Here is a 56,266-nt window from a genome sequence, read left to right on the forward strand (position 1 = left end):
ACTGATTCTGGTTCAGTTAGTCTTGGTTCGAGTCCAGGTAGGCCAGCTCGCAGAGCTCATCTGCAAAGCCCCCGTTGTGTAGCGGCCTAGCACGCTGCCCTCTCAAGGCAGTAGCGCCGGTTCGAATCCGGTCGGGGGTACAGATCCATCCTGCTGAATCGTTCGGGTCGCTCCCGATGATCCAGTGGTGACATCATCCGTCTTCTGTCGGATGGGATCGCTAGGGCCCCCGTTGTGTAGCGGCCTAGCACGCCGCCCTCTCAAGGCGGTAGCGCCGGTTCGAATCCGGTCGGGGGTACTGGTCTACACCACCATGGCCTATGGTGTAATTGGCAGCACGACTGATTCTGGTTCAGTTAGTCTTGGTTCGAGTCCAGGTAGGCCAGCTCGCAGAGCTCATCTGCAAAGCCCCCGTTGTGTAGCGGCCTAGCACGCCGCCCTCTCAAGGCGGTAGCGCCGGTTCGAATCCGGTCGGGGGTACAGGACGTGAAGGCCCTTCCCGTGCGGGGAGGGCCTTCATGCGTTCCCGGGCTCATCAGCCGAAGCGCCGGTACGACTCCTCTGCCTCCGCCAGCCTGCGCAGGCTCAGCAGCACCGGCTCGTACAGCACGGTGCAGGCCACCGCCGCCTCCACCTGGGCTTCCTCGTCCTCGTAGCGCTCCACCAAGTCCAGGTCGGCGACGGCCAGTTCGCCCGCGCTGCGGGCGTAGGGGAGCAGCTGCTCCACATCGCAGGGGTAGCCCAGCCGGACCATGGTGGCGATCGCGGCGACCAGCATCCGGTACGCGGGCGACTCGGCGCCCGCCTGGCGGCCGAAGTCCCAGCCGAGCCGTTCCATCAGATCCCCGGCGGTGCGGTGTGCCGTGTCCGCCGCGGTGTCGTCCTGGTCCGGCTCCGGGCCGTGCGGCAGGGACCAGACCGCCGCCCCGAGACGCATGTGGTGGTCGAGGGAGTCGTCCCCGATGGCCGCGATCACGTCCCTGGCTGCGGCCACCGGTATCCGGCCCACCTGGATCAGCGCGCGCACCAGCCGGAGTCGGCGCAGGTGCCCGTCGTCGTAGTCGGCCTGGGTGGCACTGACCCGCCGCCCGGGCTGCAGCAGCTGCTCGCGCAGGTAGTACTTGATCGTCGCGGCGGGTACACCGCTGCGTTCGCTGAGCTCCGCCATCCTCATCTGCTTGCACCTTTCCTTGGAGAGTGGCACTATCTAACTATAGATAGCTCCACTATCCAATCGTGCTCGCCAGGGAGGCCAGCCATGGGCAAGCAGCCGGTTCAGGGGCGTATGACGGCGCAGTCGCAGGACGGGGTGACGGTCTTCCTCATCGGGATGCGCATCAACAACTTCCGTGCGCTGCGCAGTTGGCTGCCGGTGGCCGCGGCCATGCCGCGGATGGTCGCCGAGCTCTCCGAGGAGAAGGAGCGCGGACTGCTCGGCTTTCAGTATCTGCTGGGCGGCCCTCGGTTGCTCTACCTGGTCCAGTACTGGGAGTCGAAGGAGAAGCTGCTCGCCTACGCCTCCGACCGGGGTGGGGTGCACCGGCCCGCCTGGGCGGCCTTCAACCGCCGGATGCGGGATGGCAGGGGCAAGGTCGGCTTCTGGCACGAGACGTATGTGGTCCCGGCCGGCGCCTATGAGTCCGTGTATGTCAACATGCCCGAGTTCGGCCTCGGCGCGGCGACGGGAATCGTCCCGGTCGGCCGCCGCGGGGACCGGGCCGCAGACCGTCTCAAGGCTGCCTGAGTCTTCGAGGTTCGGACCCCTGCCGCCGTGGCGTCGGAACGGCGGCAGGGGTCCCGTCCGGTTGTTGCCCAAGAAGCGCGGGGGGCTGCGCAGGCACGACGAGCCCTCCCTCTGGGTTTCTGGCGCCTCCCTGCTGCCGCGGGGGACCCCCGCGGCCTGCGGGTGACGCACCGGATTTCCGGTGGAGCGGCTCAGCTCGCCCGGCGCAGCGCGTCCGACAGGCGGGCCGCGGCGTCGATCACGGCCTGGGCGTGCATACGGCCCGGATGCCGGGTCAGGCGCTCGATCGGCCCGGACACCGATACGGCGGCCACCACCCGGTTCGACGGGCCGCGCACCGGGGCGGAGACCGAGGCGACACCCGGCTCGCGTTCGCCGATCGACTGTGCCCAGCCCCTGCGGCGTACCCCGGACAGGGCCGTCGCCGTGTAGCGGGCACCCTGGAGGCCCCGGTGCAGCCGCTCCGGCTCCTCCCAGGCCATCAGGATCTGAGCCGATGACCCGGCCTTCATCGTGAGCGTCGAGCCCACGGGCACCGTGTCCCGCAATCCGGACAGCCGCTCGGCGGCGGCCACGCAGATCCGCATGTCGCCCTGCCGGCGATAGAGCTGCGCGCTCTCGCCGGTCACGTCGCGCAGATGAGTCAGCACGGGCCCAGCCGTAGCCAGCAACCGGTCCTCGCCTGCCGCTGCGGCGAGCTCCGACAGCCGGGGACCCAGGATGAATCTGCCCTGCATGTCGCGCGCCACCATCCGGTGGTGCTCAAGGGCCACGGCAAGGCGATGTGCCGTGGGTCGCGCAAGCCCGGTCGCCGCGACCAGCCCGGCGAGGGTGGCCGGGCCGGACTCCAGCGCGCTCAGTACCAGAGCTGCCTTGTCGAGAACACCGACGCCACTAGAGTTGTCCATGCAACGATATTCATGTCTCACTCTGTGAAACGCAAGTTCAAATTCTCCGAGAAGTTGCGAACCTGGTTGTACAGCTGCACGAGGGCCCGCGTTCCTCGGCCTGCAACCGGTGGGCGCGGTGCTGCGCAATTGATCTCTAGTTGGGCCTGGGCAGCGTTGCCGGGCCGGAGGGAAAGCGATGGGTAGGACACTCGCGGAGAAGGTCTGGGACGACCACGTCGTCCGGCGCGCCGAGGGCGAGCCCGACCTCCTCTTCATCGATCTGCACCTCCTGCACGAGGTGACCAGCCCCCAGGCGTTCGACGGCCTCCGCCAGAACGGCCGCCGGGTGCGGCGGCTGGACCTCACCATCGCGACCGAGGACCACAACACCCCGACGCTCGACATCGACAAACCCATCGCCGACCCGGTCTCCCGGGCGCAGCTGGAGACCCTGCGCAAGAACTGCGCGGAGTTCGGAGTCCGGCTGCACCCGCTGGGCGACGTCGAGCAGGGGGTCGTCCATGTGGTGGGACCGCAGCTGGGCCTCACGCAGCCCGGCACCACCGTGGTCTGCGGTGACTCCCACACCTCCACCCACGGCGCCTTCGGCGCGCTGGCGTTCGGTATCGGCACCTCCCAGGTCGAGCACGTGCTGGCCACCCAGACGCTGCCGCTCGCCCGTCCCAGGACCATGGCGATCACCGTCGAGGGCGAGCTGCCCGACGGCGTCACCGCCAAGGACCTGATCCTGGCGATCATCGCGAAGATCGGTACCGGCGGCGGTCAGGGCTACATCCTGGAGTACCGCGGCTCCGCCATCGAGAAACTCTCGATGGAGGCCCGCATGACCATCTGCAACATGTCGATCGAAGCCGGAGCCCGGGCGGGCATGATCGCCCCCGACCGGACCACGTTCGACTACCTGCAGGGTCGCGACCACGCCCCCGAGGGCGAGGACTGGGATGCGGCGGTCGAGTACTGGAAGACGCTGCGCACGGACGACGACGCGGTCTTCGACGCCGAGGTCTTCATCGACGCCGCCGAGCTCTCCCCGTTCGTCACCTGGGGAACCAACCCGGGCCAGGGCGCCCCGCTCTCCGCAAACGTCCCCGACCCGGCTTCGTACGAGGACGCTTCGGAGCGGCACGCCGCCGAAAGGGCCCTGGAGTACATGGGGTTGACCGCCGGACAGGTGCTGCGGGACATCGAGGTCGACACCGTCTTCGTAGGCTCCTGCACCAATGGCCGTATCGAGGACCTGCGCTCCGCGGCCTCGATCCTGGACGGCCGCAAAGTCGCCGACGGCGTACGGATGCTGGTCGTCCCCGGCTCGGTGCGGGTCGCGCTCCAAGCCGTTGAAGAGGGGCTCGACAAGGTCTTCAAGGAGGCCGGTGCCGAATGGCGGCACGCGGGCTGCTCGATGTGCCTGGGCATGAACCCCGACCAGCTGGCCCCCGGTGAGCGCTCCGCGTCCACCTCCAACCGCAACTTCGAGGGGCGGCAGGGCAAGGGCGGCCGTACCCATCTGGTCTCACCGCAGGTCGCGGCCGCCACGGCGGTGGTCGGCCATCTGGCCTCGCCCGCCGATCTGACCGACCTGTCCGCCGCCCGTACGCCCGCCGGAGTCTGACCGCCATGGAAGCATTCACCACGCACACCGGTCGCGGCGTCCCGCTGCGCCGCAGCAATGTCGACACCGACCAGATCATCCCGGCCCACTGGCTGAAGAAGGTCACCCGCGACGGCTTCGAGGACGGGCTCTTCGAGGCCTGGCGCAAGAGCGACGACTTCGTACTCAACCGACCGGAGCGGCAGGGTGCGACGGTCCTGGTCGCAGGGCCTGACTTCGGCACCGGCTCCTCGCGCGAGCACGCCGTCTGGGCGCTCCAGAACTATGGGTTCAAGGCGGTCGTCTCGTCCCGCTTCGCCGACATCTTCCGCGGCAACTCGCTCAAGAACGGTCTGCTGACCGTGGTTCTGCCCCAGGAGACGGTGGACAGGCTCTGGGAGCTGACCGAGTCGGACCCGTTGGCCGAAATCACTGTTGACTTGGAGCAGCGCCAGGTGCGCGCCGGGGGTCTCACGGCCGATTTCGAGCTCGATGAGAACGCCCGCTGGAGGCTGCTGAACGGCCTCGACGACATCAGCCTCACCCTTCAGAACGAAGCCGACATCGCGGCTTACGAGGGCTCGCGGCCTGCCTTCAAGCCCCGCACAATTGAGGTCTGAGCAGCGCTTTTCCGATACCGCGCCCCCCGCCGTCCGGCGGGGGGCGCGGTCGCTTGTTGAGACCCACCGGGGCGACAACTCGCCTCAGATGGCACAATCGGTGCATGGAACGCGACAGCCAACTCGAGCTCTATCAGGCAGTCGCCGACCGGCTGAAAGAAGCGCATACCCGTGTGCGCGAACTGCAAGTCCCGGAGGGCGTAAGGATGGCGCTGTCCCGGAAGCTGCTGGCTGTCACGGCCGCGGCCAAGCACGATCTCGCCGACGCCGCCAGGCGCCTGGACCGGCTGATGAGCGACCTCGATGAAGGCCGTTTCCCTCAAGGTGACTGACCGCCCGACGACGGCGCCGATATACGGCTCCGCCGGGTGGCCGCGACGGTCGACTTCGTTGCGGCACTAGGGTGATTAGCCCGTTTCGTGTTTGATTTGCGGTATATATCTGCCTAACGTGCGAAAAAGCTTGAACACTTTCGTTCCGGCTATGTCTCCGAAGGGGAAGAAGTGAACAAGGCGCAGCTCGTAGAAGCGATTGCTGACAAGATGGGCGGCCGTCAGCAGGCCGCCGAAGCGGTCGACGCGGTCCTCGACGCGATCGTCCGCGCGGTTGTCAGCGGCGACCGGGTTTCGGTCACCGGCTTCGGTTCGTTCGAGAAGGTCGACCGCCCCGCCCGCTACGCCCGTAACCCTCAGACGGGTGAGCGCGTACGGGTCAAGAAGACCTCGGTGCCGCGATTCCGCGCGGGCCAGGGCTTCAAGGACCTGGTCAGCGGGTCGAAGAAGCTCCCCCGTGGTGGCGAAGTCGCCGTCAAGAAGGCCCCCAAGGGCAGCCTCCAGGTCGGCACCGCCGCCAAGAAGGCCGCCGCGAAGAAGGCCACCGCCAAGAAGGCCGCGGCGAAGAAGACCACCGCCGTCAAGAAGACCACCGCTGCGGCGAAGAAGACCACGGCGAAGAAGACCACTGCCGCCAAGACCGCAGCCGTGAAGAAGACCGCGGCGAAGAAGACGACGGCGAAGAAGGCCGCGGCGAAGAAGACCGCCCCCGCCAAGAAGGCACCGGCCAAGAAGGCCACGGCGCGCAAGACCACCGCCAAGAAGACCACTGCCCGCAAGAAGTAAGCGGCGCGGCACCCCAGGGCCACTCACGCGACGGGCCGGGCTCCTCCAGGGAGCCCGGCCCGCGGCATGCCCTGGCCGATGTGGGCCGGCCGCCCCGGCGGGCCGAGAGCCCGCACCGAAGGCGTCGACCGCTCAGAGGGTCTGAAGCGTCACCAGCGTGATCCGCAGGGAATCGCCCTGCCCCTCGGTCTCGATACGCACCCGCTGCCCGGGCCGCAGCAGTCGCAGCCCGCCGGCGTCGAACGCCGCGGTGTCGAAGTCCACCGGAGTCCCGTCGTCCAGCAGCACACTGCCGCTCCGGGTCTCTGAGTCATACGTGTACGCGGTCGCCTGCATACCGAGAGCGTATCCGGCGTATCCGGAGCCGCTTGAGCGACCCTGAACGATCATCCGAGCCAGGTGCTCCCGCAGTAGCGGCAGTCCGGCGCAGTGCGCCGCCGTACGGGGGCCCACCCCCAGGGCGAGCGCGGCCCGCAGGTCATCGGCGGTGTCGACGTCCCGGCGCACCGAGTCGGTGCCGGCCACCGCAATTTCCGCGGCCCCGGACCGCAAATGCCGGTTTCGTGAGGGCCCGCCGAATGCGGGACGCAATTCCGCGCCCGGTCCGGCCGCGAGAAAAGTGGTGCCAATTCCCGCCGAGTCCGGGAGGAAAGCCCGCGGGAATTGCGCGGCGGTCCCCAGCACCAGAGCCAATTCCGCTGCTCGCAGCGCCGGCAGATCCGCGTTGAGTGCGGCCACCGGCGCGCCCGGACGCCCGGCGCGCACCACCTCCGCCCCGTGTGCCAGCGCGGCATTGAGCCCCGCGGCCGGGGTGTCGGGCACGACCCGGGCGCCCAGGGCGGCCAGCTCGGCCCCTGCCAGCGGATCGTCAGTGACGACTGCCACATCGGCCACCGCGGGGCACGACAGGGCCGCGGCCACCGTGTCCTGGGCGAAGGCCAGCGCGAGTCGAGGCCGGAAGGTCGCACCGGTGGCCTCCGTCAGCCTGCTCTTGGCCAGGGCGAGGGGCTTCAGCGGAACGACGAGTGACCAGTGCACGGCCTCATTGTGACCCGACCGGGCGGCGCCACCGTGACCCGCCCGCGTGGCGGCATCGTGACCTTCCCGCACGGCGACCCGGACCGTCCGGCAGCCGGGCGGGGCGTACGGTGTTCTCGACAGACCGGGGGCTCGGGGCGACACTTGACCCCCAGCAGCCAGGCAGCAGCCGGCAGCCGCCAGGTCATAGAGGAAGGTGTCCGAGTGTCCCGCCGCAGAATCGGCTTCTGGTACCGCCTGGCGGCGGTCATCGCGAAACCGCCGCTGGTGGTTCTGTTCAAGCGGGACTGGCGGGGAACGGAGCACATCCCGGTCGACGGCGGATTCATCACCGCCGTGAACCACAACTCGTACCTGGACCCGCTGTCCTACGCGCACTACCAGTACAACACCGGACGCGTGCCCCGCTTCCTGGCGAAAGCCGCCCTTTTCAAGGGCACGTTCGTCGGCTCGATCCTGCGCGGCACCGGCCAGATCCCCGTCTACCGCGAGACGACCAACGCGATGGACGCCTTCCGGGCCGCCGTCGACGCCATCCAGCGCGGCGAGTGCGTGGCCTTCTACCCCGAGGGGACGCTGACCCGCGACCCCGAGATGTGGCCCATGGCGGGCAAGACCGGTGCCGCCCGGGTCGCCCTGCTCACCAAGGCGCCGGTCATCCCAGTCGCCCAGTGGGGCGCCAACATGGCGATGCCGCCGTACGCCAAGGAGAACAAGCTGCAGCTGTTCCCGCGCAAGACCCTGATCGTGCAGGCGGGACCGCCCGTCGACCTCTCCCGGTTCTACGGGATGGAGCCCACGCCGGAGGTGCTGCGCGAGGCGACCGAGGTGATCATGGCCGCTATCACCGCCATCCTCGAGGAGGTACGCGGCGAGAAGGCGCCCGGTCAGACCTACGACCACGGAATGGCGCGCGCGGAACAGCGCCGCAAGGCCGCCGAGGAGGGGATGAAGTGACCCGTCCCGTCAAGGCTGCCGTATTCGGCGCCGGATCCTGGGGCACCGCCTTCTCGGTGATCCTCGCGGACGCAGGATGCGAGGTCACCCTCTGGGCCCGTCGCGCCGAGCCGGTCGACGCCATCAACACCACCCGGACCAACCCCGACTATCTCCCGGGAGCCGTACTCCCCGGGACGGTGCGGGCCACCACCGACGCCGCCGAGGCCGCCGACGGGGCCGACTTCACCGTGCTGGTCGTGCCGTCCCAGACTCTGCGTGCCAACCTCGCGGAATGGGCGCCGAAGCTGGCCCCTGACACGGTCCTCGTCTCCCTCATGAAGGGCGTCGAACTCGGCACCGCCAAGCGGATGAGCGAGGTCATCACGGAAGTCGTCGCCGGGGCGCCGGGCGGCGCCTCGGCCGACGACGTCAGGCGGAGGGTGGCGGTCCTCACCGGCCCCAACCTCGCCAAGGAGATCGCCGACCGCCAGCCCGCCGCGGCGGTGGTGGCCTGCGCCGACGAGTCCGTCGCCCAGCGGATCCAGTCCGCCTGCATGACCCCGTACTTCCGCGCCTACACCAACACCGACGTCGTCGGCTGCGAGCTCGGCGGCGCCGTCAAGAACGTCATCGGCCTCGCCGTCGGCATCGCGGACGGAATGGGTCTCGGAGACAACTCCAAGGCCACCCTCATCACGCGTGGCCTCGCCGAGACCACGCGTCTGGGCCTCGCCATGGGCGCCGACCCGATGACCTTCTCGGGCCTCGCGGGACTCGGCGACCTTGTCGCCACCTGCTCGTCCCCGCTGTCCAGGAACCACACCTTCGGCACCAATCTCGGGCGGGGGATGACCCTCCAGGAGACCATCGCCGCCACCAAGCAGACGGCCGAAGGCGTCAAGTCCTGCGAGTCCGTACTGGATCTGGCCAGGCGGCACGGTATCGACATGCCGATCACGGAGACGGTGGTGTCCATCGTCCACGAGGGCAAGCCCCCGGTCGTCGCGCTCAAGGAACTGATGTCCCGCAGCGCGAAACCCGAACGGCACTGAGTTTCCGGCCGGGCGGCGCGGGTTTCCCGGTGTCCCGGCGCCCGTGGAGCCTTTTGGAGCGGTGTGGGCGGGTGAGACGGGCCGGGTGAGCCGGGTTCGTCCAGCACGCAGGGGGACCGAGCCTCCCAAAGGGGGGCGCCCCGGCGCGGGCCTGCCGTCCTTGCGAAGGCGCAAGGTAGTCTCGTCGCGATATGAGCGAGAACCCGTTCCACAGCCCCGACCTCCCCTCCGAGCAGGGCGAGGCGTCCCGCAAGCCGCGTGTCGCGGTGGTCTTCGGCGGCCGTAGCTCCGAGCACGCGATCTCCGTCGTGACGGCCGGTGCCGTGCTGCGTTCCATCGACCGCACCAAGTACGACGTGCTGCCCATCGGCATCACCAGTGACGGCCGCTGGGCGCTGACCACCGACGACCCGGAGCGGATGGCCATCGCCGACCGTACGCTGCCGTCGGTCACCGCGCTCGCCGAATCCACCGAGGGCGGTGTCGCCCTCTCCGTGGACCCTGCCAGCCGCGAGGTGGTCTACAACGAGCCCGGCTCCGTGCCCAAGGCACTCGGTGAGGTCGATGTCGTCTTCCCGATGCTGCACGGCCCCTACGGTGAGGACGGCACCCTCCAGGGCCTGCTGGAGCTCTCCGGCGTCCCGTACGTCGGCTCGGGTGTGCTCGCCTCGGCCGTCGGCCAGGACAAGGAGTACATGAAGCGGGTCTTCACCTCCTTCGGCCTGCCGGTCGGCCCGTATGTGGTCATCCGGCCCCGTGAGTGGGTGCAGGATCCTTCCGCCGCGCGAAAGAAGATCATCGACTTCGCGGGCGAGCACGGCTGGCCGCTCTTCGTGAAGCCCGCCCGTGCGGGGTCCTCGATCGGCATCACCAAGGTCGACGACGTCTCCGGACTCGACGAGGCGATCGAGGAAGCGCAGCGGCACGACCCCAAGATCCTGGTCGAGGCGCTGCTGCGCGGACGTGAGATCGAGTGCGGAGTGCTGGAGTTCGAGGATGGCCCGCGTGCCAGCGTGCCCGCCGAGATCCCGCCGGTGTCCGCGCACGACTTCTACGACTTCGAGGCCAAGTACATCGACTCGGCCGACGGTCTGGTGCCGGCACCGCTGACCGATGAGCAGACCGCCGAGGTGCGGCGGCTGGCGGTCGCGGCGTTCGAGGCCGCGTCCTGTGAGGGGCTGGTCCGCGCGGACTTCTTCCTCACCGAGGACGGCGAGTTCGTGATCAACGAGATCAACACCATGCCCGGCTTCACGCCGATCTCGATGTACCCGCGGATGTGGCAGGAGAGCGGGATCAGCTACCCGGAGCTCGTCGACCGTCTGATCCAGGCGGCGCTACGGCGTTCCACCGGGCTGCGCTGAGGCGCTGAACGGACCGCGCCGTTCCGTACGTACCGTGCGGAACGGTTCATGCAGAATCGTTTCGCACGGGAAGCCTCTCAATGCTTCCCATGTCCTGCGTGTCCTGTGTGCTCGTCGGTGAAGAGTCCCGGGACCGTCTTCGTCACCGGTTCCGCCAGATCCGTCAGCGGCCCGAGGTCATGGGCGTACTGCTTCCCCAGCGTGACCTCGACATATGTCTTGCGGGACGCGGTGGTGAGGCGGGGACCGTCGCCTTCGCGCTCCTCCACGAGCCAGTTGACGCCGTTGACCTCGACTGCCTGCCCCTGCGGATCACTCATCCCCGCGGGCCGGGGGACACCGCAGCGCAGTACGATCGCGGCGTCCCCCCACCCGGCGGTCAGCTGGGAGCGCGGTTCGGGGTCCTGGCGCTCCACTCCGGCCACGGAATCCGGGAGCGCCTTGTGCAGGGCGCGGCACAACGCCGTCTCCTGCGGAGGGGGCGTGGGCACCGCGACCGCGGGGGCGTCCGCGGAGCAGCCCGCGACGGCCAGCAGCACCGCGGCCGTGGCGGGCAGGGAGGCAAGCCGGTGAAAGGACATCACCGGCCAAGGGTAGACGGGGGCTACAGGTGCACGACCGGGCAGGTCAGCGTTCGCGTGATGCCGTCCACCTGCTGGACCTTGGCGACCACCATGCGACCGAGCTCGTCCACTGTGTCGGCCTGGGCGCGCACAATCACGTCATACGGACCGGTCACGTCCTCGGCCTGGATCACCCCCGGGATCTTGGAGATGGTGTCGGCGACTGTCGACGCCTTGCCCACCTCGGTCTGAATAAGGATGTACGCCTGTACCACGGAACCTCCAGGGCGGCCACGAGGATCATGTGGGGAGAAGGGACGCCACGGTATCGCGTCGCCGCGGGCCGCGGGGAGACCTGCGCGCTCCGAGGTGCGCGCAGCGTGGCGCACACAGCACAGAAGTTGACCGGCTGCTCGGCCTACTCGACCGTACCGACAGCAGTGACGGCTCGCGACCGCAAGCGCACTGGGGCAGAAGGAGCACAGGAATGAAGGGCACCGTGGGCGAGCTGGGGGAGTTCGGGCTCATCAGGGAGCTCACCTCCCGCCTCACCTCCACCCCCGCCGTACGTCTCGGACCCGGCGACGACGCCGCGGTGGTGGCCGCCCCCGACCGCAGGGTGGTGGCCAGCACCGACCTGCTGCTGGAGGGACGGCACTTCCGGCGCGACTGGTCGACCGCCTACGACGTGGGCCGCAAGGCCGCGGCGCAGAACCTCGCCGACATCGCGGCCATGGGCGGGGTGCCGACCGCGCTGTTGCTCGGCCTGGTCGTGCCCGCCGACCTTCCCGTCACCTGGGCCACCGAGCTGATGGACGGGATCCGCGACGAATGCCAGGTCGCGGGGGCCGCGGTCGTCGGCGGAGACGTCGTACGCGGCGACACCATCACGGTCGCGATCACCGCACTCGGGGATCTGCGCAACCACGACCCGGTGACCCGGGCCGGCGCCCAGCCCGGCGATGTCGTCGCCTACACGGGCTGGTTGGGCTGGTCCGCCGCCGGGCACGCGGTGCTCTCACGCGGCTTCCGCTCACCCCGCGCCTTTGTCGAGGCCCACCGCCGGCCCGAACCGCCGTATCACGCGGGGCCCGCCGCGGCCGGGCTCGGTGCCACCGCCATGACCGATGTGAGCGACGGACTGGTGGCCGACCTCGGCCATATCGCGGAGGCCAGCAAGGTCCGTATCGACCTGCGCTCCGGACTCATCGACATCCCCACGCAGATGAACGACATCGGCCAGGCCGTCGGGGTCGACCCGCTGCAATGGGTGCTCAGCGGCGGCGAGGACCACGCCATCGTCGCGACCTTCCCCCCGGACGCGAAACTGCCCGCCCGCTGGAAGGTGATCGGCGAGGTGCTCAACCCGTCCGCGCTGCCCCAGGTGACCGTGGACGGGGCGCCCTGGACCAGCAAGGGCGGCTGGGACCACTTCGGGGAAGGGTCGTGACAGTGAAGCCCGCCGCCCAGGCGCCGCCACGGGTGCTCACCGTCGCCGGATCCGACTCCGGCGGCGGGGCCGGGATCCAGGCCGACCTCAAGACCATGCTGGCGCTGGGCGTGCACGGAATGAGCGTGATCACCGCGGTCACGGCCCAGAACTCGCTGGGGGTGCAGGACGCCTGGGAGCTTCCGGCCGAAGCGGTACGCGCGCAGTACCGCAGCGTCGCCGACGACATCGGCGTCGACGCGGTCAAGACCGGCATGCTGGCGTCGGCCGAACTCGTGGAGGCCGTCGCCGAACTGCTGTCCGCCACGGACGTGCCCGTGGTGGTCGACCCGGTCGGGGTCTCCAAGCACGGGGACCCGCTGCTCGCCGAGTCCGCGCTGGAATCGGTACGCGGCAAGCTGCTGCCGACCGCGACCGTGGCCACCCCGAACATGGACGAGGTCGCCCAGCTCACCGGATGCCGGGTGGCGGACGAGTCCGACCTGCGGCGCGCGGCCGGCGCGGTGCTCGACCTCGGACCGCGCTGGGCCCTGATCAAGGGCGGGCATCTCGCGGGTGACGCCGTGGACCTGCTCACCGACGGCAGGGACGAACACTGGCTGCGCGCCCCCCGCCACGACAACCGGCACACCCACGGCACCGGCTGCACACTCGCGTCCGCCGTGGCTGCGGGGCTCGCCAAGGGGCTCACGGTGCCCGAGGCCGTGCACGCGGCCAAGGAGTACGTCACCGGCGCGATCGCCGCGGGGTACGCGCTGGGCGGTGGGATCGGGCCGGTCGACCATGGCTGGCGTTTTCGCTGAGCGTGCCGCCGGAGAGGATGTGCGTCACCCGCGGTCCTCAGCGTGAGCAGGTGAAGTCCCGGGCGGGGGTCCGTCGTGGCCGGTCGCGGCGTGCCCCGCGCCCCTTCGACGCGCCGGCGAACCGCTTTCCGGCGCTGGCGAACCGCAACGGACTGCGCACGGTCACGGCACCAGGTGCGCCGGGAAGCCGCGCGGGGACGGCAAAAAGCCGGTCCACGTCATGTGGACCGGCTTTTCAAGGCAACCGGGAGGGCTGCGCTACGACAAACGTCGCGGTTAGCGCGAGACCTTGCCGGCCTTGATGCACGAGGTGCAGACGTTGAGCCGCTTCGGCGTCCGACCGACCACGGCACGCACGCGCTGGATGTTCGGGTTCCAGCGACGGGACGTACGGCGGTGCGAGTGCGAAATGTTGTTGCCGAAGCCCGGCCCCTTGCCGCAGACGTCGCAGTTGGCAGCCACGGGTCACTCCAAAGACTTCAGATGCACTTACAGTGAAATCCGGCGTGCCGGAATCAGGAATCTGAAGTGGCTTGCCGGGGGAATAGCCCGACTTTCATCGGGCAACCGGAGCAGCATACAACGGCTGCGCCCGTACAACGAAACTACCATGGCACCCCTCGCCCCCCGCCCGGCCCTGGTCCGGCCCGGGTCTACCCTGCGGTGCAGCCGGCCGCTCTCAAGGAGGACGACAGTTGCCGAAACAGGACGGGCTCCCCAAGGAGTCCGCAGGGCCTCGCGCAGAAACGGTGGCGGGAGACGGGCGGGTCCTCGACGCCCTGGTGGTACGCACCTGGTGCGCGCTGGCGCTGGAGGCACTGGGGCGCGAGCGCGAGGAGCTCGACGCGATCAACGTCTATCCGGTCGCGGACGGGGACACCGGCACCAATCTGTATCTCACTGTCGAGTCGGCGTCACGGGCGGTGAACGCGGTCTTCGCCGGGGAGTCCGCGGCGCCGGGTCTCGGGGACGCCCTGCGTGCCATGGCCCATGGTGCGCTGATCGGCGCGCGGGGTAACTCAGGGACCATCCTGGCTCAGCTGCTGCGGGGTATGACCGAAGTGCTGGTGGAGCAGGGGGGCGGGGTGGCCGCGGCGTTGCGGCGAGCCGCACGGTCCGCGCGCGAGGCGGTCGCGCACCCCGTGGAGGGCACGATCCTGAGCGTGGCGACGGCGGCGGGCAGCGCCGCTGTCCCCGATGACGACGACTCGGCCGCGCTGGCGGCCGCCTACGCGGGTGCGCGCCAGGCACTGCAGGAGACCCCCGGGCAGCTCGACGTACTGGGTCGGGCCGGTGTCGTGGACGCCGGCGGTCAGGGGCTGCTGGCGGTGCTGGGCGCGCTGGTGCAGGCCGTGACCGGGGACATGCCGGTGAGGCCCCCCACGGGGCGGCTCGTCTCCCCGGCCCACCCGGTGGTGGCCGAACCCTGCGCCGACGGCGGACCCGCCTTCGAGGTGATCTACCTTCTGGAGGCCGAGGATTCCGCGGTGGCCCGGCTCCGGACGCGCCTCGACGGCCTCGGGGACTCTCTCGTCGTCGTCGGCGGCGACGGCCTGTGGAACGTCCATGTACACGTCGACGACGCGGGTGCGGCCGTGGAGGCGGGCGTCGAGGCGGGACGCCCGTACCGGATCAGGATCACCCACTTCGACACGCCCCCGCCCGCCGAGTCACGTGAGCCGGTTCAGCGGGCGGTCGTGGCCGTGGTTCCCGGCGAGGGTCTCGCGGCCCTCTGCGAGACCGCCGGTGCGACCACGGTGCTGGCGCGGCCCGGAGAGCCCCTGGCGAGCGGCGAACTCGTCGAGGCGATCAGAAGGGCGCACGCGCGCGAGGTCGTGCTGATGCCCAACGACCCCGAACTGCGGCACACCGCGTCGGCCGCCGCGGAACAGGCCCGCGCGGAGGGCGTCCGGGTCGCCCTCATCCCCACCCGCTCCGCGGTCCAGGGCATCGCGGCCCTCGCGGTCCACGAGCCTGGCCGCCGCTTCGACGAGGACGTCGTCGCGATGACCTCCGCGGCGGGCGCCACCCGCTACGGCGAACTGGCCGTCGCCGAGCGGCAGTCCTTCACCTCGGCAGGGGTCTGCCAGGCCGGGGACGTACTGGGCCTGATCGACGGCGATGTCGCGGTGATCGGCGAGGACCTCGCATCGACGGCCGAGACGGTCCTGGACCGCATGCTCTCCGCGGGCGGCGAGTTGGTCACCCTCGTCCTCCCCGACGATGCCCCGCCCGGCCTGGCGGATCGTCTGGAGACGCATGTCCGCAGGAGGCACCTGGCAGTGGACACGGCGATCCACGGCGGGGCGGGCGCGCCGCTGATGATCGGTGTGGAGTAGCCCTTCGTCGACACAGCGGATCGGGCAAGGGCGACAGCCCAAGCCCGTCCGGCGCTTGTGGACGGGACGCCCCGGGCGCCGCCACCGGGCGCGGACACAGGGCCCCGCACCGCGAGGCCCAGCACACGGGTGCGGGCATACCGCGAAACCCGCCCACCACGCGGCTGCGATGCCGACCGGCATCGGGCACGCCAAGAGCCGACCCGACACCGCGAGACCCCGGTACGCGACGGCTGTCGGTGCCGTGGTGTGCAATGGACCGGTGTCCGCACACCTCGCACTGGATGAACCCCTGAAGACCAGCCTCGGCCCGGCCACCGCCAAGGTGATGGCCGAGCACCTCGGCCTGCACACCGTCGGCGACCTCCTGCACCACTACCCGCGGCGCTACGAGGAGCGCGGCCAGCTGACCCGCCTCGCCGATCTCCCGCTGGACGAGCACGTCACGGTCGTGGCCCAGGTCGCGGACGCACGGGTGCACACGTTCAACGGCGGCCGGGGGCAGCGACTGGAGATCACGATCACGGACGGCAGCGGCCGGCTCCAGCTCGTGTTCTTCGGGCGGGGCGTCCACAAGCCGCACAAGGACCTTCCACCGGGCAGCCGCGCGATGTTCGCCGGCAAGGTGTCCGTGTTCAACCGGAAACTCCAGCTCTCCCACCCCAGCTACGAGCGGCTGTTCTCCGACGGTACCGACAGCGGCGACGGCGCGGTCAGTGCGTTCGCCGGAAAGCTGATCCCGATCTATCCCGCCTGCAAGGGCCTGGAGTCCTGGAAGATCGCCAAAGCCGTCGACGCGGTGCTTCCCCGGGCCCGTGAGGCCCTGGATCCACTGCCGCCCGCGCTGCGCGAGGGCCGCGGTTTCGTGTCACTTCCCGAGGCCCTGCTCAAGATCCACCGGCCGGGCGGGAAGGCGGACGTCGAGGAGGCCAGGGCCCGCCTGAAGTGGGATGAGGCCTTTGTGCTCCAAGTCGCCCTCGCCCGGCGGCGCCACGCGGACGCGCTCCTTCCCGCGGTGGCCCGCAGGCCGGCCCCCGACGGGCTGCTGAGCGCCTTCGACGCGAGACTGCCGTTCACCCTCACCGAGGGGCAGCAAAAGGTGTCCGCCGAGATCTTCGGCGATCTGGCCACCGAACACCCCATGCACCGGCTGCTCCAGGGAGAGGTCGGTTCAGGAAAGACGATGGTCGCCCTGCGCGCCATGCTCGCCGTCGTGGACGCCGCCGGCCAGGCCGCGATGCTCGCCCCCACCGAGGTCCTCGCCCAGCAGCACCACCGCTCGATCGTGGAGATGATGGGCGACCTCGCCGAAGGCGGAATGCTCGGCGGCGCCGAGCGGGCGACCAAGGTGGTGCTGCTCACCGGCTCCATGGGCGCCGCGGCCCGCCGCCAGGCCCTGCTCGACCTGGTGACCGGGGAGGCCGGGATCGTCATCGGTACGCATGCGCTGATCGAGGACAAGGTCCAGTTCCACGACCTGGGGCTGGTCGTCGTGGACGAGCAGCACCGCTTCGGCGTGGAGCAGCGCGACGCCCTGCGGGGCAAGGGAAAGCAGCCGCCTCATCTGCTGGTCATGACCGCCACCCCCATTCCCCGCACGGTCGCCATGACGGTGTTCGGGGATCTCGACACCTCCGTGCTGGACCAGTTGCCCGCCGGGCGCTCGCCCATCGCGTCGCACGTGGTTCCGGCCGCGGACAAACCCCATTTCCTGGCGCGGGCCTGGGAGCGGGTGCGCGAGGAGGTCGAGGGCGGCCACCAGGCGTATGTGGTGTGCCCCCGGATCGGCGACGACGTCGACCAGTCCGCGGACGCGCGGCGGAAGTCGGCGGAGCCGGGGGACGACGCGGAGAAGCGCCCACCGCTCGCGGTGCTGGACGTGGCGGAGCAGCTGACCGCGGGGCCGCTGAAGGGCCTTCGCGTGGAGGTGCTGCACGGCCGGATGGCGCCCGACGACAAGGACGGCGTCATGCGCCGCTTCGCCGCGGGCGAGGTGGATGTGCTGGTGGCCACGACCGTGATCGAGGTCGGGGTGAACGTGCCGAACGCGACCGCCATGGTGATCATGGACGCCGACCGGTTCGGTGTCTCCCAGCTCCACCAGCTCCGTGGCCGTGTCGGCCGCGGCTCCGCCCCGGGTCTGTGCCTGCTCGTCACCGAGATGGCGGAGGCGAGCCCGGCCCGGGCCAGGCTCGGCGCGGTGGCGGCCACGCTGGACGGCTTCGAGCTGTCCCGTATCGATCTCGAACAGCGCCGTGAGGGTGATGTGCTGGGCCAGGCGCAGTCCGGCGTCCGGTCATCGCTGCGGGTGCTCGCCGTCATCGAGGACGAGGACGTGATCGCCGCCGCCCGCGAGGAGGCCGTGTCGGTGGTCGCGGGCGACCCGGACCTCGAGGGGTTCCCCGAGCTGCGCAGCGCGCTGGACGCACTGCTGGACGAGGACCGGGAGCAGTACCTGGACAAGGGCTGACCCTGCCGGCGGCGGGGCCAGGGACAGCAGACCGGACCTGAGCCCATATCGTGGAGGTGACCGGACCGAGACGAGCGCCGAGAAGGACCCAGATGACCCGCGTGATCGCCGGTGCGGCCGGCGGACGTCGCCTGGCCGTGCCGCCGGGCAACGGCACCCGCCCGACCTCCGACCGGGCGCGTGAGGGCCTCTTCTCCTCCTGGGAGTCGCTGCTCGGCACCCTGCGGGGCGTGCGGGTCGCCGATCTCTACGCGGGCTCGGGCGCCGTCGGGCTCGAAGCCCTGTCCCGCGGCGCGTCCCACGCCCTCCTCGTGGAGGCCGACAACCGCGCCGTCCGCACGGTCAGGGAGAACGTACGGACGCTCGCCCTGCCCGGCGCCGAGGTCCGCAGCGGCCGGGCCGAGCAGATCGTCCAGGGACCTGCGCCCGGGAACCCGTACGACATCGTGTTCCTGGACCCCCCGTACGCCGTGACCGACGATGATCTTCGCGAGATTATCCTCACACTCCGCACAGGGGGCTGGCTCGCGGACGACGCCGTCGTCACCGTGGAGCGCAGCACCAGGGGCGGCGAGTTCGTCTGGCCGGACGGCATCGAACCGCTGAGGGCCCGTCGTTACGGCGAAGGAACGCTTTGGTACGGTCGCGCCGCCTCTACGTGCGAAGACGCACCATGACCGGACCGGAGAGCGAGGGACTTCAGTTGCGCCGCGCCGTCTGTCCGGGGTCGTTCGACCCCATCACCAATGGACACCTCGACATCATCGCCCGAGCCTCCAAGCTGTACGACGTCGTGCACGTCGTGGTGATGATCAACCAGGCCAAGAAGGGCCTGTTCACCGTGGACGAGCGGATCGAGCTGATCCGTGAGGTCACCGCCGAGTACGGGAACGTCGAGGTGGAGGCGTACCACGGCCTCCTCGTCGACTACTGCAAGGAGCGGGACATCCCCGCCATCGTCAAGGGCCTGCGTGCCGTCAGCGACTTCGACTACGAGCTCCAGATGGCCCAGATGAACAACGGGCTCTCGGGCGTCGAGACGCTGTTCGTGCCCACCAGCCCGACTTACAGCTTCCTGTCGTCCTCCCTGGTCAAGGAGGTCGCTGCCTGGGGCGGGGATGTGTCCCATCTGGTGCCGCCGCTGGTGCTGGCGGCTCTGACCGAGCGCCTCCCGGCGAAGTGACGCCGCGGCCCTCGCGCTGACTGTTCTTCATGAGGTGTCGGACCCCGGCCGACTGGCCGTACAGTCGTCCCGTCCGGCTCCTGGCCGGCGATCGGCTGTTGTGACTGTGTAGAGAGTGGCGAGCACACGGTGGACGTGCAGAAGAAGCTCGACGAGATCGTCCAGGTGGTCGGGAACGCCCGGTCCATGCCCATGTCGGCCTCGTGCGTGGTCAACCGCGCCGAGCTGCTCGCCATGCTCGAGGAGGTGCGCGAGGTCCTGCCCGGCTCGCTCGCCCAGGCCGAGGAGCTCATCAGTGGCCGTGAACACATGGTCGCCGATGCCCGCCAGGAGGCCGCGAGGATCATCGAGGCCGCGCACTCCGAGCGTGGCTCCATGATCTCCGGCACCCAGATCGCCCAGCAGTCGCAGGAGGAGGCCGACCGCATTCTCGCCGAGGCCCGCCGGGAGGCCTCGGAGATCCGCGCGGAGGCCGATGAGTACGTCGACTCCAAGCTCGCCAACTTCGAGGTCGTGCTCAACAAGACCATCGGCTCCGTGGACCGCGGTCGCGAGAAGCTGCTCGGCCGCGCCCCGGGGCTCGGCGAACAGGGCTACGCGGATCCGGCCGATGACGATGCGCCCGAGTACAGCGCCGATCCGCAGACGCTGATCCAGCGGGCCGACGACTATGTGGACGCCAAGCTCGGCGCGTTCGAGGCGGTGCTCAGCAAGACCCTGGAGGCGGTCGGCCGCGGTCGGCAGAAGCTGCACGGCCGGATCGCCACCGATGAGCTCGGAGCCCATATCGCCGCCCAGGACGCGGCGGACATGCACACGGCGACCAGCGACGCGGACTATCTCGCGGGGCTCGCCGAGCTCGCCGGTCCGCAGGCACAGCAGCAGCATCCGCAGGCCCAGCCGGACCCGCCGGCCCAGCCTGAACAGCCGGTCCATGTCCCGGCCCAGGCCGGACCGTATCCCGCGGACCCCGTCTACGGCGGCCAGCCCCAGGACCCGTACGCCTACCAGCAGGATCCGTACGCCACCGGCGCCTACGGCGCACAGCAGGGCTACGCACAGCAGTACGACCAGAGCTATGCCCAGCAGTACGGCTACGACCCGCAGCAGTACCAGCAGCAGGACCACCCGCAGCAGTACCAGCAGCAGGACCACCCGCAGGAGTACCAGCAGCAGGGCCACCAGCAGCAGGGTCACCAGGCCCAGCAGCCGCAGCTCGACGAGACGAGCTTCTTCGACACGAGCATGATCGACTTGGAACAGCTGCGCCGTTACGAGCAGGGCCGCTGATCCGGCACGGACCGGATTGGGCCAACAGCGAACGGTCCAGTATCCTGGCTCTTCGGTCGCGTGTGCGTGCAGCTCGGTGCTGCGCGGAAACCGCGGCCCCCTCTTGATCCAGACGCACGACCCGAAAGCAGGAAGAGCCCTGAACGCCCGCCTTGACCATCGCAACCCACTCGTGTTCGACACACATGAGCTGGGCCGGCGTCCTGGTGCGCTCCAGCGGCTGACCCGCACGGTCGAGGCGCCCGGCGCGCCGGTGTTCGGCATCGAAGAGGTGATCGGGGTGCCCGCGGGCGCTCCGGTGGAGCTTGAGCTCCGCCTTGAGTCCGTCATGGAAGGGGTGCTCGTCACGGGCACCGCCCGTGCCCGGGCCGAGGGGGAGTGCGTAAGGTGTCTGGAGCCGCTGCGCCAGCAGGTTGCGGCGGATTTCCAGGAGATGTTCTCGTACCCTGACGCCGACGACCGGGGCCGCAGCCGCGCTGCGGAGCCGGGCGACGACGCCGAGGACGAGGGCATGATCTTCCTCGAGGACGGCCTGTTCGACCTCGAGCCCGTGCTGCGTGACGCGGTGGTGCTCGCACTGCCGATGCAGCCGGTGTGCCGGGAGGACTGTGCCGGACTGTGCCCCGAGTGCGGGGTCGGCCTGAACGACGAACCGGACCACCACCACGACGCCGTCGACATCCGTTGGGCGGCATTGCAGGGACTCGCCGATTCACTGGGAACCGGCGAGAAGGACAAGATGAGCGGCGACGCGCCTCGATCACCTCGCGCCGCCGAGAAGCAGGAGAAGTAGCCGTGGCTGTTCCGAAGCGGAAGATGTCGCGCAGCAACACGCGCCACCGCCGGTCGCAGTGGAAGGCTGCGGTCCCCACCCTGGTTTCGTGCGAGCGTTGCCAGGAGCCGAAGCTGCAGCACATTGCGTGCCCGAGCTGCGGCACCTACAACAAGCGCCAGGTCCTCGAGGTCTGAGCGGCTGGTGAGAGGCTCTATGTCTGACGCCAGTAAGCAGGCAGACAACGCAAGCGCAGCCTCGCCCCACACGCTTCTGGAAGGGCGGCTCGGGTATCCACTCGAGTCCGCCCTTCTGGTGCGTGCACTGACCCACCGCTCATACGCGTACGAGAACGGCGGTCTGCCCACCAACGAGCGGCTTGAGTTCCTCGGGGACTCGGTGCTCGGACTGGTGGTCACGGACACGCTTTACCGCACCCACCCGGATCTGCCCGAAGGCCAGCTGGCCAAGCTGCGGGCCGCGGTGGTCAACTCGCGCGCGTTGGCGGAGGTCGGGCGTGGCCTCGACCTTGGCTCCTTCATCCGACTCGGCCGGGGCGAAGAGGGCACGGGCGGCCGGAACAAGGCGTCCATCCTCGCCGACACCCTTGAAGCCGTGATCGGCGCGGTCTATCTCGACCAAGGCCTCGACGCGGCCTCCGAGCTGGTTCACCGGCTCTTCGACCCGCTGATCGAGAAGTCCTCCAGCCTCGGTGCCGGACTGGACTGGAAGACCAGCCTTCAGGAGCTGACGGCCGCTGAGGGCCTTGGCGTGCCCGAGTACCTGGTCACCGAGACCGGTCCGGACCACGAGAAGACCTTCACGGCTGCCGCCCGCGTCGGTGGTGTCTCGTACGGCACCGGCACCGGCCGCAGCAAGAAGGAAGCGGAACAGCAGGCTGCCGAGTCCGCGTGGCGCGCGATCCGCGCTGCCGCGGACGAGCGCGTCGCCGCGGAGAAAGCGGCTGCCGAGCAGCCCGCCTCCGATGAATCCGTCTCCGAAGGGGTCGGCGCCCCTTCGGAGCAGGCCACGGCCTGATTCCGTTTCCGGCCTCCGCCGCGCCCCGGTGCGGCGGAGGCTTTCGGTTTTTCACCCCGGGATCCGTCGCCGGACCGGGAAACCCGCCGTACGCGCCGGAGGTACGCTGCGGGCGTCGTCCCATAGACCCGTAGACCTCTGTGGAGGAGCGCCCGTGCCCGAGCTGCCCGAGGTCGAAGTGGTCCGGCGTGGGCTGGAGACCTGGGTCTCCGGGCGGGTCGTGGCCGAGGTCGAGGTGCGCCACCCACGGGCCGTCAGGCGCCACTTCGGCGGAGCCGAGGACTTCGCGGCCCGCCTCAAGGGGCAGCGGATCGGTACCGCCCGGCGGCGTGGCAAGTACCTGTGGCTCCCGCTGGAGGACAGCGGCGCCGCAGTGCTCGGACATCTGGGGATGAGCGGGCAGCTGCTGGTGCAGCCCGAGGCGGCGGCCGAGGAGAAGCACCTGCGGATCCGCATCCGCTTCGACGACACTCTCGGGACCGAGCTCCGCTTCGTCGACCAGCGCACCTTCGGCGGTCTCTCGCTGCACGACACCAGCCCCGAGGGGCTACCGGATGTCATCGCCCATATCGCCAGGGATCCGCTCGACCGCGAGTTCGACGACTCCGTGTTCGTCACCGCCCTGCGGCGCAGGCGTACCACCGTCAAGCGCGCCCTGCTCGACCAGTCACTGATCAGCGGGGTCGGCAACATCTATGCCGACGAGGCCCTCTGGCGCGCCAAGCTGCACTACGACCGGCCGACGATGAGCCTGACCCGGCCCCGCGCCCTGGAGCTCCTCGGGCATGTGCGGGACGTCATGAACGCGGCGCTCGCCGTCGGCGGCACCAGTTTCGACAGCCTCTACGTCAATGTGAACGGTGAGTCGGGGTACTTCGACCGCTCCCTGGACGCCTATGGCCGCGCGGGCGAGCCGTGCCGCCGCTGCGGAACCCCCATGCGCCGACGCCCCTGGATGAACCGCTCCAGCTACTTCTGCCCGCGCTGTCAGCGCCCGCCGCGCGTCTCGTCGTAGGACTCGCGCGCCGTGAGCACCTCGGGCATCCGGCTTTCCAGGAACTCCATCAGACCGACCAGACGCTCGGCCACCTGCCGGCCGAGTGGGGTCAGTGCGTAGTCGACCCGCGGCGGATTGGTCGGCTGCGCCTCCCGGTGCACCAGGCCGTCACGCTCCAGAGCCTGAAGGGTCTGGGCGAGCATCTTCTCGCTGACGCCGTCGACGCGGCGGCGCAGTTCGTTGAACCGGCAGCCCGACTCGTAGAGGGCGCCCAGGGCCAGACCGCCCCACCGCCCGGTCACGTGCTCCAGCGCACCGCGTGACGGGCACTGCCGACTGAACACGTCGAAAGCGAGATTCTCAGCAAGGTCGTCAGCCACATCACTCACCCTACGCCTGCGCTTCCCGAAAGGCAGGTGCTCACCGCGGGACAGCGCCCGCGATGAGCACAGCGGCAAGCGGGAGGAAGCGTCAGAAGCCGAGGTCCTGCGCCCACCAGGGGCCGCCGTCCGCGAACGACACCCCGACACCCATCGTCCGGTAGTCGCAGTTCAGGAGCTGCGCGCGCTGGGCGTCGTCGCTCATCCAGTGGCGCACCACCGTCTCGGCGTCGCCCGGTCCGCGGGCGATGTTCTCCGCACCGAGGTTGCCGACGCCCAGCCGGGCGGCGCGCTTCCAGGGGTCGTTGCCCTCGGGGTCGACATGGCCGAAGAAGCCGCGTGCCGCCATGTCCTCGCTGAACCGGCCGGCCAGGGCACCGAGCGACCCGTCCACGCGCAGCGGGCTGCATCCCACCTTGGCGCGCTCCTCGTTGACGAGCGTGAGGACCTCGGCCTCGGCCGCCGCTTCGCCCGTGACCGCCGCGGACGTCTCTGCCGAGACCCCCGGTGCGGGGGACTCGGGTGACGTCGCCGGTTCGGGGACGAGGGCGCGTGCCGGGGCGCTGGTCACGTTCTTCGGGTGCTGCTGCGGCGCGGCCTTCCGCGCGGTGGACTCCTGCGGGGCGGCTGTCCGGGGCGCCCTCTGCTGCGGGACCGCCTTGTGAGGCTGCTCCGGCTTGGCTGCCGCATCCGGCTTCGCTGTCGCATCCGGCTTCGCCGGTGCGGTCGGCCGGGGAGTCGCCTTCGGTGCGGCGCTCTTCTGGGGTGCGGCGGGCTTCCCCGCCTCCGGGGCCTTCGGCTGCGGCCTTGCGGGCCCCGGAGACGCCTTGGAGTAGGTCGCCGACAGACCCGTCTCGGATTCCCGGAGCTGGAGCTGCTTACTGCTGGAGCTGTTCTCGCCCAGCAGGAACTCCTTGCCGCCCGGCACTACACCGGTGGCCGCGGCCACGGTGGCCACCGCCACGGCAGCGACGGCTGCGAGCAGCCCGGTGCGCACGGGCACGGCAGCCCGGTTCTTCCGGCGGTGGCGTCCCATCCGGTCGCCCTTTCTGACTCGAGTGTGACTTCACCCGTACGAGTGAGGTCAATGCGTGGCAATGTACGGCAATACGGACGGGAGCGATGTGATGCACAAGCCATTGACCGGCTAGCTTGCGGGGCATGAACGAACACGCACGCCTCACCGTCTGGGTGCGCGGCCGGGTGCAGCGGGTGGGCTTTCGTTGGTTCACCAGGGAAAACGCCATGGAGATCGGTGCTCTTGAGGGTTTCGCGCTCAATCTCGACGACGGCCGGGTGCAGGTGGTGGCAGAGGGACCACGTGAGAATTGCCACCGCCTCCTGGACTGGCTCCGCTCGTCCGACACGCCCGGGAAAGTGGATGGCGTGACCGAGATCTGGGGTCTTCCGCGCGGTGGCTACGAGGGATTCGCGATCCGCTGACAAAGGGGTGAAAAGGGGCGGGCGCTAGGCCACGCGGTGTGTTCATAGCGATGCCGACGGCACATGCGTTCGATGGAAACGGCCTGGTGGTTGCCAAGAACGGCCTCTGCGTGCCAGTCTTCCGCAGTAAGGATGATCTCCTCGCCCCCTGGGCCCCGCTGGAGAGCCGCGGTCGCGATGTCGGCGCCCGCCTGCCCCCGGGGTGTCCGCCGATACGGGGCGTGATCGTGTTGACCGTCAAACTTTTTGGTGAGACGCTGGAAGCCCCGCGCACCTTAGCTGTTTGGCAGTACGAACCGCAGTCATGACAAGCGCTGCCAAGCACCGCGGGTGCGAAAATCCCTCACGACCCACACCGCATCGGTCGGTCACTCAGTGTGGAGGACCATCCATCATGGCAAAGGCGCTTCTCGGTTACGTCGGCGGTTCCGACCCGCGACTTCTCGCCGAGATGCGACGGCTTCAGCAGCGCGTCCAGGATCTGGAATCCGAGCTCGTACGGATCCAGACCGAGAATGACGCGCTGAGTGCCGCCGCACAGCACCATGGCGAGTCGCTGCTAGAAGGCATCGACATCGACGTACCCAAGGGCGAGCCGGCGCTCACCTGATGTCAACCCCCCGTCGAGATCAGGTGAGAAACTCTCGCTGGTAGGTATGCAAGGGACGCTTCGGCGTCCCTTCTTTTTTGCCTCGCCGGTCCCTCTTCCCGGGCCCCCTTCGGCCGTCTGTCGAACGGCTGTTGGTACGCGTTTCACCGTGCTTTACCGTCTGATCTGCCCTGCCCCTTCATAGGTGAAACCGCGACCGAGAGGTAGAGTCCGCGGGCGTGCACCTCAAGGCCCTGACCCTCCGCGGGTTCAAATCCTTCGCGTCCGCCACGACGCTGCGTTTCGAGCCGGGCATCACGTGTGTCGTGGGGCCGAACGGCTCAGGCAAGTCGAATGTGGTGGACGCGCTGTCCTGGGTCATGGGCGAACAGGGTGCGAAATCGCTGCGTGGCGGCAAGATGGAGGACGTCATCTTCGCCGGGACCACCGGGCGCCCGCCCCTCGGCCGGGCCGAGGTCTCGCTGACGATCGACAACTCCGACGGGGCGCTGCCGATCGAATACGCCGAGGTCACCATTACGCGGATCATGTTCCGCAATGGGGGCAGCGAATACCAGATCAACGGGGATACCTGCCGACTGCTCGACATCCAGGAACTGCTCTCGGACTCCGGTATCGGACGCGAGATGCATGTCATCGTCGGGCAGGGCCAGCTCGATTCCGTACTGCACGCCGATCCGATGGGGCGGCGTGCGTTCATCGAAGAGGCCGCGGGTGTCCTCAAGCACCGCAAGCGCAAGGAGAAAGCGCTGCGGAAGCTGGACGCGATGCAGGCCAACCTCGCGCGCGTACAGGATCTGACCGATGAGCTGCGGCGCCAGCTCAAGCCACTCGGACGGCAGGCGGCGGTGGCACGGCGGGCCGCCGTCATCCAGGCCGATCTGCGTGATGCCCGGCTGCGGCTGCTCGCCGACGACCTCGTACGAATGCGCGAGGCGCTGAAGTCCGAGGTGGCCGACGAGGCCGCGCTCAAACAGCGCAAGGAGTCCGCGGAGCGGGAGCTGAAGGCCGCGCAGACCCGCGAGTCGGAGCTTGAGGACGAGGTGCGGCGCCTGACACCGCGCCTCCAGCGTGCCCAGCAGACCTGGTACGAGCTCTCGCAGCTCGCGGAGCGGGTGCGGGGCACCGTGTCGCTGGCGGACGCCCGGGTGAAGAGCGCCACCTCGGCACCCGCGGAGGAGCGCCGCGGGCGGGACCCCGAGGACATGGAGCGCGAGGCTGCCCGGATCCGCGAGCAGGAGGCGGAGCTGGAGGCCGCGTTGGAGTCGGCCGAACGCGCGCTTGACGACACCGTCGCGCACCGTGCCGAACTGGAGCGCGAACTCGCCGTCGAGGAACGCAGACTGAAGGACGTCGCGCGGGCGATCGCCGACCGGCGCGAGGGTCTGGCACGGTTGAACGGCCAGGTCAACGCGGCCCGTTCGCGCGCGGCGTCAGCACAGGCGGAGATCGACCGGCTGGCGGTGGCCCGGGACGAGGCGCGGGAGCGGGCGACCGCGGCTCAGGAGGAGTACGAGCAGCTCAAGGCCGAGGTGGACGGGGACGCGGACGACTCGGCCCTGGCCGATGCCCACGAAGCCGCCAAACGGGAACTGGCGGAGGCCGAGACGGCGTTGTCGGCGGCCCGCGAAGCCGCCACGACGGCCGAGCGCAGACGCGCGGCCCTGGCGGCCCGCCACGAGGCGCTGGCCCAGGGCCTGCGCCGCAAGGACGGCACGGGCGCACTGCTTTCGGCCAGGGACAGTCTCACCGGGCTGCTCGGACCCGCCGCGGAGCTCCTCACGGTCACTCCGGGGTACGAGGTCCCGGTCGCGGCGGCGCTCGGGGCGGCTGCCGACGCCATCGCGGTGCGGGATCCCGCGACCGCCGCGGAAGCGTTTCGCCTGCTGCGCAAACAGGACGCGGGACGGGCGGCCCTGCTGCTGTCGGACCCGGCACAGGGGCCGGCCGCCGTGGAGGCCGTCGCGGTGCACGGTACGTCGGGCGGCCAGGCGGAGGTGGGCGGCCAGCCGGACGGAGTAGCGGACACCGGACCGCACACAGCCGTGGAGGGACTGGTGGCGCCCCGCACCCCGGAGAGCGGTGTACCGCACGCGGAAGGGCTGGTTCCGGCCCAGGCGCGCCCAGTCCCGCCGCGGATCGCCGACCTGCTGCGCGGGCCCCAGGCGCTGATGCCCGCCGTCCAGCGGCTCGTACGGGACATGGTGGTCGTCGGCACGCTGGACGAGGCGGAGGACCTGGTCGGGAACCGACCCGGGCTGATCGCCGTGACCGCCGAGGGCGATGTGCTCGGGGTGCACTTCGCGCACGGGGGCTCAGCGGGGGCCCCGAGCCTGCTGGAGGTCCAGGCGGCCGTGGACGAGGCCGCGGCCGGGCTGGAGGAACTCGCCGTAAGGTGCGACGGGCTCGCCGGGCAGCAGCAGGAGGCGGCGGAGCGGCGCAAGGAGTGCACCCAGAGGGTTGAGGAACTGGGGGAGCGGCGGCGCGCGGCCGAGAAGGAGAAGTCGGGCGTCGCCCAGCAGCTGGGGCGGCTCGCTGGTCAGGCCCGGGGCGCTGCGGGCGAGGCCGAGCGCACGGCCGCAGCGGCGGCCCGCGCCGAAGAGGCGCTGGAGAAGGCGCTGTACGAGGCGGAGGAGCTGGCCGAGCGGCTGGCGGTGGCCGAGGAGAGCGCCCCCTTCGGGGAGGGAGCGGACGAGGAGCCCGACACCTCGGTACGGGACCGGCTGGCGGCCGACGGCGCGAACGCCCGCCAGACCGAGATGGAGGCCCGGCTCCAGGCCCGTACCCACGAGGAGCGGGTGAAAGGCCTCGCGGGCCGCGCCGATTCGCTCGACCGCGCGGCCCGTGCCGAACGTGAGGCGCGGGCACGCGCCGACCAGCGCCGGGCGAGGCTGCGTCACGAGGCGGCCGTCGCCGAGGCCGTCTCCCGTGGTGCCCGGCAGCTGCTCGCCCACGTCGAGGTGTCCGTCGTACGCGCCGAGCAGGAGCGTGCGGCCGCCGAAGCCGCCAAGTCCGCCCGCGAGCAGGAGCTGACGACCGCCCGCGGCGAGGGCCGGGAGCTCAAGGGCGAGCTCGACAAGCTCACCGACTCCGTGCACCGGGGAGAGGTGCTCGGAGCCGAGAAGCGGCTGCGCATCGAGCAGCTCGAGGTCAAGGCCCTGGACGAGCTCGGTGTCGAGCCCGCCGGCCTGGTCGCGGAGTACGGGCCCGATCAGCTCGTGCCTCCGTCCCCGCCCGCGGAAGGCGAGGAGCTCCCGGACGACCCGGAGCATCCGCGCAACCAGCCGAGGCCGTTCGCCCGCGCGGAGCAGGAGAAGCGGCTCAAGTCAGCCGAACGGGCGTACCAGCAGCTCGGAAAGGTGAACCCGCTCGCCCTTGAGGAGTTCGCGGCCCTGGAGGAACGCCACAAGTTCCTGTCCGAGCAGCTCGAAGACCTGAAGAAGACCCGTGCCGAGCTCCTTCAGCTCGTGAAGGAGGTCGACGAGCGAGTCGAGCAGGTGTTCACAGAGGCGTACCGGGATACCGCGCGTGAGTTCGAAGGCGTCTTCTCGCGGCTCTTTCCGGGCGGTGAGGGGCGGCTCGTCCTGACCAACCCGGAGAACATGCTGACCACCGGCGTCGATGTGGAGGCCCGTCCGCCGGGTAAGAAGGTCAAGCGGCTGTCGCTGCTCTCGGGCGGCGAGCGTTCCCTGACGGCGGTGGCGATGCTGGTGTCCATCTTCAAGGCCAGGCCGAGCCCGTTCTATGTGATGGACGAGGTCGAGGCGGCCCTGGACGACACCAATCTCCAGCGGCTCATCCGCATCATGCAGGAGCTCCAGGAGAGTTCCCAGCTGATCGTGATCACCCACCAGAAGCGCACGATGGAGGTCGCGGACGCACTGTACGGCGTGTCCATGCAGGGCGACGGCGTCTCCAAGGTCATCAGCCAGCGCCTGCGCTAAGCCGCTGTCCGGCCCAGGGCCCTGCTTGCTCGTTCACGGTCACCTGCGCTTCACACAACCTTCAAAACTTGAACCCATGGCGCCCGAGCTGACGATTCAGTGGATTCAGTTCGCGCTCTTGACTTCGAAACTTGAACGCATAGTCTCTGCAACGTTGCTTTTACCTTCAAGTGGTGGGCGATGTGAACTTGTGCGCCACTTGAAGTGCTCGTCCCCCCACGCCCGGCGACGCCGCTGGGCGGCCCCAGGAGTTCATGTGACCAGCACATCGCAGGCGCAGCCACCCGAAGGCCGTAAGGCCCGGCCGGAGCATCTCGGCCATGTCATCTTCATCGCGGCCGCAGCCGCCATGGGGGGCTTCCTCTTCGGCTACGACAGCTCGGTGATCAACGGCGCCGTCGTCGCCATCCGGGACCGCTTCGATGTCGGCCCCGAGGTGCTCGCCCAGGTCATCGCCGCCGCGCTGATCGGTTGTGCCATCGGCGCCGCGACCGCCGGCCGTATCGCCGACCGCATCGGCCGTATCCGAGTCATGCAGATCGCCGCGACCCTGTTCACCATCAGCGCGGTCGGTTCGGCCCTGCCGTTCGCCCTCTGGGACCTTGCCATGTGGCGTGTGCTCGGCGGTGTCGCCATCGGCATGGCGTCGGTCATCGGCCCCGCCTATATCGCCGAGGTCTCCCCGCCCGCCTACCGTGGCCGGCTCGCCTCGTTCCAGCAGGCGGCGATCGTCATCGGCATCGCCATCTCACAGCTCGTCAACTGGGCCATCCTGAGCTTCGCCGACGGCAAGCAGCGCGGCGAGATCGCCGGACTCGAAGCCTGGCAGTGGATGCTCGGCGTGATGGTGGTCCCGTCGGTGCTCTACGGCCTGCTGTCGTTCATCATCCCCGAGTCGCCGCGCTTCCTGATCTCGGTCGGCCGCGAGGAGAAGGCCCGCAAGGTCCTCCTCGATGTCGAGGGCAAGGACGTGGATCTCGACCTACGGGTCGCCGAGATCGAGCAGAACATGCGGCACGAGCACAAGCCGACGTTCAAGGACCTGCTCGGCGGACGCTTCGGCTTCCTGCCGATCGTCTGGATCGGTATCGGTCTGTCCGTCTTCCAGCAGCTCGTCGGCATCAACGTGATCTTCTACTACAGCTCCTCGCTGTGGCAGTCCGTCGGTATCAACCCGGAGAGCTCGTTCCTCTACTCGTTCGAGACGTCCATCGTGAACATCATCGGCACCGTGATCGCGATGATCTTCGTCGACCGGATCGGCCGCAAGCCGCTCGCGCTCATCGGCTCCGTCGGTATGGCGGCCTCGCTCGGGTGCGCCGCCTGGGCGTTCTCGTACAAGTCCGGGGTCGGCGACGCCGTCTCGCTGCCGAGCCTCCAGGGCACGGTCGCCCTGATCGCCGCCAACTTCTTCGTCCTGTTCTTCGCCCTCTCCTGGGGCGTGGTGGTGTGGGTGCTGCTGGGTGAGATGTTCCCGGGCCGGATCCGCGCCGCGGCGCTGGGTGTCGCCGCATCGGCCCAGTGGATCGCCAACTGGCTGATCACCGTGACCTTCCCGACCCTCTCGGACTGGAACCTCTCGGGCGCCTACATGATCTACACATTCTTCGCTCTGCTCTCGATCCCGTTCATCCTGAAGTGGGTGCCGGAGACGAAGGGCAAGGCGTTGGAGGAGATGGGCTAATCCCCGCTGCCCCTCTCCTCGGACCGCGGTACTGCCCCGGCTCAGCCCTTGAGCCGGGGCAGTACCTGTTCGCAGAACAACTGCACACTGCGCCAGCCCTCGTCCACCGGCATCCCTCCACACAGCGGATGCAGCACCAGGCTGTCGCCGCCCATCGCCAGGCACTCCTCGGGCGTCACCACCCTGTACACCCCCTCCCCCCGCAGCCCGTCCACCGTCGTCGCCGCCGAGCGCACCGCGGAGCGGATGTCCCGGGACTGCCAGGACGCGTAGGTCCGTGCCTCGTGCAGGAAGTGCTCTCCGTGGCGTGCCCATGTCTCGTCCGGGTCCTCGGACAGATGCAGCAGCTCGGTCCGCGCCGCAGGCATCATGCAGAAGCCGTCCGTGCCGTACTCCTCGCGCAGCCGGTGGTAGTACGCCTCGAGGTCGGGCAGATGCGCGCTCGGGAAGAACGGCAGCCCGAGCCGCGCGGCGCGCCGGGCCGCCGGTCTGGACGAGCCGCCCACCAGCAGCATCGGGTGCGGCTGGGTGTACGGCCGCGGAGTGACCCGCACGGTACGGCCCCGATAGCCGAACTCCTCCCCGGTCCACGCCGCGAGCAGGGTGTCCAGGAGCTCGTCCTGGAGGGCGCCCCGGCGCTCCCAGTCGACGCCATGGGCCGCGTACTCCTCGGGCCGGTAGCCGATTCCGGCGACCGTGACCAGCCGCCCCCGGCTGACCAGGTCCAGTACGGCGATGTCCTCGGCCAGCCGCAGTGGGTCGTGCAGCGGCCCGATGACCGCGGACACGGTGACCGCGATCCGCCGCGTGGCGCCGAACACCGCCCCCGCGAAGGTGAAGGGGGACGGCAGCCAGTTGTCGGCCACCCCGTGGTGCTCCTCGGTCTGGATGGTGTCAACGCCCCGGTCATCGGCGTACGCGGCCATCTCCAGCGCCGCGCGGTAGCGGGCGGCGAGGGGCTCGGGAGTCGCCGCTGGGTCGACGAGGTTGAACCGTATGACGGTGAAGGCCATGCCGAGACGCTAGCTGACGCCCAGTCAGATGAGAACACCCGTGGACGGCGGCCCGCGCACGTAGCCTTCCGCTACGACGCGAGGCTCGTGCGATCCTCCGAGAGCGCTGATCATGCGGACCGTGGCCGATACTGGACGGGTTATGGAAATCGTCATCCTTGCTGTAGTCATCGCTCTGGTCGCAGTCGGCCTGATCAGCGGGCTCGTGGTCAGCAGCCGCAGGAAGAAGCAGCTGCCGCCATCGGCGCCGTCGGACACGCCGACCATCACCGCTCCGCCAGCCGAGCCGCATGTCGGCGAGGAGGCGGAGACACCACGGGAGGAACCCCGCCGCACCGTCGAGGAGGTCGTACTCCCCGATACCCAGGCTCCCGCCGCCGAGGCCCCGGTCGAAGAGGCGGAGCCGGAAGCACCGGCCGTCCTGGAGGTCGAGGTCCCCGAGCCGACGGCCGGCCGGCTCGTACGTCTGAGGGCCCGGCTGGCCCGCTCGCAGAACGCGCTCGGCAAGGGGCTGCTGACCCTGCTGTCGCGCGAGCACCTCGACGAGGAGACGTGGGAGGAGATCGAGGACACCCTCCTGCGGGCCGACGTCGGTGTCGCGCCGACACAGGAGCTGGTCGAGCACCTGCGTGAGCGGGTGAAGGTCCTGGGCACGCGCACCCCCGACGAACTGCGCACACTGCTCCGAGAGGAGCTGCTGCGCCTGGTGGGCACGGACGCCGAACGCTCGGTGAGGACCGAGAGCGGCCTGGAGACCCCCGGAATCGTGATGGTCGTCGGTGTCAACGGCACCGGCAAGACCACCACCACGGGCAAGCTGGCGCGTGTCCTGGTGGCCGACGGCCGGTCCGTCGTGCTCGGCGCTGCCGACACCTTCCGTGCCGCCGCTGCCGACCAGCTTCAGACCTGGGGCGAGCGGGTCGGCGCCCGTACCGTGCGCGGGCCGGAGGGCGGTGACCCGGCGTCGATCGCCTACGACGCCGTCAAGGAGGGCATCGCCGAGGGCGCGGACGTCGTGCTGATCGACACGGCCGGCCGCCTCCACACCAAGACCGGGCTCATGGACGAGCTCGGCAAGGTCAAGCGTGTCGTGGAGAAGCACGCCCCGCTCGACGAGGTGCTGCTCGTGCTGGACGCGACCACCGGGCAGAACGGACTGGTGCAGGCCCGGGTCTTCGCCGAGGTGGTCGACATCACCGGCATCGTGCTCACCAAGCTGGACGGCACAGCCAAGGGCGGCATCGTCGTCGCGGTGCAGCGTGACCTCGGCGTACCGGTCAAGCTCATCGGACTGGGCGAAGGCCCTGACGACCTGGCTCCGTTCGAGCCGGAGGCGTTCGTCGACGCGCTGATCGGCGACTAGGTTCGGTTGCCGGTACCGCGATGACGCCGTCGGCCGATCACACGGCGTCGTCGCGGCTGCTCGCGCCGTTCCCCGCCACCTCTTGGGGCGCTGCCGGGCCCGAGCTGGTCGAATCGTCACGGCCCCGTCCCCCTCTGGGGGCGCGGGGCCGTCGTTCTGTTCCGGCAGGTCGTCGGGGCTACACGACCGCTGAGCGGTGGCAGACGTACGCCAGGGTGCCCAGCAGGAGCCGGGCCTCGGGCGGGGTGGTCATGGTGGCGGTGATGTTCAGGGACGGCGGTCGGAGCCAGTGCACCGGTCCGAGGCCTCCGTGGTCCGAGGGCGGGGCGGTGATGAAGCTGCCGGTGCTCAGGCAGTGCAGATCGAGGTCCGCGTCGTCCCAGCCCATGCGGTAGAGCAGGCCGGGAAGTCCGGACGCCGCACCCGGGGCCACGAAGAACTGGGCGCGACCGGTCGGGGTTGCGCACACCGGCCCGAGGGGGAGGCCCATCCGCTCAAGGCGCACCAGCGCGTGCCGGCCCGCGGTGAGCGCGACATCCAGCACGTCGAAGGCCCGCCCCACCGGCAGCAGCACCGACGCTCCGGGCACCTCGGCCCATGCCCTGGTGACATCGTCGAGCGTCGCTCCCGCCCGAACCTCCGGAGCGAACCCCAGGGGATGTGCCCCGGGAGCCGCGCACGAGGCCTCGCCGCAGGAGCAGCGCCCCGCCGATGCCCGCGCGCCCGGGACCACGTCCCAGCCCCACAGCCCGGTGTACTCGGCCACCGCCGTGCACTCGGTCGTCCGCCCACGGCGCCGTGCGCCGCCCGGCTTTCGGCCGGGGGGACCCCCAGGCCGGATCTCCCTGACCACCCGGCTGCCGCCGATCGTGAAGCCCATGCCCCCTCCAACGGGTCGAACGCGTCGGTGGTTACGACGTGGAGCGCTCTGGTGACGCAGAGTCGCAGGTCGGGCCCTCCCGGCCGGATTCAAAGGCGTCTCGTGGCACTGGGGGTGGTGCGTACCGCTCCGTGCGCCCTGGCGCGCAACGCTCCGCCCACTGCTCCGTTGTCGCATGTTGTCGCATGTCAAGTGAATCGCGCCTGGCCGCAGGCGGGTTCATTCGCAGGGGTGGCGAATGGTGGCGTTTCTGAGAACGCCATGGCCGAGCCAGTGATCGTAGGATTACTTTCAGTGCATGAACCCGGGGCGGTCGCCTTCCATGCGGGTATGCCGGAGGCAGGTCGGTTTTTCGTCCCGGATTCGCGTTCGAAGAGGTGCAACCACCGGAAGGCGGGGCAGTAACCCACAGCGCTCTGATACGGGTTCGCGTGACAACGGCAACAGGGCAACAGACGGCAACAGATAGGGGGCGGCGTTTCAGTGAGCGGCGGCAGCGACGCAGACGGTACGTCCACCGGTAAGCGCCCGAACGAGCAACTGAGCTCGTGGTTCGTGCGCAGTGGCTGGTCCAAGGGCGAGCTGGCGCGGCAGGTGAACCGCAGGGCGCGCCAGATGGGCGCCCCCCACATCAGCACGGACACCTCCCGGGTACGCCGCTGGCTGGACGGTGAGCAGCCGCGTGAGCCGATTCCGCGCATCCTGTCCGAGCTCTTCTCCGAGCGCTTCGGCAGCGTCATCGCCGTCGAGGACCTGGGCCTGCGCACGGCCCATCAGTCGCCGTCCGTGTCCGGTGTGGACCTGCCCTGGACCGGCCACCAGACCGTCTCCCTGCTCAACGAGTTCTCGCGCAGCGACCTGATGCTGGCCCGCCGAGGCTTCCTCGGCACCTCGCTCGCACTCTCGGCCGGCCCCGCCCTCATCGAGCCCATGCAGCGCTGGCTGGTGCCCGGCCCGCCCACCGATGCCGTGCCGCAGCCGTCAGCGGCGGGCTCCCAGCGCCTCTCTCCGCTCTCCGGCCCTGAGCTCGAACTGCTGGAGTCCACCACCGCGATGTTCCGCCAGTGGGACGCCCAGTGCGGCGGCGGACTGCGCCGCAAGGCCGTTGTCGGCCAGCTTCATGAGGTGACCGACCTGCTCCAGGAGTCTCATCCCGAGCCGACCGCGAAGCGTCTGTTCCGCTGCGCCGCCGAACTGGCTGAGCTCGCCGGCTGGATGAGCTACGACATCGGTCTCCAGCCCACCGCCCAGAAGTACTTCGTACTGGCCCTGCACGCCGCCAAGGAGGCCGGGGACAAGCCGCTCGGCTCCTTCATCCTCTCCTCCATGAGCCGTCAGATGATCCACCTCGGCAGGCCGGACGACGCCCTTGAGCTGATCCATCTCGCTCAGTACGGCAGCCGTGACTGCGCCACCCAGCGCACCCAGGCCATGCTGTATGCGATGGAGGCCCGTGCCTACGCCAACATGGGCCAGCCCAGCAAGACCAAGCGGGCCGTCCGCATGGCAGAGGACACCTTCGCCGACGCCCTCGAGGCCGATGAGCCCGAGCCCGACTGGATCCGCTTCTTCTCCGAGGCCGAGCTCAGCGGCGAGAACGCCCACTCGTACCGCGACCTGGCCTATGTGGCGGGTCGCAGCCCCAGCTACGCCTCACTCGCCGAGCCCGTCATGCGGCGTGCGGTCGAGCTCTTCGCCGAGGACCACGAGCACAAGCGCTCGTATGCACTGAACCTCATCGGCATGGCCACGGTGCATCTGCTGAAGCGGGAGCCCGAGCAGTCCACGCAGCTCGCCGGGCAGGCACTGAGAGTGGCCAAGCGGATCCGTTCGGAGCGGGTCAACACCCGGCTGCGCAAGACCGTCGACACGGCGGCCAGGGACTTCGGTGATGTCCCCGAGGTCGCCCACCTCACCGAGGTGCTCACAGCCCAGCTGCCCGAGACCGCCGAGGCGGTCTGACCTGGCACGACCCCCAGAACCCCGGCCGCGACGCCACCCATAACAGCCCGACTCGGCCCCCCACGCCAGGTCAATCGGGTGCGTCGCGGCCGGTCGGCATGCGCCCGGGCGCATCCCAGAAGCCTCCCCAAGCTCCTGGGCCCCTTCTCCTCCGCCGTGGAGGGTACTCGCGTGACGTTTCCGTGACCCTTCAGTTCATCGGCGTGTAACACGTCCGATCGCTTCGTCACTGCGGTGAAACATCGGGCGGCATCGGCGGAAACCGCGGCGCGCCAACCTCATGGCGCATAACCGGCCGACTCCCAGGCAGCCGCACCGGACACTCGCCCACCGGTTGTCCAGCCAGCCCAGGCTCCGCCCGCACAGGCCGTACGACGACGAGGAGACGCCGATGCCCCCAGGCATCACGCTTGCCGCAGACGCCCCCCAGCTGTCTGCCGCCAACACCGGGTTCATGCTCATCTGCTCCGCACTGGTGATGCTCATGACGCCGGGCCTGGCCTTCTTCTACGGAGGCATGGTCCGGGTCAAGAGCACCCTCAACATGCTGATGATGAGCTTCATCAGCCTCGGGATCGTCACGATCCTGTGGGTGCTGTACGGCTTCAGCCTGGCCTTCGGCACCGACTCGGGCTCCCTGATCGGCTGGTCGTCCGACTACGTCGGACTGAGCGGCATCGGCCTGAACGAGCTGTGGGACGGCTACACCATCCCGGTGTATGTCTTCGCCGTGTTCCAGCTGATGTTCGCGATCATCACACCCGCCCTGATCAGCGGTGCGCTCGCGGACCGGGTGAAGTTCAGCGCCTGGGCCCTGTTCATCGTGCTGTGGGTCACCGTCGTCTACTTCCCGGTCGCCCACTGGGTCTGGGGCGCGGGCGGCTGGCTGTTCGAGCTGGGCGTGATCGACTTCGCCGGCGGCACCGCCGTCCACATCAACGCGGGCGCAGCCGCGCTCGGTGTGATCCTGGTGATCGGCAAGCGGGTCGGTTTCAAGAAGGACCCGATGCGCCCGCACAGCCTCCCGCTGGTGATGCTCGGCGCAGGGCTCCTGTGGTTCGGCTGGTTCGGCTTCAACGCGGGCTCCTGGCTCGGCAACGACGACGGCGTCGGCGCCGTGATGTTCGTCAACACCCAGGTAGCCACCGCCGCCGCGATGCTCGCCTGGCTCGGCTACGAGAAGATCCGCCACGGTTCCTTCACCACCCTCGGCGCCGCCTCCGGCGCGGTCGCGGGACTCGTCGCCATCACCCCGTCCGGCGGCTCCTGCTCCCCGCTCGGCGCGATCGGCATCGGCGCCATCGCCGGTCTGGTGTGCGCCATGGCCGTCGGCCTCAAGTACAAGCTCGGCTACGACGACTCGCTCGACGTGGTCGGCGTGCACCTCGTCGGCGGCGTCATCGGCTCCCTCCTGGTGGGCTTCTTCGCCACCGGCGGTGTCCAGTCCGACGCCAAGGGCCTCTTCTACGGCGGCGGCTTCGAGCAGCTCGGCAAGCAGGCGATCGGCGTCTTCGCGGTCCTCGCCTACTCTCTGATCGTCTCCGCGATCCTCGCCTTCGCCCTCGACAAGACGATCGGCATGCGGGTCACCGAGGACGACGAGGTCTCCGGCATCGACCAGGTCGAGCACGCCGAGACCGCGTACGACTTCAGCGGAGCCGGCGGTGGGGCCACCGCGCGCAGGAGCGTCGCCCCCGCACCCGCCGACACCGTGGCAGCCGCACCGCAGACGAAGAAGACCAAGAAGGTGGACGCATGAAGCTCATCACCGCAGTCGTGAAGCCCCACCGGCTGGACGAGATCAAGGAGGCCCTCCAGGCCTTCGGAGTCCAGGGGCTCACCGTCACCGAGGCCAGCGGCTACGGGCGGCAGCGCGGCCACACCGAGGTCTACCGTGGTGCCGAGTACACCGTCGACCTCGTCCCCAAGATCCGCATCGAGGTGCTGGCCGAGGACGACGACGCCGAAGAGCTGATCGACGTGGTGGTGAAGGCGGCCAGGACCGGCAAGATCGGGGACGGCAAGGTCTGGAGCGTCCCGGTCGAGACGGCGGTCCGGGTGCGGACCGGTGAACGCGGCCCGGACGCGCTGTAGCGGCTGCCGCAGAGCGCGTCATGCTCGTATAGGGCAATGCACCAAGTGCCGCAGAACCGAGAGCTGTAGACGGGAGCTACCGGGTGACGAGCCTCGATGTGACCACGGAAACGGAAGACTCGGGACCCAGCGGCTATGCGGCGGCCCGGCTGCGCCTTCTCCAGGAGAAGGCGCGGTCCGGGCCGCCGCGCCGTGCGGCCCTGGCCCGGCTGACCGACGACTGGCTCGCCGCGCTCTTCACCTCCGCGGTGCGGAGCATCGGGGTGCGAGGCGCCGCCCTCGTCGCCGTCGGCGGCTACGGACGCGGCGAGCTGTCCCCGCGCAGTGACCTCGACCTGCTGCTCCTGCACGACGGCAGCGCCGACGCCGGGGCGATCGCCTCCCTCGCCGACCGGATCTGGTACCCGGTCTGGGACCTCGGGCTCGCCCTCGACCACTCCGTGCGCACCGCGGGCGAGGCCCGCAAGACCGCCGGCGAGGACCTCAAGGTGCAGCTCGGACTGCTCGACGCCCGCGGCGTGGCCGGGGACCTGGGCCTGGTGGCCGCCCTGCGCACCGCCGTACTCGCCGACTGGCGCAATCAGGCCGTGAAGCGGCTGCCCGAGCTCGACGAGCTCTGCCGCGAGCGGGCAGCACGCCAGGGCGAGCTCCAGTACCTGCTGGAACCCGACCTCAAGGAGGCCCGCGGGGGACTGCGGGACGCCACCGCACTGCGGGCCGTCGCCGCGTCCTGGCTCGCCGACGCGCCCCGTGAAGGACTCGCCGACGCGGGACGGGCCCTCCTCGACACCCGGGACGCGCTCCACCTCACCACCGGGCGCGCCACCGACCGGCTCGCCCTCCAGGAACAGGACCAGGTGGCTCAGGAGCTCGGCCTGCTCGACGCCGACACCCTGCTGCGGCAGGTCTACGAGGCCGCGCGGACCGTCTCGTACGCCTCGGATGTCACCTGGCGCGAGGTGAACCGCGTGCTCAAGGCCCGGTCCGCACGCCCCCGGCTGCGCGCCGTATTCGGCGGACGGCGCCCCGAGCCCGAGCGCACCCCGCTGGCCGAAGGCGTGGTCGAGATGGACGGCGAAGCCGTCCTCGCCCGCACCGCCAAGCCCGAGCGCGACCCGGTGCTGCCGCTGCGGGCCGCGGCCACCGCCGCGCAGTCCGGGCTGCCGCTCTCCCGGCACGCCGTGCGCCACCTGGCCACGGCCGCCGCACCGCTACCGGTGCCCTGGCCCGCCGACGCACGCGAGGAACTCGTCACGCTGCTCGGCGCCGGCGAGTCCACCGTCGCCGTATGGGAGGCCCTGGAGGCCGAAGGGCTGATCACCCGGCTGCTCCCGGACTGGGAGCGGGTCCGCTGCCGCCCCCAGCGCAATGCCGTGCACACCTGGACCGTCGACCGCCACCTGGTCGAGACCGCCGTACGCGCCGCGGCCCTCACCCGCCGCGTCAGCCGCCCCGACCTGCTCCTCGTCGCCGCGCTGCTGCACGACATCGGCAAGGGCTGGCCGGGCGACCACTCGGTCGCCGGGGAGACCATCGCCCGCGACATGGCCGGGCGGATCGGTTTCGACAAGCACGACGTGGCCGTCATCGCCGCGCTCGTCCGCCACCATCTGCTGCTCATCGAGACCGCCACACGGCGCGACCTGGACGACCCCGCGACCCTGCGGGCGGTCGCCGACGCGGTCGGCTCATCGGGCACGCTGGAACTGCTGCACGCGCTCACCGAGGCAGACGCACTCGCCACCGGACCCGCCGCTTGGTCCGCCTGGCGCGGCTCGCTCGTCGCCGACCTGGTGAAACGGGTCGCAGGGGTGCTCGCCGGCCAGGCCCCCGAGGAGCCGGAGCCCGCCGCGCCCACCGCCGAGCAGGAGAGGCTCGCCGTGGAGGCACTGCGCACGGGCGGTCCCGTGCTCGCCCTGCACGCCCAGGCCGAGGCCCCCCAGCACGACGGCGAGCCCGAGCCGGTCGGCGTTGAACTCCTGATCGCCGTACCCGACCAGCCGGGGGTGCTGCCCGCAGTCGCGGGAGTCCTCGCCCTGCACCGGCTCACCGTGCGTGCCGCCGACCTCAGGGCCATCGAGCTGCCGAACGAGGTCGGTTCCGGCTCGGTCCTCGTACTCGACTGGCGGGTCGCGGCGGCCTACGGCTCCCTGCCGCAGGCCGCACGGCTGCGCGCCGATCTCGTACGTGCCCTCGACGGCTCGCTGGACATCCGGTCCAGGCTGGCCGAGCGCGAGGCGGCGTACCCGCGCCGGCGCGGTGCCACCGCCCCTCCGGCGCGGGTGACCGTGGCCTCGGCGGCCTCCCGGTTCGCCACCGTGATCGAGGTGCGGGCCCAGGACGTGCCCGGGCTGCTGCACCGCATCGGTCACGCACTGGAGTCGGCGGCGGTGCGGGTGCGCAGTGCGCATGTGTCCACGCTGGGCGCGAACGCGGTGGACGCCTTCTATGTCACGGGTCCCGAAGGCGCCCCGCTGCCCGCGCTGGAGGCCGCGGAGGTCGCCAGGACGCTGGAGGCCGCCCTGCGCGCCTGACCGCCCGTCCCTCGGGGGCGTGCGTACGGTCCCGGGGCAGGGGGCAGACCCCACTCGCACGTACGGATACCCTTGGGGGACATCTGCCCACCTGCCCCCGAGACCCGAGGATCCGCGACCGCCGTGTTCGATACCCTTTCCGACCGCCTTGCCGCGACATTCAAGAACCTCCGGGGCAAGGGCAGGTTGTCCGAGGCGGACATCGACGCCACAGCACGCGAGATCCGTATCGCGCTGCTCGAGGCCGACGTCGCGCTGCCCGTCGTCCGCTCCTTCATCAAGGACGTCAAGGAGCGCGCTATGGGCTCCGAGGTGTCCCAGGCGCTGAACCCGGCCCAGCAGGTCATCAAGATCGTCAACGAGGAGCTCATCGGGATCCTCGGCGGTGAGACCCGGCGCCTGCGGTTCGCCAAGCAGCCGCCCACCGTGATCATGCTCGCGGGTCTCCAGGGTGCCGGTAAGACCACCCTCGCCGGAAAGCTCGGCCTCTGGCTCAAGAGCCAGGGTCACTCCCCGCTGCTCGTCGCCTGTGACCTCCAGCGCCCCAACGCCGTCAACCAGCTCGCCGTGGTCGCCGAGCGGGCCGGCGTCGCCGTGTTCGCACCGCAGCCGGGCAACGGCGTCGGCGACCCGGTCCAGGTCGCCAAGGAGTCGATCGAGTACGCGAAGTCGAAGGTCCACGACATCGTCGTCGTCGACACCGCCGGCCGCCTCGGTATCGACCAGGAGATGATGCAGCAGGCCGCGGACATCCGGGACGCGGTCAGCCCCGACGAGGTCCTGTTCGTCGTCGACTCGATGATCGGTCAGGACGCGGTCAACACTGCGGAGGCCTTCCGCGACGGCGTCGGCTTCGACGGCGTGGTGCTCTCCAAGCTGGACGGCGACGCGCGCGGTGGCGCCGCGCTCTCCATCGCGCATGTCACCGGCAAGCAGATCATGTTCGCCTCCAACGGCGAGAAGCTGGACGAGTTCGACGCGTTCCACCCGGACCGCATGGCGTCCCGCATCCTCGGCATGGGCGATGTGCTCTCGCTCATCGAGAAGGCCGAGCAGACCTTCAGCCAGGAAGAGGCCGCCAAGATGGCCTCCAAGCTGGCGAGCAGCAAGGGCAAGGACTTCACGCTCGACGACTTCCTGGCCCAGATGGAGCAGGTCAGGAAGATGGGCTCCATCTCCAAGCTGCTCGGCATGCTGCCCGGCATGGGTCAGATCAAGGACCAGATCAACAACATCGACGAACGCGACGTGGACCGCACGGCGGCGATCATCAAGTCGATGACGCCGGCCGAGCGCCAGGAACCGACGATCATCAACGGCTCGCGCCGCGCCCGTATCGCCAAGGGTTCCGGTGTCGACGTCAGCGCGGTCAAGGGCCTGGTCGAGCGGTTCTTCGAGGCCCGCAAGATGATGTCCAGGATGGCGCAGGGCGGCGGTATGCCCGGCATGCCGGGGATCCCCGGCATGGGTGGCGGCCCCGGCCGCCAGAAGAAGCAGCAGAAGCAGGCCAAGGGCAAGCGCAAGAGCGGCAACCCGATGAAGCGCAAGGCCGAGGAGCAGGCCGCCGCGGCCCGTCGCGAGCAGGCCGCTGAGGGCGGTGCGTTCGGCCTTCCGCCGGGCGGTGCGGGCAAGGACTTCGAGCTCCCGGACGAGTTCAAGAAGTTCATGGGCTGACAGGCCGCCCCTGATGAGCGGTGCCAGAGGGCCCCGCGGTCGTCCGACCGCGGGGCCCTCGGCCATGTGCGCGTCCCCGGTGGCACCCCCCGGTGAGCTGTGCGGTCATGGGCACGTGGCCAATTCCGTACCGCCGCGCGACCGCACCGACCAGCCCTGGCGGTCCGAGGGCGCTCCGCCGCCGAAGCGCCGGCCGCCCGGGGGCTGGATCGGCCTGGCGGTGGCCGCGCTCGTGGTGTTCGCCGCCGCGTTCCTGGCACTGACGTTCATCGGCGAGGAAGAGCAGCCCACCCTCTCGTACACCGAATTCAGCAAGCAGGTCACGGCGGGCAACGTCGCCAGGATCTACGCCAAGGGCGACGCCATCCAGGGCGAGCTGAAGAAGCCCCGGCCGCTGCCGGACGGAGACGGCGACTACACCAAGTTCAGCACCCAGAGGCCCTCGTTCACTGATGACGACCTCTGGCAGGAACTCACCCGGAAGGGTGTGGTCGTCACGGCGGAACCCGTCGTCGCCCAGCGCGGATTCCTCGTCAACCTGCTGATCTCACTCGCCCCGATCCTCGTGCTGGTCCTCATCTGGGTACTCGCCGCACGGCGGATGGGCACCGGTATCGCCGGGCCCCTCGGCCGCAAGACGCCGCCCCGGCCCGTCGAGCTGACCGTCGGCAGGCGCACCACCTTCGACGACGTGGCCGGGATCGACGAGGTCGCGGGGGAGCTCAACGATGTCGTTGACTTCCTCAAGAACCCTCAGGCGTACCGGGACATGGGCGCCCGCATGCCCGGCGGTGTGCTGCTCGCCGGACCGCCGGGCACCGGGAAGACCCTGCTCGCGCGGGCCGTGGCGGGTGAGGCGGGGGTGCCGTTCTTCTCCGCTTCCGCGTCCGAGTTCATCGAGATGATCGTGGGTGTGGGGGCGTCCCGGGTACGGGAGCTCTTCGCCGAGGCCCGCAAGGTCGCCCCGGCCATCGTGTTCATCGACGAGATCGACACCATCGGCCGGGTGCGCTCCGGGGGCGCGGGCATCGGCGGCCATGACGAGCGGGAGCAGACCCTCAACCAGATCCTGACCGAGATGGACGGCTTCACCGGCTCGGAGGGTGTGGTCGTGCTGGCCGCCACCAACCGTGCCGACGTGCTCGACCCGGCCCTCACCCGCCCCGGTCGTTTCGACCGGATCGTTCAGGTCAGCCCGCCCGACCGGCGTGGCCGTGAGGCGATCCTGCGGATCCACACCAGGGAGATCCCGCTGGCCGAGGGGGTCGACCTCGCTCAAGTGGCCCGTACGACCCCGGGAATGACGGGTGCCGAACTGGCCAACCTCGCCAACGAGGCCGCGCTGCTCGCGGTCAAGCGCAGGCAGCAGGAGGTCACCCAGGGGGATCTTTCCGCGGCCCTGGAGAAGGTGCAGCTCGGCGCGGAACGGCCGCTGGTGATGCCCGAGGACGAGCGCCGCAGAACCGCGTACCACGAGAGCGGCCACGCGCTGCTCGGCATGCTCCAGCCCGGCGCCGACCCGGTCCGCAAGATCACGATCGTGCCGCGCGGCCGTGCGCTGGGCGTCACCCTGTCCACGCCCGATGCCGATCGCTATGCCTTCACGGAGGAGTACCTGCGTGGGCGCATCGTCGGAGCACTGGGCGGAATGGCGGCCGAGCACGTGGTCTACGGGGTGGTCACCACTGGCTCCGAGAGCGATCTGGACCAGGTCACCCAGCTGGTGCGGGGCATGGTCGGCCGCTGGGGCATGAGCGAACGCGTGGGCCGCTTCACCGCGATCCCGGGCCACGCTCAGGAGGCGTACGGGCTCGCGGCCGCCCCGGCGACGCTGGACGCGGTGGACCACGAGATGCGCCGGATCGCCGACGAGTGTTACGAGAGCGCCTGCCGGCAGCTGCGGGACAACCGCGCCCGGCTCGACGCCCTCGCCGAGGCCCTGCTGGCCAACGAGACCCTCGAGGAGGACGACGCGTACCGGGCGGCGGGCATCACGCGGCTCACCAAGAGCAACGGGGCACAGTAGGCCGTCCGGGTGGACCGCACCCTTCCACGGTGAGCGGCTCTCCGGGGGCGGGCGTACCCCTCACGGTGTCCGGGCGATCAGATACCGGAACACATTGGGCATCCAGACCGTACCGTCGGACCGCACATACGGGTGCAACGCCTCCGCGATCTCCTTCTCGACCTGCTTATGGTCCGTCGCCCGTATGGCCGCGTCGAACAGTCCGGTCGACAGCAGCCCCCGCACGGCGCTGTCCGGGTCCGCGTAGCCGAACGGGCAGGCGACCCGTCCCGAGCCGTCAGGGTTGAGACCGGCCCTGGTCGCCACATCCTCCAGGTCGTCCCGCCGGGGCGGCCGCCAGCCACCGGCCGTCCGCAGCCGTTCGGTCAGCCGGCTCGCGACCCGCAGCACTGCCGCGGTCGCACACCGCTCGGGCGGTCCCCAGCCCGCCAGCACGACCGCACTGCCACGCGTGGCGAGCGGAACGGCCGCTTCCAGCGCGGGGACGAGCCCTTCCGAGTCGCCTGCCGTACACCCGATCGGCTGAAATGCGGTGATCACGTCGAAGCGGGGCCGGGTGGGGTCCGCGGCATCATCGGCGCCGCCCTCCACCAGCCGTATGTCCGCGCCGGGTACCCCGTCCCCGAGGGACGTGTGCCTGCCGCCGTCCGGGTCCGGACCGAGGCGCGTGCGGGCCAGTGCCAGGCGTGCCCCGTCCGTGTCGACCCCGGTGACCTGCGCCCCACGCCTCGCCGCCATCAGCAGAGCCAGCCCCGAGCCGCAGCCGAGCCCCAGTACCCGGGAACGCCCGCCGACCTCCAGATGCTCGTACACCGCCTCGTAGAGGGGCACCAGCATCCGTTCCTGGATCTCGGCCCAGTCGCGGGCCCGCGCTGGGTCACCGGCCGGGCGTGCGAAGGCTGTAACGGGGTGGTGCCGGACGAGCGTGTGTCCCATCGAAAAGCGCCCCAATCCACCGAGAGGTCAGCCGTGCCCTGATTGACAGCCCCCCGTGTGCGTGCGCTCCTGCGCCCCCGTATGCCAGGGAACTCCGCATCCGTCCGTACGTCCAGAGGTCGCGCCGCAAAGCCTCGGCGCGCTCCGGTCGTACGCCCCCCAAGGCTCGCAGCGATTCCCCAACCAGAGTGGGGCCGCCGTACGATTCCCGCCATGGCAAAGGCACCCGTCCTCACGCCGCAGGCCGAGGACTTCCCCCGCTGGTACCAGGACCTGATCAACAAGGCCGAGCTCGCCGACAACGGCCCGGTGCGGGGCACGATGGTGATCCGCCCCTACGGCTACGGGCTCTGGGAGCGGATGCAGCAGGAGATGGACGACCGCATCAAGGAGGCCGGGGCGTCCAACGCGTACTTCCCGCTCTTCATCCCGCAGTCGTATCTGACCAGGGAAGCCGAGCACGTCGAGGGCTTCGCCCCCGAGCTCGCGGTCGTCACCCACGGCGGGGGCAAGGAACTGGAGGAGCCGGTCGTCGTCCGCCCCACCTCGGAGACGATCATCAATGACTACTTCTCCAAGTGGGTGCAGAGCTACCGCGATCTGCCGCTGCTCATCAACCAGTGGGCGAACGTGGTGCGCTGGGAGATGCGCCCGAGGGTCTTCCTGCGCACCACCGAGTTCCTCTGGCAGGAGGGCCACACCGCCCACGCCACCTACGAGGAGGCGCGCGACTACGCCGCCCGTATCCACCGCGAGGTCTACGCCGACTTCATGGTGAACGTCCTCGGCATCGACGTGGTGCTCGGGCGCAAGACGCCCCGTGAACGCTTCGCAGGAGCCATCAACACCCTGACGCTCGAAGGCATGATGGGCGACGGCAAGGCCTTGCAGATGGGCACGAGCCACGAGCTCGGCACCAACTTCTCCAAGGCCTTCCACACGACCTATCTGTCGAAGGACGGCAAGCAGGAACTGGCCTGGCAGACCTCCTGGGGCTGCTCCACCCGGATGGTCGGCGGGCTGATCATGTCGCACGGCGATGACAACGGGCTGCGCGTGCCGCCCCGGCTGGCGCCGGTGCAGGCCGTCGTGCTCGCTATCAAGGACGACGAGGCGGTGCTCGCCAAGGTGCGGGAGCTCGGCGACCGGCTGGCGGCCGCCGGGATCCGGGTCCAGGTCGACGACCGCACCGACACCCCTTTCGGGCGGCGGGCCGTGGACTGGGAGCTCAAGGGCGTGCCGGTGCGCATCGAGATCGGGCCGCGCGATCTGGAGAACGGCACGGCGATGCTCGCCCGGCGCATTCCCGGAGGCAAGGAGCCCGTGGCCATCGACGCGCTCGCGGGACTGCTGCCCACCGTGCTCGAAGAGGACCAGGCGCTGCTGCTGCGCCAGTCGCGGGAGCGTCGCGAGGCCCGGACCACGGACGTGGCGACGATCGAGGAGGCGGCTGAGGCGGTGCTCGCGGGCGGCTGGGCGCGTGTCCCCTGGGCCGTCCTGGGTACGGGCGGCGAGGCGCTGCTCGCCGAGCAGGCCGTGTCCGTGCGGTGTCTGGTCGGCGATGACGGGTCGGTGCCGGAGGCCGACGACGCCCCGGGTACGCTCGCGATCGTCGCGCGTGCCTACTGAACGGCGCGGCCGCCGAACGGGTGGGCCGGTGGAGAGGGTGTGTCCGGTCGAGCGGGCCGGGCCCGGAGCCCTGCCACCGCGTCCGCGCCTCGGGCTCCCGGGGCGCCGCCGTGGCTACGTGCCGTGACGCGTGTCTTCGGCGTGTATTTCGCCGACGCTCCACTACGTACCGGCTTGTTGTGAGCTGCGTGACTTCTCCGCAGTTCAGCGCACCCGCCCTCGTCAGGACGCATCAATGCCAACTGACGGGTAAGTGCAAATTATTTGGGATGGCCCGGAATGGAACCCGAGGGGCCTCCGGCTCGTTGTCACGACGTGAGCACGACACCACCTGTTCTCGCCGCAGAGCTGGCGCAGGCGTGGGCCGACATTCAGCGGTACCACGCCGAGCTGCCGGATCTCGCCGCGCCCGAGTCCCTGATCGGAGAGTCCTCGTCGGCGTGCGGCCACGAGCTCTCCTTCGAGCGACTGCTCCATGAGGCAGTCCACGGCATCGCCGCCGCCCGAGGTGTCCGCGACACCTCCCGCGCCGGTCGCTATCACAACCGCCGGTTCCTGGCGATCGCCGAGGAGATGGGCCTGGACCACCCGGAGGAGCCACATCCGAGCAGCGGTTTCTCGCTGGTCACGCTCAATGTGGAGGCGAAGCGGCGGTACCGGCCGACCATCGAGCGGCTCCAGCGTGCCCTCGCTGCGCACACGGTTGCGACGGCTTCCGACACCAAGCGCTCCTTCCGCGGTCCGGCCGCCCGGCACGGCTCGTCGGGTGGGGGTGTACGGGTCAAGGCCGTATGCGACTGCGGGCGCAATGTGAGGGTGGTGCCATCGGTCCTCGCCCAGGCCCCCATCGTGTGCGGAGGCTGCGGCAAGCCCTTCCGCATCCCCGAAGCGGTGGCTGCGGCGAGCTGAACCGCTCGGTCACCCGAGCACCTCGGCACGCGGGCTCCCCAGCGCCCGAGCATCAAGCGGCGCGAGTGCTTCGCGCGGGCGGACCGGACCGTGGTCCGCCCCCGTGTCGTGGGTGTGGCAGAATGGCCAGCTGTACTCGACAGTCGCATAGGACCCCTCTCTCCTCCGGCTGACGCGTCCGTCGGGCCATCGGGTACCGCAACCCCACGCGGCAACTCGCTGTGCCCAACCACGTCAAAATCAGGAGAACCCACTCCCGTGGCAGTCAAGATCAAGCTGAAGCGTCTGGGCAAGATCCGTTCGCCTCACTACCGCATCGTCGTCGCCGACTCCCGTACCCGCCGTGACGGCCGGGCCATCGAGGAGATCGGTCTGTACCACCCGACGTACAACCCGTCGCGTATCGAGGTCGACTCGGAGCGTGCCCAGTACTGGCTGTCCGTCGGCGCCCAGCCGACCGAGCCGGTCCTCGCGATCCTGAAGCTCACCGGCGACTGGCAGAAGCACAAGGGGCTCCCCGCCCCGAAGCCGCTGCTCGTCCCGGCGACGAAGGAAGACAAGCGTCGTTCCTTCGACGACTTCGCCAAGGCCCTCGAGGGTGACGAGAACAAGGGCGAGGCCATCACGCAGAAGGCCAAGAAGTCCGAGAAGAAGGCGGACGAGGCTGAGGCCCCCGCCGAGTCGACCGAGGCCTGAGCATGCTCGAGGAGGCTCTCGAGCACCTCGTGAAGGGCATCGTCGACAACCCCGACGATGTGCAGGTCGCCTCGCGCAACCTGCGTCGCGGGCGCGTGCTGGAGGTCCGGGTGCACCCCGATGACCTCGGCAAGGTGATCGGCCGCAACGGCCGCACCGCTCGTGCCCTGCGCACCGTCGTGGGTGCCATCGGTGGCCGGGGTGTCCGTGTCGACCTCGTTGACGTGGACCAGGTCCGCTGATCAGTTGATCACCGGCACGGGCCGGGGAGGGCTTACTGTCCTCCCCGGCCCGTCGTCGTATGACAGGAGCATTGAGCGTGCAGTTGGTAGTCGCACGGATCGGCCGTGCCCATGGCGTCAAGGGCGAGGTCACCGTCGAAGTCCGCACCGACGAGCCGGAACTGAGGCTCGGGCCCGGAGCCGTACTTCACACGGACCCGGTGTCGGCGGGACCGCTGACGATCGAGACGGGACGGGTGCACAGCGGCCGGCTGCTGCTGCGCTTCGAGGGCGTACGGGACCGCAACGGCGCCGAGGCCCTGCGCAACACCCTGCTCATCGCCGAGGTCGACCCGGACGAACGCCCTGACGAGCCCGATGAGTTCTATGACCACCAGCTGATGGACCTCGATGTGGTGCTCGCCGACGGCACCGAGGTGGGCCGGATCACCGAGATCTCACACCTGCCCTCGCAGGACCTCTTCATCGTGGAAAGGCCCGACGGCACCGAGGTGATGATCCCCTTCGTGGAGGAGATCGTCGCCGAGATCGATCTCGAGGAACAGAAGGCCGTCATCACCCCGCCCCCGGGGCTGATCGACGACCGTGCCGAGATCGCTTCGAGCCGCGACGAGGGCGGGGCCCCGGACGGCAAAGACGAGGACGGGGCCTGATGCGACTCGACGTCGTCACGATCTTCCCCGAGTACCTGGAGCCGCTGAACGTCTCGCTGGTCGGCAAGGCCCGGGCCCGGGGACGGCTCGACGTCCACGTACACGATCTTCGCAAGTGGACCTACGACCGGCACAACACCGTCGACGACACCCCGTACGGCGGCGGTCCCGGCATGGTCATGAAGGCCGAGCCCTGGGGGGACGCCCTCGACCAGGCCCTCGCCGACGGCTACGAGGCCGGGGCACATGGCCCGGTCATCGTCGTTCCCACCCCCAGCGGGCGGCCCTTCACCCAGGAACTCGCCGTCGAGCTCTCCCAGCGGCCCTGGCTGATCTTCACCCCGGCCCGGTACGAGGGCATCGACCGCCGGGTCATGGACGAGTACGCCACTCGCATACCGGTCCTCGAGGTCTCGATCGGCGACTACGTCCTCGCCGGTGGCGAGGCGGCCGTCCTGGTCATCACCGAGGCGGTGGCCCGGCTGCTGCCGGGAGTGCTCGGCAATGCCGAGTCCCACCGGGACGACTCCTTCGCGCCCGGTGCCATGGCCAATCTGCTGGAAGGTCCCGTCTACACCAAGCCACCCGAGTGGCGCGGTCGTGGCATTCCGGAGGTGCTGCTCAGCGGACACCACGGGAAGATCGCGCGCTGGCGCCGTGACGAGGCGTTCCGCAGGACGGCTGTGAACCGTCCGGATCTGATCGAGCGCTGCGAGCCGTCGCTGTTCGACAAGAAGGACCGGGAGATGCTCTCCATCCTGGGCTGGGCACCCTCGTCCGACGGCGGATTTTGGCGCAGGCCACCGGCCATGGAAGAATAGGCCGCTGCCGTACGTCCGACGTGCGTCCCCTGCCACAGGGGGACACGGCGCCCGCTCCGACGTGACGGCCTCCATCCCATCTTCTTCATACCGCTGATGACCTGTGGCATTGGCGAAGAAAGCAGACGAACATGTCGCACGTGCTCGACGCCGTCAACTCCGCCTCGCTGCGGACCGACGTCCCGGCATTCCGTCCCGGTGACACCGTGAACGTCCACGTTCGCGTCATCGAGGGCAACCGCTCCCGTATCCAGCAGTTCAAGGGTGTCGTCATCCGCCGCCAGGGCTCCGGCGTCAGCGAGACCTTCACGGTCCGCAAGGTCTCGTTCTCCGTCGGTGTCGAGCGCACCTTCCCGGTGCACAGCCCGATCTTCGAGAAGATCGAGCTCGTCACCCGTGGTGACGTCCGTCGCGCCAAGCTCTACTACCTGCGTGAGCTGCGCGGCAAGGCCGCGAAGATCAAGGAGAAGCGCGACAGGTGAGCTCAGGCTCACACCGCGCCAAGCTGAGGCCTCATACGGTCTTTATCGCGGCCGGATAACATCTGGCACCGATGGACACCGACGTACAGCACACGGAGCGCGACCGCTCATCCGCCCAGGGGACCGACGAGTCTCTGCCGGAGCAGCGGTCGCGCTCCGCGCGTGTACCCGCGCGAGCCTCCGGATTTCTGCGCCGGCTCACCCTGCGCCGTGCGGCCGGTCTCGGAGTCGTCGCCGGTGTCCTCCTGCTGCTGCTGAGCCACTTCGTGGTCCAGCCCTTCCTGATTCCCAGTACCTCCATGGAACCCGGACTCCAGGTCGGCGACCGGGTGGTGGTGAACAAGCTGGCGTACCGTTTCGGTTCCGAGCCCCGGCGCGGGGATGTCGTCGTCTTCGACGGCACCGGGTCGTTCGTCCAGGAGGCGGGGGACCGCAACGCGCTTGCCGGGCTGGTGCAGGGCACCGCGGCGGCACTGGGGCTCGCCGAACCGGCCGAGACCGATTTCGTGAAGCGCGTGGTCGGCGTGGGCGGCGACCGCGTCAAGTGCTGCGGTAAAGGGGGGAGGCTCGAGGTGAACGGCATGGCGATCGACGAGTACTACGTCCATCCCGACGACGCCCCCTCCCGCGTGCCGTTCGACATCGTCGTACCCGAGGGCACGCTCTTCGTGCTGGGGGACCACCGCGGCAAGTCCCGTGATTCCCGGGATCACCTGGGAGATCCCGGCGGTGGCATGGTGCCGCTGGACAAGGTGATCGGCCGGGTGGACTGGATCGGCTGGCCGGCCGGACGCTGGTCATCGCTGGAGCCGACCATGACCTTCGACTCCGTGCCACCCGGCGGTGCCCATGGGTAACCGCGGACGGCGCGCGAGCCACCGGGCCGACACCCGGTTGCCGACCGGTTCCCGCCCCACCAACGGGACCCGGACCCTGCCGGGGCGTGCGGAGCGGCGCAGGCTTGCCCGCAAGGTGAAGCGGCGGCGCCGGCGCTCGGCCGTCAAGGAGATACCGATCCTGATCGTGGTCGCGTTGATGATCGCGCTCGGGCTGAAGACCTTTCTCGTGCAGGCGTTCGTGATCCCGTCGGGCTCGATGGAGCAAACGATCCAGATCGACGACCGGGTGCTGGTGGACAAGCTGACCCCGTGGTTCGGCAAGAAGCCGGAGCGCGGCGATGTCGTGGTGTTCAGGGACCCGGGGGGCTGGCTCCAGCAGGAGCAGACACCCGTCAAGGACGATCCGGTGGTGCTCAAGCAGGTCAAGCAGGTGCTGACCTTCATCGGACTGCTCCCCTCGGAGGACGAGCAGGACCTGATCAAGCGGGTCGTCGGTGTCGGCGGTGACACCGTCAAGTGCTGCGACACGAACGGCCGGGTCACGGTCAACGGCGTCCCGTTGAACGAGCCCTATCTCCACCCCGACAGCGGGCCGTCGACACTGCGCTTCGAGGTGCGGGTCCCCGACGGACGGCTCTTCGTGATGGGCGACCACCGGTCCAACTCGGCCGACTCGCGGGCTCACCTGAACGAGGCCTATGACGGCACGGTGTCCCTGGACGGGGTCATCGGACGGGCCGTCGTGATCGCCTGGCCCTTCGACCACTGGAAGGGCCTCGAACAACGCGGGACGTACGCATCGGTTCCCGACGCGCGGGGTGCCGCGACCACCGCCACAAGCCCGTCGCATAGTGTGTCCACTCAGAATCTGAACGCAATGCTCGGCATCCCGGACGCCACGGAACTTCCGCTGGCGATGGGGGTGGTGGGGCTGCACCGTCTCCGGCACGGGGCGTGGCGCGGAGCGAGGAGTGGATGTGGGGGACGTGGCGGTCGACGCACGATCTGGACCCGAGCGGGACGAGCAGTCCGAGGGACCGGCAGAGCCCGCAGCATCCGCAGGACCCGAGGAACGCCCCGCTGAGGATGACAGCCAGGTCGTCCAGGTCAGGAAGCAGCGTTCGTTCTGGAAGGAGCTGCCGCTGCTGGTCGGTATCGCGTTGGTGCTGGCGTTGTTGATCAAGACGTTTCTGGTGCAGGCGTTCTCGATTCCGTCGGAATCGATGCAGGACACGCTTCAGCGTGGTGATCGGGTGTTGGTGGACAAGCTGACTCCGTGGTTCGGCGGGGAGCCGGAGCGGGGTGAGGTGGTGGTGTTCCATGATCCGGGTGGGTGGCTGGACGGGGAGCCGACTCCTGAGCCGAATGCGGTGCAGCAGTTTCTGAGTTTCATCGGTCTGATGCCGTCGTCCGAGGAGAAGGATCTGATCAAGCGGACGATCGCGGTGGGTGGTGACACCGTGGAGTGCAAGGCGGGTGGTCCGGTGAAGGTGAACGGGAAGGCGCTGGAGGAGCCGTACATCTACCCGGGGAACACGCCGTGCGACGACATGCCGTTCGGGCCGTTGAAGGTGCCCGAGGGCAGGATCTGGGTGATGGGCGACCACCGGCAGAGCTCCCTTGATTCCCGCTACAACCAGAGCGGGCCGTACGCCGGTTTCGTGCCGGTGGACAAGGTCGTGGGGCGGGCCGTGGTGGTGGCCTGGCCGATCGGCCGTTGGTCGACACTGCCGGCGCCGGACACCGCTTCCGGCCGCTGACACACTGCCGCGCCGGGCGGCCCCGGACGTTCCGTTGCGCGATGATGGAGGCCGGTCCCGCTCGCGGGTGTCAGAAGGACCCGCTCGACAAAGCTGACGGATGACGAAGCTGACGAAGCGCCCCCCGGCCGCCCGGCGAGCACGCTGAGCGACCGGGGGGCGCTTTGCCGACGGGGGCGCAAGACGGGTGGGGCTGCCCCCACCGTGAGCCGCCGGTCGGCAGGCGATCGGAGAATGGCAGTAGCCGTGCGGAACTCCCGCTCGTTGTTCGGAGTAATGGGCCTGTGATCGGCAGTGCCCAGGGGCAGGCGTTGGCGCAGCAGATAGAGGAGTGGATGTGAGCGACGTGGCCGTCGGTGCACAGTCTGGACATGGAGACCCCGAGCAGAGGCCCGAGCAGCCCGCCGAGTCTGCCTCCGATTCCGCAGGATCCGCAGGTTCTGAAGATCACCACGATGGGGATGGCCCTCGGGTCAGGAAGCAGCGTTCGTTCTGGAAGGAGCTGCCGCTGCTGGTCGGTATCGCGTTGGTGCTGGCGTTGTTGATCAAGACGTTTCTGGTGCAGGCGTTCTCGATTCCGTCCGATTCGATGCAGGACACGCTTCAGCGTGGTGATCGGGTGTTGGTGGACAAGCTGACTCCGTGGTTCGGCGGGGAGCCGGAGCGGGGTGAGGTGGTGGTGTTCCATGATCCGGGTGGGTGGCTGGACGGGGAGCCGACTCCTGAGCCGAATGCGGTGCAGCAGTTTCTGAGTTTCATCGGTCTGATGCCGTCGTCCGAGGAGAAGGATCTGATCAAGCGGACGATCGCGGTGGGTGGTGACACCGTGGAGTGCAAGGCGGGTGGTCCGGTGAAGGTGAACGGGAAGGCGCTGGACGAGCCGTACATCTACCCGGGGAACACGCCGTGCGACGACGCGCCGTTCGGGCCGTTGAAGGTGCCCGAGGGCAAGATCTGGGTGATGGGCGACCACCGGCAGAACTCCCGGGACTCCCGCTACCACATGGAGGACGCCAACAAGGGGTTCGTGCCGGTCGACAAGGTCGTGGGGCGGGCCGTGGTGGTGGCCTGGCCGATCGACCGCTGGTCGACACTGCCGGTGCCGGACACCTTCGACCAGCCGGGCCTCGCCGCAGCGGCGGCGACCGTGGCACCCGGTGCCATCGCTGTCGCGGGCGCACTTCCGCTGGTGATCCGCCGCAGGCGGAGGCTGACTGATCGCCGTACCGCCGGGTAAGGTGCCGACTCAGATCAGCGATCGTCGACTCCGGAGGGAGGCGCTGGTATGAGCGGAACAGGATCGATAGCGGGCGGTCACGGCCGTGTCGGCAGGGTGCTGTCGGGGATGGCCGTGGCCGTCGGTTGTGTGTTCTTCCTCGGAGGGTTCGCGTGGGGAGCCATCGCCTACCAGCCCTACACGGTGCCGACGGACTCCATGTCGCCGACAGTCCACCCCGGCGACCGGGTACTGGCGGAGCGGATCGACGGCTCCGAGGTGCGGCGCGGCGATGTCGTGGTCTTCACCGACAAGCTGTGGGGCGATACGCCCATGGTCAAGCGGGCCGTCGCGGTCGGCGGCGACACCGTCGCCTGCTGTGACGCGCAGGGCCGGCTCACCGTCAACGGCAAGGCGGTCGATGAGCCTTACCTGCTCACCAAGGGCCAGGCCTCGCCCACGGAGTTCAGCGTCGAGGTGCCGGAAGGGAAGCTCTTCCTGCTCGGTGACGAGCGCATGGGGTCCCTGGACTCCCGGGAGCACCTCCAGGACGCAGGGCGCGGTGCGGTGTCGCGCAGCGACGTCAGCGCGCGCGTGGACGCGGTGGCCTGGCCACTGACCGGCGGACTCGTGGCGCGTCCGCAGGGCTTCGCGACACTGCCGGGCGGAGTGTCCCAGCCGGGTCCGGTGAAGCTGATCCTCGCGGCCGTGGTGGCCGGGGCGGTGCTGATCCTGGGCGGCGCGGCCTACGGGCCCCTCGCCCGGCTTTTCGGGCAGCGGAAGGCATCCGAGGCGCGTGACCGGGTGACGACGCACGCCTGAGGTCCGGAAATTGCCTGGGGGCGCGTGAGCCTGGCGCACAATAGGGGGACGCACGGCTGAAGGGGAACATGCCATGAGCGCCGAGGACCTCGAGAAGTACGAGACCGAGATGGAGCTGAAGCTCTACCGGGAGTACCGCGACGTCGTCGGGCTGTTCAAATACGTGATCGAGACGGAACGACGCTTCTACCTCACCAACGACTACGAGATGCAGGTGCACTCGGTACAGGGAGAGGTGTTCTTCGAGGTCTCGATGGCGGACGCCTGGGTCTGGGACATGTACCGGCCCGCGAGGTTCGTGAAGCAGGTCCGGGTGCTCACCTTCAAGGACGTGAACATCGAGGAGCTGAACAAGACCGACCTCGAGCTTCCGAG

At 69.9% G+C, this 56,266-nt stretch carries 53 protein-coding genes, 4 tRNA genes and 1 pseudogene (1 of these 58 cut by a window edge); 47 read left to right on the forward strand and 11 right to left on the reverse strand.

Translation table 11 applies throughout. The annotated features are described in order from the left end of the window. Nucleotides 1–67 precede the first annotated feature (67 nt). From ACFV6V_RS06220 to ACFV6V_RS06235, 4 genes are all read left to right on the forward strand, one after another. Nucleotides 68–140, forward strand: a tRNA-Glu gene (locus ACFV6V_RS06220). Between the two features lie 85 nt (nt 141–225). Continuing rightward, nucleotides 226–298 (forward strand) — tRNA-Glu (locus ACFV6V_RS06225). A 16-nt stretch (nt 299–314) separates the two neighbouring features. After that, nucleotides 315–386, forward strand: a tRNA-Gln gene (locus ACFV6V_RS06230). Nucleotides 387–407: 21 nt separating this feature from the next. After that, nucleotides 408–480 (forward strand) — tRNA-Glu (locus ACFV6V_RS06235). A 55-nt stretch (nt 481–535) separates the two neighbouring features. Here the strand turns inward: ACFV6V_RS06235 and ACFV6V_RS06240 are convergent. Further along, complete coding sequence (locus ACFV6V_RS06240; RefSeq protein WP_385559850.1) at nt 536–1,174, reverse strand: MerR family transcriptional regulator; 639 nt, start codon at nt 1,172–1,174, stop codon at nt 536–538. Between the two features lie 84 nt (nt 1,175–1,258). On the opposite strand from ACFV6V_RS06240, the gene ACFV6V_RS06245 reads away from it, so the two are divergent. Beyond that, a complete protein-coding gene (locus tag ACFV6V_RS06245; protein ID WP_385559853.1) occupies nt 1,259–1,744 on the forward strand; it encodes a DUF4188 domain-containing protein in 486 nt (161 codons plus the stop codon). A 191-nt stretch (nt 1,745–1,935) separates the two neighbouring features. Here ACFV6V_RS06245 and ndgR read toward each other — a convergent pair whose 3' ends face one another. Then, nucleotides 1,936–2,652 (reverse strand): IclR family transcriptional regulator NdgR, encoded by a 717-nt coding sequence (ndgR, locus tag ACFV6V_RS06250; protein ID WP_361288521.1) that lies wholly within the window; start codon nt 2,650–2,652, stop codon nt 1,936–1,938. A 178-nt stretch (nt 2,653–2,830) separates the two neighbouring features. Between ndgR and leuC the strand changes: the two genes are divergently transcribed. The 4 genes from leuC (at nt 2,831) to ACFV6V_RS06270 (ending at nt 5,981) form a co-directional block, all read left to right on the forward strand. Beyond that, nucleotides 2,831–4,264 carry a 3-isopropylmalate dehydratase large subunit gene (gene leuC, locus ACFV6V_RS06255; RefSeq protein WP_385559856.1) on the forward strand — a complete coding sequence of 478 codons (1,434 nt, stop codon included), beginning with the start codon at nt 2,831–2,833 and terminating at the stop codon, nt 4,262–4,264. Between the two features lie 5 nt (nt 4,265–4,269). Then, nucleotides 4,270–4,863 (forward strand): 3-isopropylmalate dehydratase small subunit, encoded by a 594-nt coding sequence (leuD, locus tag ACFV6V_RS06260; RefSeq protein ID WP_385559858.1) that lies wholly within the window; start codon nt 4,270–4,272, stop codon nt 4,861–4,863. 104 nt (nt 4,864–4,967) lie between these two features. Beyond that, nucleotides 4,968–5,195, forward strand: coding sequence for a hypothetical protein (locus tag ACFV6V_RS06265; protein WP_361288512.1), 228 nt, complete (start codon nt 4,968–4,970; stop codon nt 5,193–5,195). 171 nt (nt 5,196–5,366) lie between these two features. Further along, entirely contained in the window at nt 5,367–5,981 is a 615-nt protein-coding gene (locus tag ACFV6V_RS06270; RefSeq protein WP_385559861.1) for an HU family DNA-binding protein, read from the forward strand. A gap of 423 nt (nt 5,982–6,404) precedes the next feature. Here the strand turns inward: ACFV6V_RS06270 and cofC are convergent. Further along, nucleotides 6,405–7,019, reverse strand: a pseudogene (cofC, locus tag ACFV6V_RS06275) (2-phospho-L-lactate guanylyltransferase); the annotation flags it as partial. 204 nt (nt 7,020–7,223) lie between these two features. Between cofC and ACFV6V_RS06280 the strand changes: the two are divergent. The 3 genes from ACFV6V_RS06280 (at nt 7,224) to ACFV6V_RS06290 (ending at nt 10,374) form a co-directional block, all read left to right on the forward strand. Continuing rightward, nucleotides 7,224–7,976 carry a lysophospholipid acyltransferase family protein gene (locus ACFV6V_RS06280; protein ID WP_385559864.1) on the forward strand — a complete coding sequence of 251 codons (753 nt, stop codon included), beginning with the start codon at nt 7,224–7,226 and terminating at the stop codon, nt 7,974–7,976. Further along, complete coding sequence (locus ACFV6V_RS06285) at nt 7,973–9,010, forward strand: NAD(P)H-dependent glycerol-3-phosphate dehydrogenase (protein WP_385559866.1); 1,038 nt, start codon at nt 7,973–7,975, stop codon at nt 9,008–9,010. The genes ACFV6V_RS06280 and ACFV6V_RS06285 overlap by 4 nt, the downstream gene beginning before the upstream one ends. A 191-nt stretch (nt 9,011–9,201) precedes the next feature. Continuing rightward, entirely contained in the window at nt 9,202–10,374 is a 1,173-nt protein-coding gene (locus ACFV6V_RS06290) for a D-alanine--D-alanine ligase family protein (RefSeq protein ID WP_385559869.1), read from the forward strand. Between the two features lie 77 nt (nt 10,375–10,451). Here the strand turns inward: ACFV6V_RS06290 and ACFV6V_RS06295 are convergent, their stop codons facing one another. Continuing rightward, entirely contained in the window at nt 10,452–10,955 is a 504-nt protein-coding gene (locus tag ACFV6V_RS06295) for a DUF3515 domain-containing protein (RefSeq protein WP_385560198.1), read from the reverse strand. A 23-nt stretch (nt 10,956–10,978) separates the two neighbouring features. Continuing rightward, nucleotides 10,979–11,212, reverse strand: coding sequence for an Lrp/AsnC family transcriptional regulator (locus ACFV6V_RS06300; RefSeq protein ID WP_017947604.1), 234 nt, complete (start codon nt 11,210–11,212; stop codon nt 10,979–10,981). A 212-nt stretch (nt 11,213–11,424) separates the two neighbouring features. Here ACFV6V_RS06300 and ACFV6V_RS06305 point away from each other — a divergent pair, with 212 nt between their 5' ends. Further along, nucleotides 11,425–12,387 (forward strand): thiamine-phosphate kinase, encoded by a 963-nt coding sequence (locus ACFV6V_RS06305; RefSeq protein WP_361288497.1) that lies wholly within the window; start codon nt 11,425–11,427, stop codon nt 12,385–12,387. Then, complete coding sequence (thiD, locus tag ACFV6V_RS06310; RefSeq protein ID WP_385559872.1) at nt 12,384–13,190, forward strand: bifunctional hydroxymethylpyrimidine kinase/phosphomethylpyrimidine kinase; 807 nt, start codon at nt 12,384–12,386, stop codon at nt 13,188–13,190. The genes ACFV6V_RS06305 and thiD overlap by 4 nt, the downstream gene beginning before the upstream one ends. Before the next feature lie 276 nt (nt 13,191–13,466). On the opposite strand, the gene rpmB is transcribed toward thiD, so the two are convergent. Further along, a complete protein-coding gene (gene rpmB / locus ACFV6V_RS06315) occupies nt 13,467–13,652 on the reverse strand; it encodes a 50S ribosomal protein L28 (RefSeq protein ID WP_003957616.1) in 186 nt (61 codons plus the stop codon). 287 nt (nt 13,653–13,939) lie between these two features. Here rpmB and ACFV6V_RS06320 point away from each other — a divergent pair, with 287 nt between their 5' ends. From ACFV6V_RS06320 to mutM, 9 genes are all read left to right on the forward strand, one after another. Further along, nucleotides 13,940–15,529 carry a DAK2 domain-containing protein gene (locus ACFV6V_RS06320; RefSeq protein ID WP_385560201.1) on the forward strand — a complete coding sequence of 530 codons (1,590 nt, stop codon included), beginning with the start codon at nt 13,940–13,942 and terminating at the stop codon, nt 15,527–15,529. A gap of 328 nt (nt 15,530–15,857) precedes the next feature. Next, a complete protein-coding gene (gene recG / locus ACFV6V_RS06325) occupies nt 15,858–17,999 on the forward strand; it encodes an ATP-dependent DNA helicase RecG (protein WP_385560204.1) in 2,142 nt (713 codons plus the stop codon). Nucleotides 18,000–18,091: 92 nt separating this feature from the next. Next, nucleotides 18,092–18,676 (forward strand): 16S rRNA (guanine(966)-N(2))-methyltransferase RsmD, encoded by a 585-nt coding sequence (rsmD, locus tag ACFV6V_RS06330; protein ID WP_385559875.1) that lies wholly within the window; start codon nt 18,092–18,094, stop codon nt 18,674–18,676. Beyond that, nucleotides 18,673–19,182: a pantetheine-phosphate adenylyltransferase gene (gene coaD, locus ACFV6V_RS06335; RefSeq protein WP_361288487.1), complete on the forward strand. Its 510-nt coding sequence runs from the start codon at nt 18,673–18,675 to the stop codon at nt 19,180–19,182. The genes rsmD and coaD overlap by 4 nt, the downstream gene beginning before the upstream one ends. Nucleotides 19,183–19,311: 129 nt before the next feature. Further along, complete coding sequence (locus tag ACFV6V_RS06340) at nt 19,312–20,472, forward strand: cell division initiation protein (RefSeq protein WP_385559878.1); 1,161 nt, start codon at nt 19,312–19,314, stop codon at nt 20,470–20,472. Nucleotides 20,473–20,611: 139 nt separating this feature from the next. After that, nucleotides 20,612–21,265 carry a YceD family protein gene (locus ACFV6V_RS06345; RefSeq protein WP_385560206.1) on the forward strand — a complete coding sequence of 218 codons (654 nt, stop codon included), beginning with the start codon at nt 20,612–20,614 and terminating at the stop codon, nt 21,263–21,265. A 2-nt stretch (nt 21,266–21,267) separates the two neighbouring features. Continuing rightward, nucleotides 21,268–21,441 carry a 50S ribosomal protein L32 gene (rpmF, locus tag ACFV6V_RS06350; RefSeq protein ID WP_003965982.1) on the forward strand — a complete coding sequence of 58 codons (174 nt, stop codon included), beginning with the start codon at nt 21,268–21,270 and terminating at the stop codon, nt 21,439–21,441. Nucleotides 21,442–21,460: 19 nt separating this feature from the next. Further along, nucleotides 21,461–22,282 carry a ribonuclease III gene (gene rnc / locus ACFV6V_RS06355; RefSeq protein ID WP_385559881.1) on the forward strand — a complete coding sequence of 274 codons (822 nt, stop codon included), beginning with the start codon at nt 21,461–21,463 and terminating at the stop codon, nt 22,280–22,282. 154 nt (nt 22,283–22,436) lie between these two features. Then, entirely contained in the window at nt 22,437–23,297 is an 861-nt protein-coding gene (gene mutM, locus ACFV6V_RS06360) for a bifunctional DNA-formamidopyrimidine glycosylase/DNA-(apurinic or apyrimidinic site) lyase (protein WP_385559884.1), read from the forward strand. On the opposite strand, the gene ACFV6V_RS06365 is transcribed toward mutM, so the two are convergent. After that, complete coding sequence (locus tag ACFV6V_RS06365; protein ID WP_385559886.1) at nt 23,270–23,668, reverse strand: winged helix-turn-helix transcriptional regulator; 399 nt, start codon at nt 23,666–23,668, stop codon at nt 23,270–23,272. The genes mutM and ACFV6V_RS06365 overlap by 28 nt on opposite strands. An 82-nt stretch (nt 23,669–23,750) precedes the next feature. Continuing rightward, on the reverse strand, nt 23,751–24,695 hold the full coding sequence (locus tag ACFV6V_RS06370; RefSeq protein ID WP_385559889.1) for a CAP domain-containing protein: 945 nt from the start codon (nt 24,693–24,695) through the stop codon (nt 23,751–23,753). Between the two features lie 125 nt (nt 24,696–24,820). On the opposite strand from ACFV6V_RS06370, the gene ACFV6V_RS06375 reads away from it, so the two are divergent. The 4 genes from ACFV6V_RS06375 to ACFV6V_RS06390 all read left to right on the forward strand — a co-directional run bounded on the left by ACFV6V_RS06375 (nt 24,821) and on the right by ACFV6V_RS06390 (nt 31,340). Continuing rightward, on the forward strand, nt 24,821–25,102 hold the full coding sequence (locus tag ACFV6V_RS06375) for an acylphosphatase (RefSeq protein WP_385559892.1): 282 nt from the start codon (nt 24,821–24,823) through the stop codon (nt 25,100–25,102). A 394-nt stretch (nt 25,103–25,496) separates the two neighbouring features. Continuing rightward, on the forward strand, nt 25,497–25,712 hold the full coding sequence (locus tag ACFV6V_RS06380) for a hypothetical protein (protein WP_361288463.1): 216 nt from the start codon (nt 25,497–25,499) through the stop codon (nt 25,710–25,712). Nucleotides 25,713–25,930: 218 nt separating this feature from the next. Further along, complete coding sequence (locus ACFV6V_RS06385; RefSeq protein WP_385559895.1) at nt 25,931–29,656, forward strand: AAA family ATPase; 3,726 nt, start codon at nt 25,931–25,933, stop codon at nt 29,654–29,656. A 256-nt stretch (nt 29,657–29,912) separates the two neighbouring features. Further along, nucleotides 29,913–31,340, forward strand: coding sequence for a sugar porter family MFS transporter (locus ACFV6V_RS06390; RefSeq protein ID WP_385559898.1), 1,428 nt, complete (start codon nt 29,913–29,915; stop codon nt 31,338–31,340). 41 nt (nt 31,341–31,381) lie between these two features. Here ACFV6V_RS06390 and ACFV6V_RS06395 read toward each other — a convergent pair whose 3' ends face one another. Then, nucleotides 31,382–32,353 (reverse strand): LLM class flavin-dependent oxidoreductase, encoded by a 972-nt coding sequence (locus ACFV6V_RS06395; protein WP_385559901.1) that lies wholly within the window; start codon nt 32,351–32,353, stop codon nt 31,382–31,384. A 142-nt stretch (nt 32,354–32,495) separates the two neighbouring features. On the opposite strand from ACFV6V_RS06395, the gene ftsY reads away from it, so the two are divergent. Continuing rightward, entirely contained in the window at nt 32,496–33,716 is a 1,221-nt protein-coding gene (gene ftsY / locus ACFV6V_RS06400) for a signal recognition particle-docking protein FtsY (protein ID WP_385559904.1), read from the forward strand. A gap of 178 nt (nt 33,717–33,894) precedes the next feature. On the opposite strand, the gene ACFV6V_RS06405 is transcribed toward ftsY, so the two are convergent. Next, nucleotides 33,895–34,596, reverse strand: coding sequence for a bifunctional DNA primase/polymerase (locus ACFV6V_RS06405; protein WP_385559906.1), 702 nt, complete (start codon nt 34,594–34,596; stop codon nt 33,895–33,897). 483 nt (nt 34,597–35,079) lie between these two features. On the opposite strand from ACFV6V_RS06405, the gene ACFV6V_RS06410 reads away from it, so the two are divergent. From ACFV6V_RS06410 to ftsH, 6 genes are all read left to right on the forward strand, one after another. Further along, nucleotides 35,080–36,558 (forward strand): hypothetical protein, encoded by a 1,479-nt coding sequence (locus ACFV6V_RS06410; protein ID WP_385559908.1) that lies wholly within the window; start codon nt 35,080–35,082, stop codon nt 36,556–36,558. Nucleotides 36,559–36,949: 391 nt separating this feature from the next. Then, on the forward strand, nt 36,950–38,317 hold the full coding sequence (locus tag ACFV6V_RS06415; protein WP_385559911.1) for an ammonium transporter: 1,368 nt from the start codon (nt 36,950–36,952) through the stop codon (nt 38,315–38,317). After that, nucleotides 38,314–38,652 (forward strand): P-II family nitrogen regulator, encoded by a 339-nt coding sequence (locus tag ACFV6V_RS06420; RefSeq protein ID WP_361288439.1) that lies wholly within the window; start codon nt 38,314–38,316, stop codon nt 38,650–38,652. Before ACFV6V_RS06415 ends, ACFV6V_RS06420 begins: the two co-directional genes overlap by 4 nt. Nucleotides 38,653–38,735: 83 nt before the next feature. Beyond that, complete coding sequence (locus ACFV6V_RS06425; protein WP_385559914.1) at nt 38,736–41,186, forward strand: [protein-PII] uridylyltransferase; 2,451 nt, start codon at nt 38,736–38,738, stop codon at nt 41,184–41,186. A 123-nt stretch (nt 41,187–41,309) separates the two neighbouring features. Further along, nucleotides 41,310–42,860 carry a signal recognition particle protein gene (gene ffh, locus ACFV6V_RS06430; RefSeq protein WP_385559916.1) on the forward strand — a complete coding sequence of 517 codons (1,551 nt, stop codon included), beginning with the start codon at nt 41,310–41,312 and terminating at the stop codon, nt 42,858–42,860. A gap of 115 nt (nt 42,861–42,975) precedes the next feature. Beyond that, nucleotides 42,976–44,886 carry an ATP-dependent zinc metalloprotease FtsH gene (ftsH, locus tag ACFV6V_RS06435; protein ID WP_385559919.1) on the forward strand — a complete coding sequence of 637 codons (1,911 nt, stop codon included), beginning with the start codon at nt 42,976–42,978 and terminating at the stop codon, nt 44,884–44,886. Nucleotides 44,887–44,946: 60 nt separating this feature from the next. Here the strand turns inward: ftsH and ACFV6V_RS06440 are convergent, their stop codons facing one another. Further along, entirely contained in the window at nt 44,947–45,822 is an 876-nt protein-coding gene (locus ACFV6V_RS06440) for a class I SAM-dependent methyltransferase (RefSeq protein ID WP_385559922.1), read from the reverse strand. Nucleotides 45,823–46,035: 213 nt separating this feature from the next. On the opposite strand from ACFV6V_RS06440, the gene proS reads away from it, so the two are divergent. From proS to ACFV6V_RS06505, 13 genes are all read left to right on the forward strand, one after another. Then, the gene (gene proS / locus ACFV6V_RS06445) at nt 46,036–47,451 is read left to right on the forward strand and encodes a proline--tRNA ligase (protein ID WP_385559925.1); all 1,416 of its coding nucleotides are present in this window, start codon (nt 46,036–46,038) and stop codon (nt 47,449–47,451) included. 315 nt (nt 47,452–47,766) lie between these two features. Then, the gene (locus tag ACFV6V_RS06450; protein WP_385559928.1) at nt 47,767–48,360 is read left to right on the forward strand and encodes a hypothetical protein; all 594 of its coding nucleotides are present in this window, start codon (nt 47,767–47,769) and stop codon (nt 48,358–48,360) included. Nucleotides 48,361–48,618: 258 nt separating this feature from the next. Next, the gene (gene rpsP / locus ACFV6V_RS06455) at nt 48,619–49,056 is read left to right on the forward strand and encodes a 30S ribosomal protein S16 (RefSeq protein WP_385559931.1); all 438 of its coding nucleotides are present in this window, start codon (nt 48,619–48,621) and stop codon (nt 49,054–49,056) included. A 2-nt stretch (nt 49,057–49,058) separates the two neighbouring features. Next, nucleotides 49,059–49,298, forward strand: a complete 240-nt coding sequence (locus tag ACFV6V_RS06460; RefSeq protein ID WP_014176063.1) for an RNA-binding protein — start codon at nt 49,059–49,061, stop codon at nt 49,296–49,298. A 77-nt stretch (nt 49,299–49,375) separates the two neighbouring features. Continuing rightward, nucleotides 49,376–49,951, forward strand: a complete 576-nt coding sequence (gene rimM, locus ACFV6V_RS06465; protein ID WP_385559934.1) for a ribosome maturation factor RimM — start codon at nt 49,376–49,378, stop codon at nt 49,949–49,951. Next, complete coding sequence (trmD, locus tag ACFV6V_RS06470; RefSeq protein ID WP_385559937.1) at nt 49,951–50,772, forward strand: tRNA (guanosine(37)-N1)-methyltransferase TrmD; 822 nt, start codon at nt 49,951–49,953, stop codon at nt 50,770–50,772. The genes rimM and trmD overlap by 1 nt, the downstream gene beginning before the upstream one ends. A 131-nt stretch (nt 50,773–50,903) precedes the next feature. Next, nucleotides 50,904–51,254 carry a 50S ribosomal protein L19 gene (rplS, locus tag ACFV6V_RS06475; RefSeq protein ID WP_385559940.1) on the forward strand — a complete coding sequence of 117 codons (351 nt, stop codon included), beginning with the start codon at nt 50,904–50,906 and terminating at the stop codon, nt 51,252–51,254. A gap of 71 nt (nt 51,255–51,325) precedes the next feature. After that, complete coding sequence (lepB, locus tag ACFV6V_RS06480) at nt 51,326–52,111, forward strand: signal peptidase I (protein ID WP_385559943.1); 786 nt, start codon at nt 51,326–51,328, stop codon at nt 52,109–52,111. After that, entirely contained in the window at nt 52,104–53,177 is a 1,074-nt protein-coding gene (lepB, locus tag ACFV6V_RS06485) for a signal peptidase I (RefSeq protein WP_385559946.1), read from the forward strand. The genes lepB (ACFV6V_RS06480) and lepB (ACFV6V_RS06485) overlap by 8 nt, the downstream gene beginning before the upstream one ends. Next, a complete protein-coding gene (gene lepB, locus ACFV6V_RS06490; protein ID WP_385559948.1) occupies nt 53,080–53,853 on the forward strand; it encodes a signal peptidase I in 774 nt (257 codons plus the stop codon). The genes lepB (ACFV6V_RS06485) and lepB (ACFV6V_RS06490) overlap by 98 nt, the downstream gene beginning before the upstream one ends. A gap of 346 nt (nt 53,854–54,199) precedes the next feature. Then, nucleotides 54,200–55,090, forward strand: a complete 891-nt coding sequence (gene lepB / locus ACFV6V_RS06495) for a signal peptidase I (protein WP_385560209.1) — start codon at nt 54,200–54,202, stop codon at nt 55,088–55,090. 48 nt (nt 55,091–55,138) lie between these two features. Next, nucleotides 55,139–55,891: a signal peptidase I gene (gene lepB, locus ACFV6V_RS06500; RefSeq protein ID WP_385559951.1), complete on the forward strand. Its 753-nt coding sequence runs from the start codon at nt 55,139–55,141 to the stop codon at nt 55,889–55,891. A gap of 73 nt (nt 55,892–55,964) precedes the next feature. Continuing rightward, nucleotides 55,965–56,266: the 5' portion of a DUF2469 domain-containing protein gene (locus ACFV6V_RS06505; RefSeq protein ID WP_067395620.1), read on the forward strand. Its footprint extends 7 nt past the window's final position; the window shows 302 of its 309 coding nt (coding positions 1–302); the start codon lies at nt 55,965–55,967; its stop codon lies off the right edge, out of view.

The organism is Streptomyces sp. NPDC059828, from assembly GCF_042731955.1.
Lineage (GTDB): Bacteria > Actinomycetota > Actinomycetes > Streptomycetales > Streptomycetaceae > Streptomyces.

Bases quoted from the DNA above. Each gene is read 5' to 3' on its own strand.
- ACFV6V_RS06240 (WP_385559850.1), bottom strand. From the start codon at position 1,174: ATGAGGATGGCGGAGCTCAGCGAACGCAGCGGTGTACCCGCCGCGACG.
- ACFV6V_RS06245 (WP_385559853.1), top strand. From the start codon at position 1,259: ATGGGCAAGCAGCCGGTTCAGGGGCGTATGACGGCGCAGTCGCAGGAC.
- ndgR (WP_361288521.1), bottom strand. From the start codon at position 2,652: ATGGACAACTCTAGTGGCGTCGGTGTTCTCGACAAGGCAGCTCTGGTA.
- leuC (WP_385559856.1), top strand. From the start codon at position 2,831: ATGGGTAGGACACTCGCGGAGAAGGTCTGGGACGACCACGTCGTCCGG.
- leuD (WP_385559858.1), top strand. From the start codon at position 4,270: ATGGAAGCATTCACCACGCACACCGGTCGCGGCGTCCCGCTGCGCCGC.
- ACFV6V_RS06265 (WP_361288512.1), top strand. From the start codon at position 4,968: ATGGAACGCGACAGCCAACTCGAGCTCTATCAGGCAGTCGCCGACCGG.
- ACFV6V_RS06290 (WP_385559869.1), top strand. From the start codon at position 9,202: ATGAGCGAGAACCCGTTCCACAGCCCCGACCTCCCCTCCGAGCAGGGC.
- ACFV6V_RS06295 (WP_385560198.1), bottom strand. From the start codon at position 10,955: ATGTCCTTTCACCGGCTTGCCTCCCTGCCCGCCACGGCCGCGGTGCTG.
- ACFV6V_RS06305 (WP_361288497.1), top strand. From the start codon at position 11,425: ATGAAGGGCACCGTGGGCGAGCTGGGGGAGTTCGGGCTCATCAGGGAG.
- recG (WP_385560204.1), top strand. From the start codon at position 15,858: ATGGCCGAGCACCTCGGCCTGCACACCGTCGGCGACCTCCTGCACCAC.
- rsmD (WP_385559875.1), top strand. From the start codon at position 18,092: ATGACCCGCGTGATCGCCGGTGCGGCCGGCGGACGTCGCCTGGCCGTG.
- coaD (WP_361288487.1), top strand. From the start codon at position 18,673: ATGACCGGACCGGAGAGCGAGGGACTTCAGTTGCGCCGCGCCGTCTGT.
- rnc (WP_385559881.1), top strand. From the start codon at position 21,461: ATGTCTGACGCCAGTAAGCAGGCAGACAACGCAAGCGCAGCCTCGCCC.
- ACFV6V_RS06370 (WP_385559889.1), bottom strand. From the start codon at position 24,695: ATGGGACGCCACCGCCGGAAGAACCGGGCTGCCGTGCCCGTGCGCACC.
- ACFV6V_RS06375 (WP_385559892.1), top strand. From the start codon at position 24,821: ATGAACGAACACGCACGCCTCACCGTCTGGGTGCGCGGCCGGGTGCAG.
- ACFV6V_RS06380 (WP_361288463.1), top strand. From the start codon at position 25,497: ATGGCAAAGGCGCTTCTCGGTTACGTCGGCGGTTCCGACCCGCGACTT.
- ACFV6V_RS06395 (WP_385559901.1), bottom strand. From the start codon at position 32,353: ATGGCCTTCACCGTCATACGGTTCAACCTCGTCGACCCAGCGGCGACT.
- ftsY (WP_385559904.1), top strand. From the start codon at position 32,496: ATGGAAATCGTCATCCTTGCTGTAGTCATCGCTCTGGTCGCAGTCGGC.
- ACFV6V_RS06405 (WP_385559906.1), bottom strand. From the start codon at position 34,596: ATGGGCTTCACGATCGGCGGCAGCCGGGTGGTCAGGGAGATCCGGCCT.
- ACFV6V_RS06415 (WP_385559911.1), top strand. From the start codon at position 36,950: ATGCCCCCAGGCATCACGCTTGCCGCAGACGCCCCCCAGCTGTCTGCC.
- ACFV6V_RS06420 (WP_361288439.1), top strand. From the start codon at position 38,314: ATGAAGCTCATCACCGCAGTCGTGAAGCCCCACCGGCTGGACGAGATC.
- ACFV6V_RS06440 (WP_385559922.1), bottom strand. From the start codon at position 45,822: ATGGGACACACGCTCGTCCGGCACCACCCCGTTACAGCCTTCGCACGC.
- proS (WP_385559925.1), top strand. From the start codon at position 46,036: ATGGCAAAGGCACCCGTCCTCACGCCGCAGGCCGAGGACTTCCCCCGC.
- ACFV6V_RS06460 (WP_014176063.1), top strand. From the start codon at position 49,059: ATGCTCGAGGAGGCTCTCGAGCACCTCGTGAAGGGCATCGTCGACAAC.
- trmD (WP_385559937.1), top strand. From the start codon at position 49,951: ATGCGACTCGACGTCGTCACGATCTTCCCCGAGTACCTGGAGCCGCTG.
- rplS (WP_385559940.1), top strand. From the start codon at position 50,904: ATGTCGCACGTGCTCGACGCCGTCAACTCCGCCTCGCTGCGGACCGAC.
- lepB (WP_385559943.1), top strand. From the start codon at position 51,326: ATGGACACCGACGTACAGCACACGGAGCGCGACCGCTCATCCGCCCAG.
- lepB (WP_385559946.1), top strand. From the start codon at position 52,104: ATGGGTAACCGCGGACGGCGCGCGAGCCACCGGGCCGACACCCGGTTG.
- lepB (WP_385559951.1), top strand. From the start codon at position 55,139: ATGAGCGGAACAGGATCGATAGCGGGCGGTCACGGCCGTGTCGGCAGG.